Annotated in this window: 51 protein-coding genes and 2 riboswitches (1 of these 53 only partly in view); of the genes, 15 read left to right on the plus strand and 36 right to left on the minus strand. The window is 72.9% G+C overall.

Going from position 1 to position 55,655, the window contains the following annotated elements; translation table 11 throughout:
• From ACIRF8_RS11765 to ACIRF8_RS11780, 4 genes are all read right to left on the minus strand, one after another.
• Positions 1–982: the 5' portion of a LacI family DNA-binding transcriptional regulator gene (locus ACIRF8_RS11765; protein ID WP_404213538.1), read on the minus strand. The gene continues 59 nt to the left of window position 1, outside the view; the window shows 982 of its 1,041 coding nt (coding positions 1–982); it begins with the start codon at positions 980–982; its stop codon lies off the left edge, out of view.
• 9 nt (positions 983–991) lie between these two features.
• The gene (locus ACIRF8_RS11770) at positions 992–3,478 is read right to left on the minus strand and encodes a glycoside hydrolase family 3 C-terminal domain-containing protein (RefSeq protein WP_404213540.1); all 2,487 of its coding nucleotides are present in this window, start codon (positions 3,476–3,478) and stop codon (positions 992–994) included.
• Between the two features lie 81 nt (positions 3,479–3,559).
• Positions 3,560–5,320 (minus strand): discoidin domain-containing protein, encoded by a 1,761-nt coding sequence (locus ACIRF8_RS11775; protein ID WP_404213542.1) that lies wholly within the window; start codon positions 5,318–5,320, stop codon positions 3,560–3,562.
• Between the two features lie 97 nt (positions 5,321–5,417).
• The gene (locus tag ACIRF8_RS11780; protein WP_404213544.1) at positions 5,418–6,512 is read right to left on the minus strand and encodes a DUF1996 domain-containing protein; all 1,095 of its coding nucleotides are present in this window, start codon (positions 6,510–6,512) and stop codon (positions 5,418–5,420) included.
• A 263-nt stretch (positions 6,513–6,775) separates the two neighbouring features.
• Here ACIRF8_RS11780 and ACIRF8_RS11785 point away from each other — a divergent pair, with 263 nt between their 5' ends.
• Complete coding sequence (locus ACIRF8_RS11785; protein WP_404213545.1) at positions 6,776–7,360, plus strand: histidine phosphatase family protein; 585 nt, start codon at positions 6,776–6,778, stop codon at positions 7,358–7,360.
• A 167-nt stretch (positions 7,361–7,527) separates the two neighbouring features.
• Here the strand turns inward: ACIRF8_RS11785 and ACIRF8_RS11790 are convergent, their stop codons facing one another.
• From ACIRF8_RS11790 to ACIRF8_RS11830, 9 genes are all read right to left on the minus strand, one after another.
• Entirely contained in the window at positions 7,528–8,286 is a 759-nt protein-coding gene (locus ACIRF8_RS11790; RefSeq protein WP_404213546.1) for a CbtA family protein, read from the minus strand.
• A gap of 20 nt (positions 8,287–8,306) precedes the next feature.
• On the minus strand, positions 8,307–8,528 hold the full coding sequence (locus ACIRF8_RS11795; protein ID WP_404213548.1) for a CbtB-domain containing protein: 222 nt from the start codon (positions 8,526–8,528) through the stop codon (positions 8,307–8,309).
• A 60-nt stretch (positions 8,529–8,588) separates the two neighbouring features.
• A riboswitch (cobalamin riboswitch) is annotated at positions 8,589–8,660 on the minus strand.
• A gap of 90 nt (positions 8,661–8,750) precedes the next feature.
• Positions 8,751–9,830, minus strand: a complete 1,080-nt coding sequence (locus ACIRF8_RS11800; RefSeq protein ID WP_404213550.1) for an enoyl-CoA hydratase/isomerase family protein — start codon at positions 9,828–9,830, stop codon at positions 8,751–8,753.
• Between the two features lie 101 nt (positions 9,831–9,931).
• Entirely contained in the window at positions 9,932–11,017 is a 1,086-nt protein-coding gene (locus ACIRF8_RS11805; RefSeq protein ID WP_404213552.1) for an ABC transporter ATP-binding protein, read from the minus strand.
• A complete protein-coding gene (gene modB / locus ACIRF8_RS11810) occupies positions 11,014–11,859 on the minus strand; it encodes a molybdate ABC transporter permease subunit (RefSeq protein WP_404213554.1) in 846 nt (281 codons plus the stop codon). Before modB ends, ACIRF8_RS11805 begins: the two co-directional genes overlap by 4 nt.
• Complete coding sequence (modA, locus tag ACIRF8_RS11815) at positions 11,856–12,683, minus strand: molybdate ABC transporter substrate-binding protein (RefSeq protein WP_404213556.1); 828 nt, start codon at positions 12,681–12,683, stop codon at positions 11,856–11,858. Before modA ends, modB begins: the two co-directional genes overlap by 4 nt.
• Positions 12,684–12,837: 154 nt before the next feature.
• Entirely contained in the window at positions 12,838–13,233 is a 396-nt protein-coding gene (locus ACIRF8_RS11820; protein WP_404213558.1) for a molybdopterin-binding protein, read from the minus strand.
• Positions 13,234–13,291: 58 nt separating this feature from the next.
• Entirely contained in the window at positions 13,292–13,927 is a 636-nt protein-coding gene (locus ACIRF8_RS11825; protein WP_404213560.1) for a hypothetical protein, read from the minus strand.
• A gap of 56 nt (positions 13,928–13,983) precedes the next feature.
• The gene (locus tag ACIRF8_RS11830; RefSeq protein WP_404213562.1) at positions 13,984–15,078 is read right to left on the minus strand and encodes a chemotaxis protein; all 1,095 of its coding nucleotides are present in this window, start codon (positions 15,076–15,078) and stop codon (positions 13,984–13,986) included.
• A gap of 142 nt (positions 15,079–15,220) precedes the next feature.
• On the opposite strand from ACIRF8_RS11830, the gene ACIRF8_RS11835 reads away from it, so the two are divergent.
• Together ACIRF8_RS11835 and ACIRF8_RS11840 are read left to right on the plus strand one after the other, a co-directional pair.
• A complete protein-coding gene (locus ACIRF8_RS11835; RefSeq protein ID WP_404213564.1) occupies positions 15,221–16,660 on the plus strand; it encodes a basic amino acid/polyamine antiporter in 1,440 nt (479 codons plus the stop codon).
• A gap of 46 nt (positions 16,661–16,706) precedes the next feature.
• Positions 16,707–17,969: an arginine deiminase gene (locus ACIRF8_RS11840; RefSeq protein ID WP_404213566.1), complete on the plus strand. Its 1,263-nt coding sequence runs from the start codon at positions 16,707–16,709 to the stop codon at positions 17,967–17,969.
• Between the two features lie 606 nt (positions 17,970–18,575).
• Here the strand turns inward: ACIRF8_RS11840 and ACIRF8_RS11845 are convergent.
• Complete coding sequence (locus tag ACIRF8_RS11845) at positions 18,576–19,067, minus strand: nucleotidyltransferase domain-containing protein (RefSeq protein ID WP_404214262.1); 492 nt, start codon at positions 19,065–19,067, stop codon at positions 18,576–18,578.
• A 56-nt stretch (positions 19,068–19,123) separates the two neighbouring features.
• A riboswitch (cobalamin riboswitch) is annotated at positions 19,124–19,323 on the plus strand.
• Between the two features lie 58 nt (positions 19,324–19,381).
• On the opposite strand from ACIRF8_RS11845, the gene ACIRF8_RS11850 reads away from it, so the two are divergent.
• The 3 genes from ACIRF8_RS11850 to ACIRF8_RS11860 are packed head-to-tail and all read left to right on the plus strand — an operon-like array spanning position 19,382 to position 22,208.
• On the plus strand, positions 19,382–20,422 hold the full coding sequence (locus ACIRF8_RS11850) for an ABC transporter substrate-binding protein (protein WP_404213568.1): 1,041 nt from the start codon (positions 19,382–19,384) through the stop codon (positions 20,420–20,422).
• Entirely contained in the window at positions 20,419–21,435 is a 1,017-nt protein-coding gene (locus ACIRF8_RS11855; protein ID WP_404213570.1) for a FecCD family ABC transporter permease, read from the plus strand. The genes ACIRF8_RS11850 and ACIRF8_RS11855 overlap by 4 nt, the downstream gene beginning before the upstream one ends.
• Complete coding sequence (locus ACIRF8_RS11860; RefSeq protein ID WP_404213572.1) at positions 21,432–22,208, plus strand: ABC transporter ATP-binding protein; 777 nt, start codon at positions 21,432–21,434, stop codon at positions 22,206–22,208. The genes ACIRF8_RS11855 and ACIRF8_RS11860 overlap by 4 nt, the downstream gene beginning before the upstream one ends.
• Before the next feature lies 1 nt (position 22,209).
• Here the strand turns inward: ACIRF8_RS11860 and ACIRF8_RS11865 are convergent, their stop codons facing one another.
• Positions 22,210–22,830 (minus strand): L-threonylcarbamoyladenylate synthase, encoded by a 621-nt coding sequence (locus ACIRF8_RS11865; RefSeq protein WP_404213574.1) that lies wholly within the window; start codon positions 22,828–22,830, stop codon positions 22,210–22,212.
• A gap of 160 nt (positions 22,831–22,990) precedes the next feature.
• Between ACIRF8_RS11865 and ACIRF8_RS11870 the strand changes: the two genes are divergently transcribed.
• A complete protein-coding gene (locus ACIRF8_RS11870) occupies positions 22,991–24,136 on the plus strand; it encodes a hypothetical protein (protein ID WP_404213576.1) in 1,146 nt (381 codons plus the stop codon).
• 67 nt (positions 24,137–24,203) lie between these two features.
• Here ACIRF8_RS11870 and ACIRF8_RS11875 read toward each other — a convergent pair whose 3' ends face one another.
• On the minus strand, positions 24,204–24,566 hold the full coding sequence (locus ACIRF8_RS11875; RefSeq protein ID WP_404213578.1) for a hypothetical protein: 363 nt from the start codon (positions 24,564–24,566) through the stop codon (positions 24,204–24,206).
• Between the two features lie 75 nt (positions 24,567–24,641).
• On the opposite strand from ACIRF8_RS11875, the gene ACIRF8_RS11880 reads away from it, so the two are divergent.
• Together ACIRF8_RS11880 and ACIRF8_RS11885 are read left to right on the plus strand one after the other, a co-directional pair.
• Positions 24,642–24,998 (plus strand): DUF779 domain-containing protein, encoded by a 357-nt coding sequence (locus tag ACIRF8_RS11880; RefSeq protein WP_404213579.1) that lies wholly within the window; start codon positions 24,642–24,644, stop codon positions 24,996–24,998.
• 38 nt (positions 24,999–25,036) lie between these two features.
• Positions 25,037–26,269 carry a phosphodiester glycosidase family protein gene (locus ACIRF8_RS11885; protein WP_404213581.1) on the plus strand — a complete coding sequence of 411 codons (1,233 nt, stop codon included), beginning with the start codon at positions 25,037–25,039 and terminating at the stop codon, positions 26,267–26,269.
• On the opposite strand, the gene ACIRF8_RS11890 is transcribed toward ACIRF8_RS11885, so the two are convergent.
• From ACIRF8_RS11890 to ACIRF8_RS11920, 7 genes are all read right to left on the minus strand, one after another.
• Positions 26,254–27,846 carry a hypothetical protein gene (locus ACIRF8_RS11890; protein ID WP_404213582.1) on the minus strand — a complete coding sequence of 531 codons (1,593 nt, stop codon included), beginning with the start codon at positions 27,844–27,846 and terminating at the stop codon, positions 26,254–26,256. The two genes, ACIRF8_RS11885 and ACIRF8_RS11890, sit on opposite strands and share 16 nt — an antisense overlap.
• A 94-nt stretch (positions 27,847–27,940) precedes the next feature.
• Positions 27,941–28,135 (minus strand): hypothetical protein, encoded by a 195-nt coding sequence (locus tag ACIRF8_RS11895; RefSeq protein WP_404213584.1) that lies wholly within the window; start codon positions 28,133–28,135, stop codon positions 27,941–27,943.
• Between the two features lie 111 nt (positions 28,136–28,246).
• Positions 28,247–29,110: a phosphatidylinositol-specific phospholipase C/glycerophosphodiester phosphodiesterase family protein gene (locus tag ACIRF8_RS11900; protein WP_404213586.1), complete on the minus strand. Its 864-nt coding sequence runs from the start codon at positions 29,108–29,110 to the stop codon at positions 28,247–28,249.
• Positions 29,111–29,306: 196 nt separating this feature from the next.
• The gene (locus ACIRF8_RS11905; protein WP_404213588.1) at positions 29,307–30,413 is read right to left on the minus strand and encodes an acyl-CoA dehydrogenase family protein; all 1,107 of its coding nucleotides are present in this window, start codon (positions 30,411–30,413) and stop codon (positions 29,307–29,309) included.
• The gene (locus ACIRF8_RS11910; protein ID WP_404213590.1) at positions 30,410–31,594 is read right to left on the minus strand and encodes an acyl-CoA dehydrogenase family protein; all 1,185 of its coding nucleotides are present in this window, start codon (positions 31,592–31,594) and stop codon (positions 30,410–30,412) included. Before ACIRF8_RS11910 ends, ACIRF8_RS11905 begins: the two co-directional genes overlap by 4 nt.
• Entirely contained in the window at positions 31,591–32,577 is a 987-nt protein-coding gene (locus tag ACIRF8_RS11915; protein WP_404213591.1) for an NADPH:quinone oxidoreductase family protein, read from the minus strand. Before ACIRF8_RS11915 ends, ACIRF8_RS11910 begins: the two co-directional genes overlap by 4 nt.
• 147 nt (positions 32,578–32,724) lie before the next feature.
• Positions 32,725–33,348, minus strand: coding sequence for a helix-turn-helix domain-containing protein (locus ACIRF8_RS11920; protein WP_404213593.1), 624 nt, complete (start codon positions 33,346–33,348; stop codon positions 32,725–32,727).
• A gap of 105 nt (positions 33,349–33,453) precedes the next feature.
• On the opposite strand from ACIRF8_RS11920, the gene ACIRF8_RS11925 reads away from it, so the two are divergent.
• A complete protein-coding gene (locus tag ACIRF8_RS11925; RefSeq protein ID WP_404213595.1) occupies positions 33,454–34,479 on the plus strand; it encodes an NAD(P)/FAD-dependent oxidoreductase in 1,026 nt (341 codons plus the stop codon).
• Between the two features lie 51 nt (positions 34,480–34,530).
• Positions 34,531–35,433 carry an SDR family oxidoreductase gene (locus ACIRF8_RS11930; RefSeq protein ID WP_404213597.1) on the plus strand — a complete coding sequence of 301 codons (903 nt, stop codon included), beginning with the start codon at positions 34,531–34,533 and terminating at the stop codon, positions 35,431–35,433.
• A 6-nt stretch (positions 35,434–35,439) separates the two neighbouring features.
• Here the strand turns inward: ACIRF8_RS11930 and ACIRF8_RS11935 are convergent, their stop codons facing one another.
• Together ACIRF8_RS11935 and ACIRF8_RS11940 are read right to left on the minus strand one after the other, a co-directional pair.
• On the minus strand, positions 35,440–35,871 hold the full coding sequence (locus tag ACIRF8_RS11935) for a PPOX class F420-dependent oxidoreductase (RefSeq protein WP_404213599.1): 432 nt from the start codon (positions 35,869–35,871) through the stop codon (positions 35,440–35,442).
• A gap of 115 nt (positions 35,872–35,986) precedes the next feature.
• A complete protein-coding gene (locus tag ACIRF8_RS11940) occupies positions 35,987–36,826 on the minus strand; it encodes an enoyl-CoA hydratase/isomerase family protein (RefSeq protein WP_404213600.1) in 840 nt (279 codons plus the stop codon).
• Positions 36,827–36,954: 128 nt separating this feature from the next.
• On the opposite strand from ACIRF8_RS11940, the gene ACIRF8_RS11945 reads away from it, so the two are divergent.
• On the plus strand, positions 36,955–37,551 hold the full coding sequence (locus tag ACIRF8_RS11945) for a TetR/AcrR family transcriptional regulator (protein WP_404213602.1): 597 nt from the start codon (positions 36,955–36,957) through the stop codon (positions 37,549–37,551).
• Positions 37,548–38,948 carry an MFS transporter gene (locus ACIRF8_RS11950; protein ID WP_404213604.1) on the plus strand — a complete coding sequence of 467 codons (1,401 nt, stop codon included), beginning with the start codon at positions 37,548–37,550 and terminating at the stop codon, positions 38,946–38,948. The genes ACIRF8_RS11945 and ACIRF8_RS11950 overlap by 4 nt, the downstream gene beginning before the upstream one ends.
• Before the next feature lie 15 nt (positions 38,949–38,963).
• Here the strand turns inward: ACIRF8_RS11950 and hemC are convergent, their stop codons facing one another.
• From hemC to ACIRF8_RS11975, 5 genes are all read right to left on the minus strand, one after another.
• Positions 38,964–39,896, minus strand: a complete 933-nt coding sequence (hemC, locus tag ACIRF8_RS11955) for a hydroxymethylbilane synthase (RefSeq protein ID WP_404213606.1) — start codon at positions 39,894–39,896, stop codon at positions 38,964–38,966.
• An 83-nt stretch (positions 39,897–39,979) separates the two neighbouring features.
• Complete coding sequence (locus tag ACIRF8_RS11960; RefSeq protein ID WP_404213608.1) at positions 39,980–40,237, minus strand: hypothetical protein; 258 nt, start codon at positions 40,235–40,237, stop codon at positions 39,980–39,982.
• A complete protein-coding gene (locus tag ACIRF8_RS11965; RefSeq protein ID WP_404213610.1) occupies positions 40,234–40,452 on the minus strand; it encodes a hypothetical protein in 219 nt (72 codons plus the stop codon). Before ACIRF8_RS11965 ends, ACIRF8_RS11960 begins: the two co-directional genes overlap by 4 nt.
• A 75-nt stretch (positions 40,453–40,527) precedes the next feature.
• On the minus strand, positions 40,528–41,832 hold the full coding sequence (locus tag ACIRF8_RS11970) for an alpha/beta fold hydrolase (protein WP_404213611.1): 1,305 nt from the start codon (positions 41,830–41,832) through the stop codon (positions 40,528–40,530).
• Positions 41,833–41,927: 95 nt separating this feature from the next.
• Positions 41,928–42,956, minus strand: a complete 1,029-nt coding sequence (locus tag ACIRF8_RS11975) for a LacI family DNA-binding transcriptional regulator (RefSeq protein WP_404213613.1) — start codon at positions 42,954–42,956, stop codon at positions 41,928–41,930.
• A gap of 371 nt (positions 42,957–43,327) precedes the next feature.
• Here ACIRF8_RS11975 and ACIRF8_RS11980 point away from each other — a divergent pair, with 371 nt between their 5' ends.
• Together ACIRF8_RS11980 and ACIRF8_RS11985 are read left to right on the plus strand one after the other, a co-directional pair.
• A complete protein-coding gene (locus ACIRF8_RS11980) occupies positions 43,328–46,297 on the plus strand; it encodes a glycosyl hydrolase (RefSeq protein WP_404213615.1) in 2,970 nt (989 codons plus the stop codon).
• Positions 46,298–46,390: 93 nt separating this feature from the next.
• The gene (locus tag ACIRF8_RS11985; protein WP_404213617.1) at positions 46,391–49,480 is read left to right on the plus strand and encodes a family 78 glycoside hydrolase catalytic domain; all 3,090 of its coding nucleotides are present in this window, start codon (positions 46,391–46,393) and stop codon (positions 49,478–49,480) included.
• A gap of 44 nt (positions 49,481–49,524) precedes the next feature.
• On the opposite strand, the gene ACIRF8_RS11990 is transcribed toward ACIRF8_RS11985, so the two are convergent.
• The 6 genes from ACIRF8_RS11990 to ACIRF8_RS12015 are packed head-to-tail and all read right to left on the minus strand — an operon-like array spanning position 49,525 to position 55,609.
• Positions 49,525–50,559 carry a LacI family DNA-binding transcriptional regulator gene (locus ACIRF8_RS11990; protein ID WP_404213619.1) on the minus strand — a complete coding sequence of 345 codons (1,035 nt, stop codon included), beginning with the start codon at positions 50,557–50,559 and terminating at the stop codon, positions 49,525–49,527.
• Entirely contained in the window at positions 50,552–50,878 is a 327-nt protein-coding gene (locus tag ACIRF8_RS11995; protein WP_404213621.1) for an L-rhamnose mutarotase, read from the minus strand. Before ACIRF8_RS11995 ends, ACIRF8_RS11990 begins: the two co-directional genes overlap by 8 nt.
• 13 nt (positions 50,879–50,891) lie before the next feature.
• Positions 50,892–51,983: a rhamnose ABC transporter substrate-binding protein gene (gene rhaS, locus ACIRF8_RS12000; RefSeq protein ID WP_404213623.1), complete on the minus strand. Its 1,092-nt coding sequence runs from the start codon at positions 51,981–51,983 to the stop codon at positions 50,892–50,894.
• Between the two features lie 50 nt (positions 51,984–52,033).
• The gene (locus ACIRF8_RS12005) at positions 52,034–53,053 is read right to left on the minus strand and encodes an ABC transporter permease (protein ID WP_404213625.1); all 1,020 of its coding nucleotides are present in this window, start codon (positions 53,051–53,053) and stop codon (positions 52,034–52,036) included.
• A complete protein-coding gene (locus ACIRF8_RS12010) occupies positions 53,046–54,101 on the minus strand; it encodes an ABC transporter permease (protein ID WP_404213627.1) in 1,056 nt (351 codons plus the stop codon). The genes ACIRF8_RS12005 and ACIRF8_RS12010 overlap by 8 nt, the downstream gene beginning before the upstream one ends.
• A complete protein-coding gene (locus ACIRF8_RS12015; protein WP_404213628.1) occupies positions 54,098–55,609 on the minus strand; it encodes a sugar ABC transporter ATP-binding protein in 1,512 nt (503 codons plus the stop codon). Before ACIRF8_RS12015 ends, ACIRF8_RS12010 begins: the two co-directional genes overlap by 4 nt.
• Between the last annotated feature and the right edge of the window lie 46 nt (positions 55,610–55,655).

A 55,655-nucleotide genomic window follows, 5' to 3' on the forward strand; every position in this document is an offset into this window, starting at 1 on the left:
GCTCGCCCTCGATGTGCTCCTGGAGGATGCGCGCCATGGCCATGGCCATCTCCTCCACCGGTTGCCGGACCGTGGTCAGCGGCGGGGTGCAGGTGATCGCGACGCTGGAGTCGTCGAACCCGACCACCGCGACGTCCTGCGGGATGCGCCGCCCCCGCTCCCTCAGCACCTGGCACACGCCTTGCGCCATCAGGTCGTTGGCCGCGAAGACACCGTCCAGGTGCGGGTGGTCGTCCAGCAGCCTGGCCATCGCGGCGGCGCCGCTGGCGAGGGTGAAGCCGCCCTCCGCGATGGGGACGTACGCCATCCCCGCCCGCTCCAGCGCCTCCCGGAACCCGGCGAGCCGCTGCTGACCGGCCGGCAGGTCGAGCGGCCCCGCCACCGTCGCGAGGCGGCGCCGGCCGCGCTCCAGGAGATGCTGCGCGGCCATCCTGCCCCCTTCGCCGTGGGCCAGGTCCACGTAGCTGACGGGAGCGGGCAGCGCGGGCCGCGCGAAGCACACGGTGGGCACCTGTTCCCGGGCCAGCAGGGGCGGCAGCGGGTCCTCCGCATGGGTGGAGACCACGAGCGCGCCGTCGGCCCTGCCCTCGCGCAGGTACGCCATGACCTCGTTCCGGGCCGCCTCGGACTCGGCGAACATCAGGACCGGATGCATGGAGCGCGTCCTGAGGAAGGCGACGACCCCGCTGACGACGCGGCCGAAGAACGGGTCGGCGAACACCCGCGCCGCGAAGGCGTTCTGGGCGCTCTCGCCCTCCTCGCCCGCGCCGGACACGACGAGGGCGATGGTCTCGGCCCGCCGGGTGACCAGGGCACGCGCCGCCCTGTTGGGGGTGTAGCCGGTGCGCCTGATCGCGTCGCGCACGGTCTCGCGGATGGCGGGGTCCACGCTGGGGACCTCGTTGATCACCCGGGACACGGTCGCCCGCGAGACCCCCGCCTCCCGGGCGACATCCTCCAACGTCAGGGCCTGTCGTCGCATGCACGCAGCCTAATCGCGCCGCCTCACCGCGCATAGAGCGCTCTCTCGCCGCCCGCCGCCCGCCGCCTCCCCGATCTGTACATACGTGGTGAGCGGGAGATCCCCGGCCGAGCGGCCCACCCGCACGGTGAAGCGGCCCGGCTCGGTCAGCCAGCCGCCCTCCGCCACGCTCCAGTGGCTCAGCGAACGGGGGATGACGGGGACGCGGACCCGCACCGTCTCACCGGGCGCCGCGTGGACGGGCGCGTACCCGGCGAGCCAGCGCACCGGGCGTTCCACCGCCGAGTCCGGCCGGGACAGATAGACCTGGACGACCTCGCGTCCGCTCCTGCGTCCCGTGTTCCGCACCTGCACCATGACGGTGAACCCGCCTTCCCCGCACGCCTGTTGGAGCACGGTGGCGCTCTCGTAGCGCCACGTCGTGTACCCAAGGCCGTGCCCGAACCAGTAGGCGGGGGTGCGTCCGGTGCGCAGCCATGCCCGGTGGCCGACGTGGATCCCCTCGTCGTACGCGAGGACGCCGTCGACCGGGCGGGTGGTGGTGACGGGGGCGTCGCCCAGGTGCTCGGGCCAGGTCGTGGGGAGCCGGCCGCCCGGTTCGGTGTGGCCGCAGAGGACTTCGGCGAGGGCCCCTCCGGCTTCCTGCCCCGGCAGCCAGGTGAGGAGGACCGCGGCGACGGCGGAGCGCCAGGGCAGTTCGACCGGTCCCCCGGAGTTGACGACCACGACCGTCCGGGGTTGCGCCGCGGCGACGGCCCGCACCAGGTCGTCCTGGTGTCCGGGCAGGGCGAGGGAGATGCGGTCGTGGCCTTCCGACTCGCTTCCTTCGGTGGTGCCCACGACGACGACGGCGATGTCCGCGCCGCGCGCCGCGGCGACCGCTTCGGCGATCGCCTCCGCGGGGTCGGCGGCAGGCGGGGCGGCGGTCAGGACGGTGGCGCGGCCGGTGTCGGGGGCGAGTTCGCGGCGGGCCACGACGAGCACGGGGACGCCCTCGGTCAGGTGGTGGTGGGCCGTGGGTCCCGGCGGGGTCACGTGCACGACGGCGGGGTCGCCGGTGCGGCGGGGGAAGGTGCCGTCGATCAGCAGGTGGCCGTCCACGGTGAGGGAGATACGGCCGAACCCGCCGACGCCGAACACCCATCGGCCGCCCTTGCGCGGTGTCAGGAGGGCGCTGACCTCCACGGTGTGCGCCCCGGGGACCTGTGTCGGTTCGAGGAGCCGTCCCGAGCGCCGGTGCTCGGCGTGGAGCTCGTCGCCGTCGGCGTCCAGCAGGCGCAGCAGCACGCCGGGCGCGCCGGACCGCGGATCGGCGCAGTCGCGGGGGCTCAGGGGGGCGGGCGGGGCCCCGAGGTCCGGGCCGGGGGCATGGACGACGCGGGCCCGGCCGCGCAGTCGCTCGCGGAGGCCGTCGAGCGGCGCGGTGACCCGCTCGGGGAAGACCCCGGCGCTCCCGCCACCCTGGACGCGGGGGTCCACGGCGTGGGCGCCGATGACCGCGACGCTCCGCACCTCGGCCTCGCGCAGCGGGAGTACGCCGTCGTTGTGCAGCAGGACGGTTCCGGCCGTCGCGGCGCGGCGCAGCAACCGCCGGGCGCGGGAGGGGTCCTGCGGCGTACTGCGGGAGGGGGCGCGGGGCCCGCCCAGGGCGCCGACCCGCTGGGCCAGGAGGAGCAGTCGGCGTACCTTGTCGTCGATCGCGGCCCGCGGGACCCGGCCGGTGGCCACGGCGTCGGCGAGCAAGGCGTCCCAGGGGCCGCCGGGGCCCGGCATCGCGAGGTCGAGGGCCGCGTTCGCCGTGTCGAGCGCCGAGCGCAGGGCGCCCCAGTCGGAGACGACGACGCCGTCGAAGCCCCACGTGTCCTTCAGGGGGTGTGCGAGCAGGGGGCTGGCGGTCATGGTGGCCCCGTTGACGCGGTTGTACCCGGCCATGACGGCCCAGACCCCGGCGTCGACGGCCGCTTCGAAGGGGGCGAGGCAGACCTCGCGCAGGGTCCGTTCGTCGACCCGTACGTCGACGGTCATCCGGCCGGTCTCGGAGTCGTTGGCCACGAGGTGCTTGGCGGTGGCCGCGACGCCTCGTGCTTGCAGGCCGCGCACGAGGGCGGCGCCGATACGGCCCACGAGCCACGGGTCCTCCGAGAAGCACTCGAAGTGGCGGCCGGCCAGCGGCGAGCGGTGCAGGTTCAGGTTGGGGGCAAGGACGACGTGCACGCCCTTGCGGCGCGCCTCGTCGGCGAGCAACTCGCCCAGTTCCCGCACGAGTTGTTCGTCCCAGCTCGCGGCGAGGGCCGACGCGGACGGCAGCAGGGCCGAGGTGACGCGCTCGTCCCAGGTCTCCCCCCGTACCCCCGCGGGCCCGTCCGAGGTCACCATCTCGGTCAGGCCCACGGCCGGTTCGGCGCGGGTGCGCCAGGTCGTCCCGCCCGTGAGCAGCCGTACCTTCTGCCGCGGAGTCAGCTTCTCGGCCGGCCGGTCCGGCTCCTCGTCGGCCATCGCGTCACCTTTCGTACCCGTTGCCATGGTGGAGCGCTCGCCGTGGAGCGCTCTCTCCGGTGTCGTGCGCCCGGGCCGTGATCAGTTGTAGACGCCGAACTCGTAGAGGGAGTAGCCGTATCCGGTGCCGCGTGCGGTGCCGTTGACGCGGACGTAGCGACCGGTTCCCGTGACGTCGAAGTCGTCGACGCCGCCGTTGCCGTCGCTCACCTGCCGCACGGTCGTCCAGTCCTGGCCGTCGTCGGAGGTCTGGATCGTGTACGCCTTCGCGTACGAGGTCTCCCAGTCGAGCTGCACGTGCCGGAACGAGCGGCGGGAGCCGAGGTCGACCCGGAGCCATTGCGGGTCGCTCCAGTCACTGGCCCAGCGCGTGTCGTTCCTGCCGTCGACGGCGTTCGCCGCGGTGCAGGGGCAGTCGCCGTAGTCGGAGGTCTGCTGCGAGGAGGCGGTCGCGGGCCGGCCGAGCGCGAGGTTCGTGCCCGTGACGGGCGGCGGGACGACGCGCACCGAACGCGTCTCGACGCCGACGTTGCCCTTGCCGTCGGTGACCTTGACGTAGATCTTCCAGACGCCCGGCCGGTCCGGGGCGGTCACCTTGAGGCGTCCCGAGCCGAGGTCGGTGACCTGCGCCGGGACGAGCTGCTTGCTCTGGTCGATGTAGTTGCTGTTGCTCAGCACCTGGTAGGAGAGCCGGTCGCCGTCCGGGTCGGTGGCCTGGGTGGCGATGACGAGATCGCGTCCCGCGGGCACGTTCGTCGCGCCGCCCTCGATGTCCATGCGCGAGATGACGGGCGGGGTGTTGTCCCGGGAGGTGTCCGCCCCGTACGCCTTCTTCACGGCGTAGTACGACAGCCGCCTCTCGCCCGCGGGCAGCAGGTTGAACCAGATGCCGCCGAAGTCGTACTCGGTGCCGTAATGGAACATGGTGGCGCCCAGGGCGACGCCCTTGTGCCCGGTGATGCAGCCCCACGCCTTGCCGTACCCGGCGGCCTTGGCCTGGTCGGTGGGTTCCTGGGGCACACCGTTGGCGTCGTCGGGCACCTCCCACTCCCCCGCGGGCCCGGTCTCGGTGACGATGTAGGGCTTGGTGTAACCCCCTTGCTGCCAGGCCGACTTGATGTCGCAGACGGCGTTGTAGGAGTTGACCGCGTAGAGGTCGAGGTCGGGAGCGTTCTTCTTGTAGTAGGGCCACGCGCCGACCCAGGCGTCGGTGGAGGTGACCGGGTGGTTCGGATCGACGGCGTGGATCTTCTTGGCGATGTCGTCGACGAAGGTGGTGTAGGCGTCGCGCTGCTTCTCGAGCGCGTCACCGCTGTAGCAGTTCTGGAGGCCGAGGACGGACTCGTTGCCGACGTTCCACATCAGGACGCCCGGGTTGTCCTTGTAGGTGGCGGCCCACTTGGGGAACTCGGCGAGCATCTGGTTCTTGTACGCGGTGTCCGTCAGGTAGTCGACGCAGCCGCCGCTGCCGGGGCCGCCGCCGGGCTGGAGCCAGAAGCCCGCGATCACCTTGATGCCGTGCGCGGCGGCCGAGTCGAACAGCGGCTTGCTGCTCGCGTCGGTGCCCCAGGTGCGGATGGTGTTGACGCCCATCGACTTCAGGTCGGGCAGGTACCTGTCAGCGTCGGCGACGGCGGGGCCCCAGGTCAGGCCCTTGATCTCGTACGGGGAGCCGTTGACCCGGAGCTGCCAGTCGCCCTGCGATCCGGTCACCTTGACGACGTCGCCCGCGGCGTGCGCGACGGGCGCGGACAGGGCGAGGAAACCGGCCGCGAGCGCGCCGGCGGCGAGGGGGACGGCCAGGCGGTGCGCTCTTAGGTCGACGGTGCGGGTGCTGCGCATGGGGATGCCTCCGGCGGGGACGGGGTGGGAGGAAGGTCAGAGACGGGGAAGGGGCGGCGGCCGGTCGGGGCGGCCACCGCCCCGGGTCGAGGGCGGGTCAGGGCAGCTCGTAGCGGTCGTTGAGGGCCGCGCCCTTCTCGGGGTGGTTCTGGTCGTAGCCGCGCGGGTCGCACTGGAGGCCGCCGACGACGCAGTGGTCCACCATCGCCTTGAGCGTCCGGTCGTCCCAGGCGTTGAAGAAGTCGTAGTGCCAGGAGTAACTGGGTCCGCTGGACAGCCGCAGCTTCGACAGGTCGCCGTTGACGGGGAACGCCATCTTGAACTCGATCATCGGCAGCGCGACCGGGTGGTCGGCGGGGCAGACGTTGTCGTTCGTGCCGTTCTTGACCACGGGGTAGGCCATGTGGCTCTTGTGGTCGGGCGTGTCCAGATACATCCCGTCCCAGCAACTCGGCGCCTGCCAGCGGATGTTGACCTGGGTGGACGGGGTGGTGGGGCAGTTCTTCGGGAAGTCGACGTTGAAGAAGCTGTCACCGCACTCCCAGCCCTCCACGAAGCCGGGGTGGTTGCGGAACTCCTGCGCGCTCTGCATCGGGCTGCCGACGACGAACCGCAGGCCCTTGGGGAAGGGCCGCACGCTGGTGTAGTCGGTGACACCGGCCTTGTAGTAGATGGTCTGGTCCCCGACGGGGAGGACCGGCTTGTCGCCGTTGAGCATCGTGGGCATCCAGTAGCCGGACTTGTCACCGGGCGCGAGGCACTTGGTGGAGCCGCCGGCGAGCGAGGCGGTGGTGCTGTTCGCGTCGGTCGTGGTGTTGCCCATGAACGTGTGGTCGTGGGACTTCCCGGCCTGGCCCGGGTAGACGATGGGGTCATCGGGTTTGGTGTGGGTGACGGAGCAGTGCGCCTGGAACTCGTGGAAGTAGGCGTGCGGCGGCACCTTCGTGGACGGCTGGACGCCCGTGACCGGCGGGTTCGCCGGGATGTAACCGTCGCCGTCCGCGTCCTCCGCGGCCGGCACCGTGGACGCGGCCATGGTGTGGCCCTGGTGCGCGGCGGCCGGTGCGGACGCCTGCCGGGCGGGCGCCTCGGCGGCTCCCGCGGTGAGGGCGACCCCGCCCACACCCATGGTGGTGAGGGCGAGGGCGCCGGATATGAGCAGCCCTGAGACGAGTTTCGATCTCCGTGCCATGGAGACCTCCTGCCATGTCGGTACGACGTGTGGTGGGGGGTGGGACATGTCGTGCGCGGACCATGAGAGAGCGCTCTCTCGCCGGGGAGTGTTCTCGCTCTGACGTGACAGTGTCAAGAGAAAGTGAACGCTCTGTTGCACGGCGGGGCGCCCGACTCGCCCGTTTCGGGGCGTATCCGATCACCGGCCATAGGCCCAGGGGAATGGCCGGGTTGCAAGGTGAGAGAGCGCTCCCACACGCGTCGTCGCTACGCTCGTTCCTCATGAACCAGACCCGCCGTGTCCTCCTGGTGACGCCCGCTCTGAGCGTGGCGCAGCGCCGGGCCGCCTTCGACGACGGTGGGCCGCTCGATCCCGTGGGCGCCGCGCAGGCTCGGGCGGCGGCCGGTTCGCTGCCGGGAGGCGTCCCCGTACTGGTGTCGCCGAGTGTGCGCTGCGAGGAGACCGCCGCCGCCCTGGGGCTCGCGTCGGTGGCGGCTCTCCCCGCACCGGCGGGGCTGGACGCCGGGCGCTGGCGCGGACGCACCCTGGACGAGGTGGGCGCGGCGGAACCGGAGGCGCTGGGACGCTGGCTGACGGACCCGGAGGCGGCGGCGCCCGGCGGGGAGTCGGTGGCGCAGGTGTGCGCGCGGGTCGCGCGGTGGCTGGCCGACGGGGAGCCGGGCGCGGGGCGTCTGATCGCGGTGGTGGAACCGGACGTGGTGCGGGCCGCTGTCGTCCACGCGGTGGGGGCGCCTGCGGCAGCGTTCTGGCGGCTCGACGTGGCGCCGTTGACGGTCACCGAGTTCAGCGGGCGCCTCGGGCGCTGGAACGTCGGCATCGGCCGCCCGCTGGGCGCGACGCCCTGAGCGTTCGCAGACGCCCGTTCCCCTTACCCGTACGGGAGTCGGCGAGTGGCCGACCACGCTCCCGCCGCGGTCGGCCACGTCTCGAGGGGCGGTGTGCCGGGGCCCTCAAGCGAGGACGCGAGGAGGCCCGCGGACGGTTCCGCGGGCCTCTTCCGCGCCGGGACCGTTCACTGCCCGGCCGGTACGGTCCGGACGGACGCGGCGACGGACCGCGGGCGCAGCAGTCGCTCGGCCACCTCGCCGAAGAGGAGGCCGAACCCGGCCCACAGCACCGTCTGTACGGCGAGCGCGGAGAGCCGGAAGCGCCACAGCAGGGTGGCCGGGAAGTGCTCGGGCACGTTGTCGACGGCCGGCAGCACCGCGAACGCGAGTCCGGTCGCGACGGCGAAGGCGAGCACGGCCAGCACGGTCGCGTACCAGGTGCCGGTCCTCGGGGCGAGGCGTCTGCCCAGGATCGTGGCGCCGACCGCGAGGAGCACGCTGAGCACCGTCATCAGGAAGTACAGGGCGGTCCGTTCGCCGATGGTGTCGGGGTCGCCGACGGCGGGCGGGTTGGCCGGGTACTTCAGGAACGGTACGACGTACACGGTGAGCAGCGCGCACGCCGACAGGAGCATCGCGGTGGCGCGCGGACCGAAGCGGCCCACCCGGCCCAGGGCGAAGCAGAAGGCGAGCGCGGCGATGCCGCCGAAGGCGACCCCGTACACGAGGACGCCGGTGGCGAGACCGGCCGTGGACTGCAGGGAGCGGGGGACGAGTTCGGCCTCGTCCCCGTGGGAGTGGGCGGCGTGCCCGTCCTCGAGGCCGATGGCGCGCTCGACGCTCGGTTCGCCGAGGACGTAGGCGACGACCAGGGCGAGCACACCGGCCGCCAGGCCGGCGAGCATGCCCCGGACGAGCAGATTTCGTACGGTCGTGGAGTTCATGAGCGGCGCGGCGTCCCTTGTCAGTGGCAGGGGAAGCCGAGCAGGTGGCGGGCGTCGTGCACCCATTCGTGGACTCCCGCGCCGCTGAACACGGACGTGGCGCCCTGTTCCGCGCCGACGAAGTACAGGAGGACCAGCATCAGGACGCCGAAGAAGGCCGCCCAGGGGGCGATGGCCTTCAGCGGCAGGGGTACGGGTACGGCGGGGGTGGCGGCGGTCGGCGGGGCGACGTGCTGTGCCATGGCGGGGCCTCCTCGGGAGTTCGCGTCCCATCTCGGTGGTGCACAGGACGACAGCCACGGGTCTGACTCACGAACGGTCCTCGGGCCGTTCGCACACAGTGGCGCGACCGTGCCGGATTTCCACCGGCTTCCGTCGTGCTGTCGTCGATACGCCCTGAAGGTACCGCGTGCCACGCGCGCGGCCAAGACAGCCTGGGCGCGGGGGTGTTCCCGCCGCCGCGCCTACTGTCCGGCCAAGCCGAGTTCGTGTTCGCCCAGCGGTGCGAAATGGCGTTCCACGTCGGCGTCGGTGACCTCGGCGAGGGTGCGCGGGGACCAGCGGGGCCTGCGGTCCTTGTCGATGACCTGGGCGCGGACGCCCTCGACGAGGTCCGGGGCGCGCAGTGCCGCGCAGGAGACGCGGTACTCCTGGTCCAGCACGCTCTCCAGGGTGCCGAGCCGCCGGGCGCGGCGCACGGCGGCCAGCGTGACCTTCACGGCGGTGGGCGACTTGGCGAGCAGCGTCTCGGCGGTCTCCTTGGCCGCGGGGTCGCCGTGGTCGACGAGCCGGGCGAGGATCTCCTCGACCGTGTCGGCCGCGAAGCAGGCGTCGATCCAGGGCTGTCGAGCCGCGAGCTCGCCTTGCGGGGCGGGGCGTGCGTGGCGGGCGAGGACGTCACGGACCGGCTCCGTCGCCAGGTCGGCCAGGAGGGCGGGCAGCGCCGTCGAGGGGACGTAGTGGTCGGCGAGTCCGCACAGCAGGGCGTCGCCGGCGCCGATGTGCTCGCCGGTGAGGGCGAGGCAGGTGCCCAGTTCGCCGGGGGCGCGGGCGAGCAGATGGGTGCCACCGACGTCGGGGACGAAGCCGATGCCGGTCTCGGGCATGGCGACGCGCGAGCGTTCGGTGACGATGCGCACGTCGCCGTGGGCGGAGACGCCGACGCCGCCGCCCATCACGATGCCGTCCATCACGGCGACGTAGGGCTTGGGGTAGCGGGCGATGCGGGCGTTGAGGCGGTACTCGTCGCGCCAGAACGCGGCGGAGGCCGTGCCGTCGCCGTCCCGCGCGTCGTCGTGGATGGCCCGGATGTCGCCGCCCGCGCACAGCCCGCGCTCCCCGGCGCCGCTGATGACGACGCAGCCCACGGAGTCGTCGTGCTCCCACGAGGCGAGTGCCCGGTCGAGGGTGCGCACCATGGCGTGGTTCAGGGCGTTCAGCGCGCGCGGCCGGTTGAGGACCAGGTGGGCGGCCCGGCCTTCCCTGCGGACGAGGACGGGGGGTGCGCCGGTGGCGGGGGCCGCCGGATTCGCGAGGTCGTGCATGGGCTCGTCGTCTCCTTCCAGGGCGACGGGCCCGCGCGGGGCCCGGACGATCTTCTCGGTGCCATCCTCTCCGATCGCCCCGGGGGTCGGGCGGCGGCCCGTCAGGCGGGGTAGGCGTGGGTCTGGGCCGCCTTGACCGTCGCCCAGACCGTGGCGCCGGGGTGCAGGCCGAGTTCGGCGGCTGCCACCGTCGTGAGGTCGGCGGCGAGGGCGAGTTCACCGGTGAGGGCCGCCCTGATCTGATCGCCGTGGGTCTCCATGCCGCTGACCTCGCAGCGCCAGAGGTTGCGGGCGCTGGAACCGGTGGGGCGCTCGCCGTGCAGGGTCACCGCGCCGGGCGGGAAGGCGACGAAGACGGGACCGGTGAGGTTTTCGGTGGTGGTGATCGCGGGGCCGTGGCCGTCGACGTGGACGGTGTGGCCGTCGGCAAGTCCCCGGTAGAGGTTGAGGCCGACGAGCTGGGCGATGTAGTCGGTGCGGGGCCGGCGGGCGATGTCGGCGGGGGCGCCCTCCTGGACGACGTGCCCGTTCTCGACGACGACGAGGCGGTCGGCCAGCACCATGGCGTCCAGCGGGTCGTGCGTGACCAGGACGGCCACGGCCTCGAACTCGGCGAGGTGGCGCCGGAGTTGGGCCCGTACGTCGAGGCGGGTGCGGGCGTCGAGGGCGGCGAGGGGTTCGTCGAGGAGGAGCAGGCGCGGGTGGGTGGCAAGGGCGCGGGCGAGGGCGACGCGCTGCGCCTGGCCGCCCGACAGGCGGCGCGGCTTGGCCCCGGCGTGGGCGGCCAGGCCCATCCGGTCGAGCCAGGCGGCGGCCTCGGCGCGGGCCTCGGCGCGGGTCATGCCGTGGCAGCGCGGGCCGAACGCGACGTTGTCCAGGGCGCTCAGGTGCGGGAAGAGCAGGTAGTCCTGGAAGACGACGCCGACGGGGCGGGACTCGGGCGGGGTGGCGTCCAGCGCGGTCCCGTCCAGGCGCAGATGGCCGTCGTCGAGCGGGGCGAGTCCGGCGAGGGCGCGCAGGGCGGTGGTCTTCCCGGCGCCGTTCGGGCCGAGCAGGGCGACGACGTCGCCGGGGGCGGCGGTCAGGGTGACGTCGAGACGGAACGTGCCGCGGTCGACGACGAGGCGGGCGTCGAGGCCCGCACCGGAGCCGGTCGTGGCCGGGGTCGGGGTCGGGGTCGCGCTCATGAGGCGGTCATCCAGCGGTCGCGCAGGCCCGCGAGGACCGCGACGGAGACGGCGAGCAGGACCAGGCTGAGGGCGATGGCCGCGGCCGGGTCGCTCTGCATGGCGAGGTAGACGGCGAGGGGCATGGTCTGGGTGCGGCCGGGGAAGTTGCCGGCGAAGGTGATGGTCGCGCCGAACTCGCCGAGGGCACGGGCCCAGGCGAGGACCGAACCGGCGGCGACGCCGGGAGCGATCAGCGGCAGTGTCACCCGGCGGAACGCGGTGAACCGGGAGGCCCCGAGCGTCATGGCGGCCTCCTCGTAGCGCGGGTCGGCGGCGCGCAGGGTGCCCTCGACGCTGATGACGAGGAACGGCATCGCGACGAACGCCTCGGCGACGATCACGCCGGCCGTGGTGAACGGCAGCGTGAGGCCGAACCACCGGTCGAGGTACGTGCCGACGATCCCGTTGCGTCCGAGCGCCGTGAGGAGGGCCACGCCGCCGACGACCGGCGGCAGCACGAGCGGCAGCGTCACCAGGGCGCGTACGAGGCCACGGCCGCGGAACTCGGTGCGGGCGAGGAGCCAGGCGAGCGGCACCCCGAGCACCAGGCTGACCAGTGTCGCCGACGTGGCGCACACCAGGGACAGACGCAGGGCCTGCCACACCTCGACGCCGGTCAGTTGGGCGGGCAGGTCCCGCCAGGGGGCGCGGACCAGCAGGGCGAGCAGCGGCACGACGAGGAACGCGAGGCCCACGAGGGCGGGCAGCAGCAGGGGCAGCGGGGCGGCCCGGCCGCGACGACGCCTCGGGCGGGCCTTTCGGCTCCCGGCTGCCTCGGTTGGCTTGTCGAGCTGGGTCACGGCGTGCGGAACCCGGCCCCGGTCAGCACCTTCTGTCCGTCGGCGGAGCGCACCAGCTCGATGAACGCGCGCGCCGCGGTGGCGTTGGGGGCGTTCTTGAGCAGGGCGATCGGGTAGTCGTTGACGGCGTCGGCCGCTTCGGGGAACCGCACGCCCCGCACCTTGTCGCCCGCCGCCTTCACGTCGGTCTTGTAGACGACGGCGGCGTCGGCCTCCTTCAGCTCCACCTTCGTCAGGGCGCTCTTGACGTCCTGTTCGTACGAGGCCGGGGTGAGCTTCACGTCGCCCGCCTCCAGGGCCTTCTGGGCCGCGGCGCCGCACGGCACGGAGGTGTCGCACAGCACGACCTTCAGGCCGGACCTGGTGAGGTCCTTCAGGGAGGTCACCTTGTGCGGGTTGCCGGGGAGGGTGGCGATCTCCAGCTCGTTGCGGACGAAGGTGGCCGGGGAGCCGGAGGTGTCGCCCGCGTCCGTGACGGTCTTCATGGTCGTGGGGCTCGCCGCGGCGAACACATCGGCCGGGGCGCCGCCGGTGATGCCCGCGGCGAGGGTGTCGCTGCCGCCGAAGTTGAAGGTGACATGGGTGCCGGGGTGCGCCTTCTCGAACCGTTCGCCGAGCGTCGTGAAGCTCTCCTTGAGCGAGGCGGCGGCGAACACGGTCACCGTGCCGGACAGCTTCTCGTCCCCCGACGCGGAGTGCGGGGAAGCGCCGGACGAGCCGGTGTCCGTACCGGACGAGCCGCAGGCGCTCAGGGTCAGCAGCGCGGCGGCGCCGACTGCGGCCACGGGCAGCGTCCGGCGGGTCCGGCGCGCGGAACGGGTCATCACGGGTCCACTCCCTCGGTTCCTGGGCAGGCGACGTGTGCGGCGGTCGACGTAGCGGCGATCATACTGCCGCATCTGCTAGGCGGAAGTCTGCTGTCGCATCGCATGAGCCAGGATTGCGAGGCTTGGATGTACGCATGTGCGGCCTGGGGTGTCAGGCGCGGTCGATGTGGACGTTCGTGGACTTGACCCGGGCGGTGGCCTCCATGCCGACTTCGAGGCCCAGCTCCTCCACGGCCTCGCGGGTCAGCAGCGACACCAGCCGGTGCGGCCCGGCCTGGATCTCCACCTGGGCGGCGACGTCACCGAGTTTGACGGCGGTGACGATGCCGGGGAACGCGTTGCGGACCGAGGTGTACGCGACGTCGTCCTCGGTGCCCGCGCCCTTGGCCAGCTCCACGGAGAACGCGGCCAGGTCCTTGCCGTCGACGAGGCGCCGCCCGCTGTCGTCGCGGTGGGTGACGACCTTGCCGGCGTCGGCCCAGCGCCGCGCGGTGTCCGGGCTGACCCCGAGCAGCCGCGCCGCCTGGCCGATTGTGTAGGACTGCATGGAGCCCAACATAGCGACCGGACCCGCGCCCCGTTCGGTCGGATCCTGTCGGTTTCCGTCAGTACCGCTGTGCCTTGGCGATCTTCGCGGTGAGGTGCGGCTGCGGCGGCTTGGAGCTGACGGCCAGCGGCTGGGCGCGCTCGCCCGCCTTCAGGTCCTTCGCGCCGACGACCTTGGTCTCGACGACCTTGCCGTCGGCGTCGCTGAAGTCGACCTGCACCGCGAACGAGGCGGTCTTGTCGGTCTTGTTGGTGATGTGGACGACGAGAACCCGTACGTTGTCGGTCTCCGCGAGCGGCTTGCCGGTCAGGGAGACGTCGTCGACGGCGTTGCCCCGGCCGTCGACGCCGTCGAGCTGCTTGGTGAACTCCTGCCGGTCGCGCTCCACGTCGGCGGCGACCGACGCCTCGAAGTCGTGGGCCCGCTCCGACGCCGACTCGGCCGCGGCCGAGGCCGACTTCCTGGCCTCGGCCTTCTTCGACGCGGCGCCGGAGGCCATCGAGGACGGCGGCTCGCCGGAGAAGTGCGACGAGTTCGGGGCGCTCGGCCTCGGGCTGGCGCCGGTGCCGCCGTCGTCGCCGTCGTCGCCGCAGGCCGCGAGCGTCAGCACACCGGTGACCGCGCACACGGCCAGCAGGAGCGGCCCGCGGCGGCGCCGGATCCCCGGACGTCCTGACACCTTGGCTGCACTCATGGAGAAGGGTTCCTTTCTGATGGCGCGGGGAGCCTCGCCGAGGGGGCGGCTGGGATTCAGAAGCGCAGGACGGCGGCCAGGTGGCCGGCGTCGGCGAGCGTCCCGTCGGGGACGAAGACCACCTGCGCGCCGGTCTCCAGGGCGGATTCGACGATCTCGTCGACGATGTCGTGGACGGCGTCCAGGTCGTCGTCCGCGGCCGGTTCGAGATGCCCCTCCCCGGCGCGCACGGTGACGCGGTGGTTCTCCTCCACGACGAGCCGGTGGATACGGCCGTCGCCGGCCTTCTGCCGGACCTCGTCCACCCCGGCCGCGTAGGTGTTGCCGCCACGGGCCCGGTCGAGTTCGGCGAGCGCGTCGGCGACCGTCCGCTCGGCGTCGGCCGCGCGGGCCGGGGCCACCGCTCGCGCGACGGTCTCCGGTGCGGCCTGGGCGAGTCCGCCGAAGGGGATCTGGACCGCGCCGTGCGCGGCGGTCCCGGCCGCGCTGAACAGGGACAGCGCGGCGGGGTCCCCGGTGACGTAGAGCGGACGGGGCTCGTGGCCGAGTACGTCCGCGAGACAGGCGTCGGCGTCGCGGAAGAACTGCCGGGTCCGCTCGTCGCCGAAGGTGCTGGGCAGGTCCCCGACGCGCTCCTTGCGTTCGGAGTCCGGGGCTTCGAGGCCGCGGGTGAGCGGGAACCCGTGGGCGGTGTGCTCGGTGACGCGCTCCCCCCGGCCGTCCCAGAGGGCGATCCGGTCGGCGGCCACGGCGAGGACCCAGTACGGGCGTCGCGCGGCGCCGGCGGCGACGAGGTTGCGGGTGAGGAAGGTGTCCGCGATCAGGACGCGCTCGGGCACGGCCCGGTCGAGGACCCACACCTGGTGCTCGCCGGGGGCCGCGAGGACGACGAGGCCGTCCCTGGCATGGGCGAGGTCGGTCTCCGCCACCGCCGCCTCCAACTGCGCCACCACGTCCTCGCGCCGCTCCCTGGTCACGGCGGGGTCGGCGTCGAGCTGCCGCACGGCCTCCTGGAGCAGGTTGTGGAGGCGGACGGGGTCCTGCGCGTTCTCCGGGCGCCTGCGGTGGGTCGGCATCGCCAGGGACACGGCGGGATAGGGCCGTGGGGTGCGCAGTTCCCGCAGGGTCGCCGGAGTGAGTGTGGAGTGCATGGCCTGGGTGCCCTTCTGTCGCGACGCATCCATGCTGCGCACAGGTGGACAGATCCGGCTATTCAGATGTGCACAAAAGGTGCGCTAGTGGGGCGATGAGGGCAAGACTGTTGCCCTGGCATCCCATTACGGAGGGGACGACATGGAGCAGGCCGTCGACAAGAGCGCTCCCGCCGCCAAGCTCTCCGTCCTCACCCTGACCACGATGGTCATCGGTTCCATGGTCGGCGCCGGTGTCTTCTCGCTGCCCCGCCGCTTCGCCGAGGAGACCGGCGTGGCGGGCGCGCTCATCGCCTGGGCGATCGCCGGGGCGGGCATGCTGATGCTCGCCTTCGTCTTCCAGTCGCTGGCCGTGCGCCGCCCCGACCTGGACGCGGGGGTGTACGCGTACGCGAAGGCCGGGTTCGGCGAGTACCTGGGCTTCTTCTCGGCGTTCGGCTACTGGGCCAGCGCCTGCGTCGGCAACGTGACGTACTGGGTCCTCATCATGTCCACGGTGGGCGCGATCTGGCCGGCGCTCGGGGAGGGCGACACCGCGCTCGCCGTGGTGCTCTCGTCGGCCGGACTCTGGGCGTTCTTCCTGCTGATCAGGCGCGGTGTGAAGGAGGCCGCGGCGATCAACAGGATCGTGACCGTGGCGAAGATCGTGCCGATCCTCGTCTTCGTCGTGCTGGCCCTCGTCTTCTTCGACCCGTCGGTGTTCGCGGAGAACTGGGGCGGCGCGGACTACGCCGGGTCCCTGTTCAGCCAGGTCCGGGGCACCATGCTCGCCACCGTCTTCGTCTTCCTCGGCGTGGAGGGCGCGAGCGTCTACTCGCGGCACGCCGAGAAGCGCTCCGACGTCGGCCGGGCCACCATCCTCGGCTTCCTCAGCGTCTTCGCCGTCTTCGCCTCCGTCGTCGTCGTGTCGTACGGGATCCTGCCGATGGGCGACATCGCCGAGCTGCGCCAGCCGTCCATGGCCGGTGTCCTGGAGGAGGCCGTCGGCACCTGGGGCAAGGTGTTCATCAGCGTCGGCCTGATCGTCTCCGTCCTCGGCGCCTATCTGGCGTGGACCCTGATGGCCGCCGAGGTGCTGTTCGTCGCGGCCAAGGACGACGACATGCCGCGCTTCCTCAACCGCTCCACCCCGGCCGACGTCCCCGTGCCCGCGCTGCTCATGACGACCGTGCTCACCCAGCTCGTGCTGATCGTCACCGCGTTCTCGGACGACGCCTTCAACTTCGCGCTCGACCTCACCAGCGCCCTGTCCCTCATCCCGTACCTGCTGGCGGCCGCCTTCGCCGTACGGATCGGGCTGAGCGCCGACCCCCGCACCGAGGGCGGGCGCACCTCGACGCGCGAGCTGACCCTCGCGGCCCTCGCCACGCTCTACACGGCGTTCATGCTGTACGCGGCCGGGCTGAAGTTCGTCCTGGTCTCGTTCGTCTTCTACGCCCCTGCGACCGTCCTGTTCGTCATGGCCCGCAGGGAGCAGGGCAGGCGCCTGTTCTCGCCGCGCGAGCTGGTGATCCTGGCCGTCTCCGTCGCCGGCGCGGTGCTCGGCGTCGTCGCCCTCGCCGCGGGCTGGATCAGCCTGTGAGATCCGCCTGTGAGACCCGTCATCCCCCGAGCTCGAAAGGGACACCGTGACCGACCACGACCGCCCCGCTTCCGCCGCGTACGGCGTCCACTCCGAGGTGGGCCGGCTGCGCAAGGTCCTCGTCTGCGCGCCGGGGCTCGCCCACCGCAGGCTCACCCCCACCAACTCGGCCGACCTCCTCTTCGACGACGTCATGTGGGTGGAGAACGCCCAGCGCGACCACGCCGACTTCGTCGACAAGCTGCGCCGGCGCGGCGTCGACGTGGTCGAGCTGCACGACCTGCTCGCCCAGACCATGGCGATCCCGGAGGCGAAGTCCTGGCTCCTGGACCGCAGAATCGTCGCCAACCAGGTGGGGACGGGGCTCATCGACGACACCCGGGCCTTCCTGGAGACGCTGGAGCCGCGGCAGCTCGCCGAGTTCCTCATCGGCGGCCTCGCCACCACCGACCTGCCGGACGAGTACCGCTCCGCGTACGTGTCGATGGCCCGCGAATCGACCGGTGTCCGCGAGTACCTGATGCCGCCGCTGCCCAACACGCTCTACACTCGCGACACCACCTGCTGGCTGTACGGCGGCCTCACGCTCAACCCGCTGTACTGGCCCGCACGGCACGACGAGCCCCTGCTGATGAAGGCCGTCTACCTCTTCCACCCGGACTTCACCGGCTCGACCGTGTGGTGGGGCGACCCCGAACTCGCCTGGGGGCAGGCCACGTTCGAGGGCGGCGACATCATGCCCGTGGGCAACGGGGTGGTCCTGATGGGCATGAGCGAACGCACCTCGCGCCAGGCCATCACGCAGGTCGCCGCCGCGCTGTTCGAGGCGGGCGCGGCCGAGCACGTCGTCGTCGCGGGGATGCCGCGGCTGCGCTCCGCGATGCACCTCGACACCGTCTTCACCTTCGCCGACCGGGACATCGTCACGCTCTACCCGCGGATCATGGACTCGGTGCACACGTTCTCGCTGCGCCCCGACGACAAGGCGCCGGGGCTGCACATCACCGACGAGGGCTCGACGCCCTTCGTCGACGTCGTCGCCAGGGCGCTCGGGCTGTCCGGCCTCCGGGTGATCGAGACCGGCGGCGACGTCTACGCGTCCGAGCGCCAGCAGTGGGACAGCGGCAACAACGCGGTCGCGCTGGAGCCCGGCGTCGTCGTCACCTACGACCGCAACACCCAGACCAACACGCTGCTGCGCAAGGCGGGCGTCGAGGTCGTCACCATCGTCGGCGCCGAACTCGGCCGTGGCCGCGGCGGCGGCCACTGCATGACGTGCCCCATCATCCGCGACCCCGTGACCTTCTGACGGCCGCGCGCCGCCGAGGTCGTGTCATGGAACGGACCGCGCTCCACGGACCGCGCTCCACGGACCGGCGCGGTTCGCGGCCCTCGTGGTGGCCGCGCTCGCCACGTTGTGCGTCGTCCTGACGGCGACCGTGCGCGCCTCGGTGCTCGACCCGTCCTTCCACGCCTCCGTCCCGGACGAGCAGCACGCGTACGACCGGCTCTACGACGAGGTGCCGGTCGACCCGCGGGCCGCGCCGCTCGCCCGGGACCTGCTGGCCGGGCTGACCGTGCCGGAGGCCCAGGTGACGTCCAACATCAGGCTGGTGCTGCCACCGGAGACGGTCCGTACCCTCACCCGGCAGCAGATCGACGCGGTGATCGGCTACCTCGACGGGGAGCGGCCCGCCCTGGACCTCACCGTCGACCTGCGTCCCGTGCTCGCCCATGTCGGCACCCTGCCGCAGACGTACTTCGGGGACCTCGTGGCCGGGCCGCAACGCCGCCCGGAGCCGGACTCCGACCGGTTCGCCGCCGACCTCTCCACCGCTCTGCGCGACCTCGCCGCGGGCCGGGCGCCGGACGGCCTCGCGACGCTGCCGCTCACCCCGGAGCAGGCCGGCCGGGGTCAGAAGGGGGTGGTGACGCCGAAGGCGCGGCGGAGCTGGGCCATGTCGTGCCGGTCGCGCTCGGTGGGCTCGTACCCCTGGTGGAAACGGATCTGCTGCCCGGCGGAGAGGCACGGCACCGGCTCCCCCGCCACCGTGCCGGTGACGAAGGCGTCCGCCGGGTAGCGGAACGGCCGCAGCGGGTCGAAGGAGGCCTGTCGGGCGGAGCCGTCGGCGCTGAAGTGCAGGGGATGCAGGTCGAGTTCGCGGCCGTCGGCGTGTGTCCGGACGAAGCGGACGGGGCGCTGGTCCAGGGTCTCGGCGAATCCGGCGTCGGCGAGGGCCGCGAGCACCGCGGGCTCCTGCTCGTGCCGGTGCATCAGGTCGAGGTCGCGATGGTCCCGGGTCTCCTCGCCGACCAGGGCGTCGATGCCCCAGCCGCCCCCGATCCAGACGTCCGTCCCGGCCTCGCGCAGCAGGGCGAGGACGGTGCGCACGTCATCCGCTGTCATCATCCGACGCAGGGTAGAGGCCCCGCGTCCCGGGCGGCGAGCGCTTTTCCGCGCCGTGATAGCTTGCGGAAGCCAGTCGTACCTCAGTGCGTTCTCGAACGTGTACGGGTCAGGGAATCCGGTGGAAATCCGGAGCTGACGCGCAGCGGTGAGGGGGACGGGCGGAGCCACTGCCACTGAGCCGTAACCGGTTCGGGAAGGCGCTTCGTCCGGACGATCCCGAGTCCGAAGACCTGCTGGCGACCTCCGGCGCATGGCCGGGGGTGAACCGTAGGCCGGCTCCGCGTATGGGCCCTGGACGCTAAGGAAGTTCCGTGCTGTTCGCACGTCACGTCGCCCGCTGCGCACCCGTGTTGGCGGGCGCCCTGCTGCTCACTGCCTGTGGCGGCGCGGGCCCCGCCGGCACCTCGGACCGCGCGGGCGGGACGAAGGGCGCCGTCACCCTCGACGACAACTGCGGCACGAAGGTCCGCGTCGCGCACCCCCCACGCCGCGCCGTCGCCCTCGACCAGGGCTCGGCGGAGATCATGCTCTCGCTCGGGCTCGCCGACCGGATGGTGGGGACCGCCACCTGGACGGACCCCGTCCTGAAGGGCCTGGAGAAGGCGAACGCGAAGGTGCCACGGCTCGCCGACCGCTATCCGTCCTACGAGAAGGTCCTGGACACGGAACCGGACTTCGCCGCCGCCTCCTTCGCGTACACCCTCGGCAAGGGCGGAGTGGCGCCGCGCGAGCAGTTCCAGAAGCTGGGCGTGCCCACCTACCTCTCCCCCACCGACTGCGCGGGCAAGGACAACAGCGGGGACGGCGACGGCGTGCGCACCAGCGCGCTGACCATGGACACCGTGTACGGCGAGATACGCGACCTGGCACGCGTCTTCGGCGTCGAGCAGCGCGGCGAGACGCTCGTCACCCAGCTCAAGGCCCGGGTACGCAAGGCCACTTCGGGGGTCGACGCCGACGGGGTGAGCGTCCTGTACTGGTTCGCCAACTCCGACTCGCCCTACATGGCGGGGTGTTGCGGCGCGCCCGGCATCATCACCGGGGAGCTGGGCCTGCGCAACGTCTTCGACGACACGCACGAGGAGTGGCCCCAGATCAACTGGGAGACGGTCGCGGACCGCGACCCGGACGTCCTGGTCATCGGCGACCTGACGCGCCGCTCGCAGTCGGCCGAGTCCGCCGCGCAGAAGATCCGGTTCCTGGAGTCCGACCCGGTCACCAGGAACATGACCGCCGTCCGCGAGAAGCGGTACGTGCTGCTGAGCGGCCAGGCCATGAACCCGACGATCCGCACCGTCGAGGGCGTCGAGAAGGTGGCTGCCGCGCTGCGCCGGTTCGGCCTCGGCGCATGAGCCCGGTCCGGCCCGCCCTGTACTGGGCCGCGGCCCTCGCCGCGCTCTGCGCCTCCGTCGCCGTGGCCATCACCATCGGCCCCGCGCACATCCGCGTCGGCGACGTGTGGTCGGCGGTCGGCGCCCGGCTCGGCTGGGGCACCACGGACCTCTCCCCCATCCGGGACGGCATCGTGTGGAACCTGCGGCTGCCGCGCACCCTGCTGGCGGCGATCTGCGGCGCGGGCCTCGCGGTGTGCGGCACGGTGCTCCAGGCGCTGCTGCGCAACCCCCTCGCCGACCCGTTCGTGCTCGGCGTCTCCTCGGGGGCCTCGACCGGAGCCGTCCTCGTGGTGGTGCTGGGCCTGGGCGGGGGCGCCCTCTCGGTGTCCGGCGGCGCGTTCCTCGGGGCGCTCTGCTCGTTCGCGCTGGTGCTGATCCTGAGCCACGTGCTGGGCGGCACGACGGACCGGGTGGTGCTGTGCGGGGTCGCCGCGATGCAGCTCTTCTCCGCGCTGACCTCGTTCGTGGTGCTGACGGCGGCCGACGCGGAGACCACGCGCGGCGTCCTGTTCTGGCTTCTCGGTTCGCTCGGCGGGGTCGGCTGGAGCGAGGTGTGGCTGTGTCTCGCGGTGCTCGTGGTGACGCTGGCGGTGTGCCTCGGGTACGGCCGCACGCTGGACGCGTTCGCCTTCGGCCCGGAGGCGGCGGCGGCGCTCGGCGTGCACGTGGCCCGCACCCGGCTCGTCCTGCTCTGCGCGACGGCCCTGCTCACGGCGGCACTGGTCAGCGCGGCCGGGGCGATCGGCTTCGTCGGGCTGGTGCTGCCGCACGCGGCGCGCGCCCTGGTCGGCCCCGGGCACACCCGGCTGCTGCCGGTCACGGCGCTGGCCGGGGCGGTGTTCCTGGTCTGGGTCGACACCCTGGCCCGTACGGTCCTCGAACCGCAGGAGGTTCCGGTGGGGGTGGTGACGTCGCTGATCGGCGTGCCCGCGTTCGTGCTCGTCCTCTTCCGCGGCCGGGGTGTCCGGTGAGCGCGGGCCTGGCCGCGGACCGGGTGTCCCGGTCGGCCGGGGGCTCCCTGATCCTCGACGGGGTGAGCCTCGCGCCCCGGGCGGGCACCGTCACGGGGGTGCTCGGCCCGAACGGCTCGGGCAAGTCGACGCTGCTGCGCCTGCTGGCCGGAGTGCTCGCCCCGGCGTCCGGTGTCGTCACCCTGGACGGCGACCCGCTCGCCGCGGTGCCGCGCAGGACGGCGGCCCGGCGCATCGCCCTGGTCCATCAGCAGACCGACACGCTGGTCGAGTTGACGGTCGCCGATGTGGTCCGGCTGGGCCGGGTCCCGCACCGCAGGGCCTGGGCGCCCGCCAGCGCGACCGACGAGGCCGCGGTCCGGGCCGCGCTTGAGCGCACCGGCCTCACGAGCCGGGCGCACCGCCTGTGGCACACCCTGTCGGGCGGTGAGCGCCAGCGGGCGCAGATCGCCCGCGCCCTGGCTCAGGAGCCGCGTGAGCTGCTGCTCGACGAGCCCACGAACCACCTGGACATCCAGCACCAACTGGAACTCCTCGACCTGATCTCCGGTCTGGAGCTGACCAGCGTCGTCGCGCTGCACGACCTGAACCTGGCCGCGGCCTACTGCGACCAGATCGTGGTCCTGCGCCAGGGCCGGGTCGTCGCGGCCGGTGAGCCGGGCGCCGTCCTCACCGAGGAGCTGATCGCCGACGTCTACGGCGTCCGCGCCCACCTCACCCGGCCCGGCCCGGGAGAGCGCCCCCACATCCGCTTCCTGGGCACTCTCTCTTGAGTCACTCGAAGCGGTCGGGGTCCCCGGCGCCGCGGCGGACGATCTCGGCCTCGCCGCCGGAGAAGTCGATGACCGTGGTGGGCTCGGTGCCGCAGTCGCCGGAGTCGAGCACGGCGTCCACCACGTGGTCGAGCCGCTCCTTGATCTCCCAGCCCTGGGTCAGCGGCTCGTCCTCGCCGGGCAGCAACAGGGTGCTGGAGAGCAGCGGCTCACCGAGTTCGGTGAGGAGCGCCTGGGTGACGACGTGGTCGGGGATGCGGACGCCGACCGTCTTCTTCTTGGGGTGCTGCAACTGGCGCGGCACCTCGCGCGTCGCGGGCAGGATGAACGTGTAGCTGCCGGGCGTGGCCGCCTTGATCGCTCGGAACACGTCGTTGTCGATGTGCACGAACCTGCCGAGCTGCGAGAAGTCCTGGCACACCAGGGTGAAGTGATGTTTGTCGTCGAGATGCCGGATCGCGCGGATCCGCTCGACGCCGTCACGGTTGCCGAGGCGGCAGCCGAGCGCGTAGCAGGAGTCCGTGGGGTAGGCGATCAGCGCACTGTCGCGGATGCTGTCGGCGACCGCGCCGATGATGCGCGCTTGCGGGTTCTCGGGATGCACGTCGAAGTACCGGGCCATCCGTCGAGCCTACGGGATCACCGGCGCCCCGCCACGGCGTTGCGGGGTGCCGCAAGCCGTGTGCACGCGCGACAATCCCGACAACCGCCCACCCTGCCCGCTTCCGCCGAGCGGTTCACGGCCCATACTGGTCGTGCCCCGATCACCCACAGAAGACTCCATGGCCAAGAACCGCACCTCCCCGATCACCGTCCCCGACACCGCGTGGCTGGGGCGCGGGCGCCACCTAGGCCCCGAGCCCGAACAGGACGTCCGGCGCAACCTGATCGCCCTCAAGGCGGCCGGGGTGCTCGACGACTTCCTGGATCTCGACCCCGTCGAGGCGGCCCGCTCCACCGTCCTGCACCCGCGGGACGAGACCGCCGACCCCGGCCCCTCGGCCCGCCGTGTGTTCGAGGCGCGCTGGCGCGTGGCCGACGACGTCACGGTGCGCGCACACCTGACGACGTACGACCCCGAGGGGCGCCGCAAGGACGGCGACGGCGTCACGTGGGTCCTCGCCGCCGAGGCCGAGCGGGTGTGGGACCCGCACTGGCCGTCGCCCGCCACGATGTTCTGGCCGGACAGCGACCGGGTCCCCTGGGACCACTACGCGGTGCCGGGTGTGCGCCTGCGGACGACGAACTATCTGCCCAAGGACGACGACGAGCTGCGCCACCGGCTGCGGGACTGCACCCGGGAGAGCTGGTACGTCCATGTCGTGGTGCACGAGGCGATGACGCCGGACGCGCGGGGCCGGCAGCCGGTCACCACGTTCCTGCCGCCGGGTCTGCGGCACCGGGTGATAGAGCACCGGGCCACGCCGGAGCAGGCGCAGATCGCCGACTTCGCGATGAAGCGGGAGCTGAAGCTGCGGATGCCGCGCGGCGGCGCCGTCATCCTGCCGACAGCCCCGCAGGACCCGGAGTACGACGCGGAGCGCTTCACCGTCCGCAATGTCTTCCTGGACGGCTCGGAGCCGGTGGAGCTGGTGGAGCGGATCCAGGAGTTCGCCGCGCTGACGCGCCCGCTGACCCCGGACGCGGAGCGGGCCCTGACCCGGCTGCGGCAGGGCTGGCACCTGCTGACGCCGGACGAGGAGCTGGCCCACGCCCAGTCCATGGTCGTCCGGTACGCCGAGGCGCTCGACGCCATGACGACCTCGCGCGATCTGTACCGGGAGGCGGCCGAGGCGGCGCAGGCGGCCCTGGCCGAGGCCGGGGACGGTGTGCCCCGGCTGCCCGTGATCGGCCCGGCCAGGGCGGACGGCTCGCCGCTGAGCGCCCTCACGAAGGCGCTCGGCCGCTTCCGGGACCCGCACAAGTAGCTTGCAGGGCCCGGGCACCCGGTGGGGCGCTCCCGTCGCGTACGCGCACGGGGAGCGCCCCCTCGCGTCACTCCTCCTCCGCCTCCAGGCCCCCGGGGTCGGACATCCGCAGCGCGATCTCCCGCAGCAGCTCGGTGGAGTTGACGTCGGTGCGTCCCTCGTCGTGCACCTTCGCGAGCTGCGTGAAGAGGAACGCGAACGCCTCGACGAGCGACACGCTGGCCGGCATGAGCGCGGCGATGGCCAGCTCCGCGGCCTCCTCGGGCTCGGCCCCCGTCGGAATCTCGATCGTCGGGAACACCTCCGACACGAGCCGCCCGAGCTGGGTCAGGTCGTTGTCGAGCTCGTCCCCGTCGTTGAGTCTGCGTACCATCTCCTGCGTCTCGGTCAGTACACCGATGGCCCGCAGAACGATCTCCCTCTGTTCCATGTGCGGAGCCTATGCGGGCGAGCCGCCCGTGCGTGCAACGTGGTCGCAACGTCCCGCCGTCTTGACTGCCCTGTCATGAGCGAAGCACCCCGCGTGGAGCTGACGCCCGCCGCCGCCGAACTGGTGCGGCGGCTGAGCGAGACCCATGGGCCGCTGATGTTCCACCAGTCGGGCGGCTGCTGCGACGGCAGCGCGCCGATGTGCTACCCGGCGGGCGGGTTCCGCACCGGTGACGCGGACATCCTCCTCGGGGAGCTCGCCGTGGCCGGGGTGGCGGAACCGGTGCCGTTCTGGATGTCCAGGAACCAGTACGCGCTGTGGAGCCATACCCGGCTCGTCGTCGATGTCGTCGAGGGGCGCGGCAGCGGGTTCTCGCTGGAGGCGCCGGAGGGCGTACGTTTCCTGATCCATTCCCGGCTGGTCGGCGCGTAGCCATCGACGGGACCGTGGTCGTCTGCTGAACTCCTCCGATGCGGAAGAGAGTTGGCAAGAGACGCACGAGACTTCTGGCGGTCCTCGCGGTCGTGGGCACGCTCGCCGGTACCGGCCTGGCGGGAGCGGCCCCGGCGGGAGCCGTCCCGGCGGCCGGACGGGTGGCGCCCGGCGTGTCGTACACCGAGTTCGACGTACCCGCCGCCAAGGGCACCGCCCACGCCCACCTCCTCACCGTCGATCTGCGTGATCCGCGCGTGCGGGTGGATCTGCTGCACCCGGGCGCGGTCGGGGCCCGGGCCACCGTCTCCTCGATGGCCGACGCGACGGGCGCCGTCGGCGGCGTCAACGGGGACTTCTTCAACATCACCGAGACCCAGCACCCGGGGATCGAGGCGACCGGCGCCGCGGTCGGCCCCGCCGTGGCGGGCGGCCGGGCCCTGAAGGCGGCCGTCCCGGACGGGCAGCGGTTCGGGCCCGCGCTGCCGCCCGGCACCTCCACCCGTGACGTGCTCGGTGTCGGCCTCGACCGGCGGGCCCGGCTCGACAGCATGGTGCTGGAGGGGTCGGTGCGTACGCGCGCGGACCGGGTGGCGCTCGGCGGGCTGAACCAGTACGCGCTGCCGGTCGGTTCGGTCGGCGCGTTCACACCGGAGTGGGGCAGCGTCTCCCGGGCCCGCGCGGTCTGCGGCACCGACACCCAGCGCGCGGCGCCGTGCAGCACGGACACCTACGAGGTGACGGTGGGCCGGGGCCGGGTCGTGGCGACGGCGGACACGCCGGGCAGCGGTCCCGTGGCGGACGGCACCACCGTCCTGGTGGGCCGGGAGTCCGGCGCGCAGTGGCTGCGGAAGCTGTCCGCGGGCGATCCGGTCCAGGTGCGCCGCCGCCTCGTCGCCGCGCACACGCGCGTGCCGTACCTGTTCGCGGTCGGCGGCTACCCGGTGCTGCGCGACGGCGCCCCGCTGCCCGGTCTCGACGCGAGGACGTCCGCGGTCCGCACGGCCGCGGGCATCGCCGACCACGGCCGCACCCTTCTCCTGCTGGCCCTGGACGGCGCGCCCGCGTACCGCACGGGGCTGTCCGTCGCCGAGGTCGCCGACACCCTGCGGGCGTTGGGGGCCGATGACGCGTTCAGCCTGGACGGCGGCGGTTCGTCGACCCTGGTGGCGCGGGAGCCGGGCGCGGCCTCGGTCACACTCCGCAACCACCCCACGGACCCGCCCGAGCGGGCCGTCGCCAACGGCATCGGCGTCTATGCGCGCGGCTGAAGGGTGTCGCGCACGGCCACCAGTCCGTTGAACACGCCCACGTAGGCCGTGCCGTCGGGGCCGAGTGTCACGGGTGCCCAGTTGTTGTCGTAGGCGAGGCCCGTTCCGGTGAGGCGCTTCCAGCGGGTCTGGCCGGTGCGGAAGTCGACGGCCGTGAGGTACCAGGCGTCGATGCCGAGGGCGTTGGGTTCCTTCGTGTAGAAGTACAGCAGCCCGCTCGCGGTGGAGAGTTTCGGCACGGTGGACGGGGAGCGCACGGCGCTCTCCCACACCGTGTCGCAGCCGCTGCCGTCGGGGCGTACGTCGATGCGGGTGACGCCGCCGACGACGCTGCGCCCGAGGGTGAGCGAGGTGATGTTCTCGTAGCCGAAGTTGTTCTCCACGACCAGGCTGTCGCCGTACGAGATGAGGCTGTTGTCGGTGGTGGAGGCGCCCGAGCCGAACACCGGGACCTCGCAGACCAGCCGCCGCTCGCCCGGGACGTCGGCGCCGCGCCGGTACACGAGGACGTTCATGCGGTCGTCGGCGTTGTCGGTGATGGCGACGTAGTCGTCCTCCACGCCGAACAGGTCGGGGGTGGTGCCCGAACCCTGGTTGACGGAGCCGGGTTTGGTGCCGGTGCCGCGGTCGTAGGTCTGCCGCCAGACGACCTCAGGGGTGCCGTCGGCGGTCGCGGTGAAGCTGTACAGGGCGTGGTCGGAGACGATGGAGACGCCGTCCTCGGCGACGGAGAAGGAGTTCTGGATCTCCTCGCCCTCCAGCCGGACGGATCTGATGGCGCCGCTCGCGGGGTCGACGGTACCGACGCGTCCCTGCCGGGTGACCCACCAGATCCGGCCCGTCCAGTCCGGCATGACGGATGTGACGGGGTCGCAGACGCCGCTCGGGTACAGGTTCGTCCAGCTCGCGCAGTCGTGCGGGACCTGGCCGGTCAGGTCCCAGTCGTCGGTGACGACGAAGCGCCAACCGCCGTCGGCGGTCCGCTCGTGGGCGAGGCGCACGATGTGCTGGCGGGAGTCGGCGAGGACGAGGCGGTCCTGGTCGTCGAGGTAGGAGTAGGCGCCGCCCGAGGTGTCCTTGAAGATTCTGGAGAAGTCGAGGCGGGTGAGGGCCTCGACGGTGGAGGGGCGCTGCGGCAGCGCGTACTCGGCCAGGGTCTCCAGGCTGTGCGGGTCGAGGAGTTTGACGAGGAAGCCGGTGAAGGTGCCGCAGACGGTGACGATGCGGCCGGCCTTGTCGAAGGTGACGGTGGCGCATTCGCCGCCGAGCGCGGCCATCTTCTCGCTGGTGACGTCCGGGGCGTGCCCGGCGGGCCCGCTCCAGGGGTACGTTCCGCTGCCCCAGGCGTCCGCGTGCATCCCGCTGCGCCCGTTGGCGGCGAGGAAGGGGTGCTGGGCGGGCGCCTGGCCGGGCACGGGCCGCGGCTGTGCGGGGGCACCGGCGTACTGCTCGACGAGCCGGTGCCCCGGCGCCTTGGGGATCTCCTCCGCCCGGGCGGCCGGTGCCTGCGCGGCACAGACGGCCGTGAGGGTGAGGGTCGCGGCCAGGGCCCGGACGAGCTTTCTTCGCTGCGGCATGCGCCTGAAGTTAGGTTCCGCCGCTTGAAGTGTCCATGCAGCCACGGGAGTTGTTCACGAACCCGAAACGATCACCGGCCGGGCGGGAGAGGCGTCACGGCTGGAGGCTGTTGACCAGTCCGGCGGTGGCGGTGATCCCGTCGTGGATGGTCGGGGCCACGGTGGTGCTCGCGAGCAGGAAGCCCAGCAGGACGCAGACGAGGGCGTGCGAGAACTTCATCGCTCCGCTGCGCAGGAAGATCACCGCGACCACCAGGAGCAGCAACACGAGGGAAATGGACAGAGACACCGTCGAACCTCCTCCGCCACGTCGGCACCGTGGCTTTCGGCCGCAAGTGTGACGCAATGTCGGGCATTCGACGGTGTGTGACCTGTCCCCCGATCGGGTGCTAAAAGTCGATCACCTGTCGTGGGCGTCGAGGAAGGCTTCGAGCCCGGCGAGGTCGTCGGTGTTGAGGTGGTCGACGTCGGCGGCGAGCAGTTCGGTCCATACGGCGTCGCGTGCGGGGCCCGCGAGGTCGGGCGTGGCCCAGAACCGCACCCGTTGGCCGCGGGCGTGCGCGGTCGCGACGATGCCGCGCAGCCTGGCGCGTTCGGCCGGCGGGATCGGGCCGACGCCCTGCCAGGTGAAGTTGGCGGACCAGTTGTCGCTGATGAGCGGAGCGAGGGAGGCGGGGGCCGACGTTCCGAGGTCGGCGAGGCGCCCGTCGTAGAAGGCGCTGCGGGCGCGTTGTGCCTCCATCGGGGGGCGGGCGGCGCGGTCCCCGGAGACGACGGCGGTGACGGGCCCGGGGTGCACGCGGCCGTGGGCGTAGGTGGTGAACAGGCCGCGGTGGCGGCGCAGCCGGCGGTCGAGTTCGAGGTAGGTGGCCGCGCCCTCGGTCTTGATGTCGATCAGCAGTTGGAGGGGGGTGCGCGAGCCGCGGTACACCGAGCCGTGGTGGGCGCGTACACGGGCGGCCAGCGGGGCGAGGTAGAGCGAGTCGAGGGTGCGGGCCGGATCGAGGTCGGCCGGGTCGTGGGCGACGAGCAGATCGCCGTCGACGAGGTAGATGTCGGCCTCGACGCTGTTGAACCGGTGGTCGAGGGCGTCGAGGAGGGGCCGCGGGTGCTCGTAGTCGTTGTGGGCGTGGGCCCGCAGGAGCGGGCGGGGGCCGTGTCCGCGCCCGCGCTCGGCGGCGTGGGCGAGCTGGGGCGTGGCGATGCCCGCGGCGAGTGCGGCGGCGAGGGTGGTCAGGGCTCTGCGGCGGGTGGTCGGGGCCATGGGTGCCTCCCGTGGTGGGCGCGGTGGGGACACGGCGAGTATGCGGGGCCACCACCGTGCAGAGGCAGGGCTGCGCCGGGAGTTGGCCGGACCGCCGCCCCCGGTTCACGGCGGCGTCACGGGACCCGCGCGCACGACGACAGCGGCCACCGCGTGTGTGCGGTGGCCGCTGCCCCGTGTCGTTCGCCGCGCTTCCTCAGGCGGACGGCGCCCGCAGGTCGACCAGTTCGGCCAGTTCCTCGCGGTGGCGGCCCGCGGTGCCGAGGGCGATGGAGTCGGCCTTGGCGCGCTTGAGGTAGAGGTGGATCGGGTGCTCCCACGTCATGCCGATGCCGCCGTGCAGTTGCAGCGCCTCCTCCGCCGCGCGGACCGCGACGGGCGCCGCGTACGCCTGGGCGACGGCCACCGCCACGTCGGTGTCGTCGGCGGCGGTGGCGAGCGCGTCGGCCGCGTTGCGGGCGACGGCCCGGGTGTTGACCACCTCCAGCCAGAGCTGCGCGAGGCGGTGCTTGAGCGCCTGGAAGGAGCCGACGGGCCGGTTGAACTGGTTGCGCTCACGCGTGTAGCGCACGGTCTCCGTCAACAGCCAGTCGGCGAGCCCGAGTTGCTCGGACACGAGCAGCCCCGCCCCGGCCCGCAGGGCCCGGCGCACGGCGGGCGCGGCGTTGTCGGCGAGCAGGCGTCCCGGAGCGCCGTCGAAGGTCACGGCGGCCAGCGGGCGCGTACGGTCGAAGGAAGTCTGCGGCTCGACGGCGACCCCGGCCGCCGTCGCGTCGACGGCGAACAGGCCGCCCTGCGTGGGCACGAGGAACACGTCGGCGGTGGCCGCGTCGGCGACCGCGGTGACACGCCCGGTCAATGCCGCGTCCGCCGCCCGTACGTCCCTGAGGTCCTGCCCCGCCGTCGCCGACAGCGGCACGGCGAGCGCGCCGACGGTGCGGCCGGAGGCGAGGGAGGCGAGCAGCGTTCCCGCCTCGTCGGTGTCGCAGGCGAGCAGCGCCTCCGTCGCGATGACCGCGCTCGTCAGGTACGGGACCGGGGCCACGGCCCGCCCCAACTCCTCCAGGACGACGGCGGCTTCGCGGTGGGAGGCGCCCTGGCCGCCGCGCTCCTCGGGGACGAGGAGACCGGCGAGGCCCATGTTCTCGGCGAGGTTCTTCCACAGGGCGCGGTCGTGCGGCTCGTCGCTCTCGACGCGGGCGAGCACGGTGGGCGCGTCGCAGTGGTCGGCGAGCAGGTCGCGGACCGCCGAACGCAGCGCCTCCTCTTCCTCGGAGTACAGCAGATCGGGCTGGGTGCTCATCGGGAGAGGTCCTTCCAGGCGACGTCCTTGTCGGTGCGCGGCTCGGGCGGCAGGCCGAGGACCCGCTCGGCGACGATGTTCAGCAGGACCTCGCTCGTCCCGCCCTCGATGCTGTTGCCCTTGGCCCGCAGATAGCGGTAACCGGCCTCGCGGCCTCCGAAGTCGACGATCTCGGGGCGGCGCAGCGTCCAGTCGTCGTACAACAGGCCCTCTTCGCCCAGGAGTTCGACCTCCAGGCCGCTGATCTCCTGGTTGAGGCGGGCGAAGCCGAGCTTCATGCCCGCGCCCTCGGGACCCGGGTGTCCGGCGACGAGCTGCTGGCGAAGGCGCTCGCCGGTGAGGCGGGCGACCTCGGCGTCGACCCACAGCTTGACCAGGCGCTGGTGCAGGTCGGCGGTGCGCAGTTCGGGCCGCTCGCGCCAGGTCCTGGCGACGGGCCCGATGAGGCCGCCCTCGCGCGGGATGCGCATGCCACCGATGGCGACGCGCTCGTTGTTGAGGGTGGTCTGGGCGACCTTCCAGCCGTCGCCGATCTCGCCGAGGCGGTGGGCGTCGGGGATGCGGACGCCGGTGAGGAACACCTCGTTGAACTCGGCCTCGCCGGTGATCTGGCGCAGGGGCCGCACGTCGACGCCGGGGTCGGTCATGTCGCAGACGAAGTAGGTGATGCCGCGGTGCTTGGGCACGTCCGGGTCGGTGCGGGCGATGAGGATGGCGAACCGGGCGTTGTGCGCGCCGGACGTCCACACCTTCTGCCCGTTGACGATCCAGCCGTCCCCGTCGCGGACGGCGCGGGTGCCGAGCGCGGCGAGGTCCGAACCGGCGCCGGGCTCGCTGAAGAGCTGGCACCACACCTCCTCGCCGGTCCAGAGCGGCTTGAGGAAGCGCCGCTTCTGCTCGTCGGTGCCGTAGCGGAGGATGGTGGGGGCGGCCATGCCGAGGCCGATGCCGTTGCGCCGCGGGGCGTTGTCGGGGGCGCCCGCGGCGTCCAGTTCGGCGTCCACGACGGCCTGGAGGGAGCGCGGGACGTCGAGGCCGCCGAGGCCCTCGGGGTAGTGCACCCAGGCGAGTCCGGCGTCGAAGCGGGCGCTCAGGAACTGCGCGCGAGGCGTGGTGGCCGGTGGGTGCGCGGCCAGGAATTCCTGGGTGAGGGTGCGCAGTCGTGCGGCGTCGACGGTCATGCCGCGGCTCCTTCCGTGCGCGCGTCGAGCCCGGGGACGACGACGACGCGGCCCGTGGTGACGCCGTCGGCGACGCGCTGCACGGCCGCCGCGGCAGCGGTCAGGCCGACGCGCTCGCTGACCAGCGGCTTGATGGCGCCGCGCGCGGCGAGCTCGGTGAGCTGTTCGTGGCAGTGCGGGATCAGCGCGGGGTTCTTGGCGGCGTACAGGCCCCAGTGCAGACCCATGATCGAGTAGTTCTTGACCAGGGCGTGGTTGAGCGCGGGGCTCGGGATGGTGCCGCTCGCGAAGCCGACGACGACGATCCGGCCCTCGAAGGCGACCGTCTTGGCGGACTGCGCGTACGCCTCGCCGCCCACGGGGTCGTAGACCACGTCGGCGCCGCGACCGCCGGTGGCCTCCTTGACGGCGGCGATGACGTCCTCGCTCCGCCGGTCGATCACCACGTCGCAGCCGAGTTCCTGGGCGACCTTGGCCTTCTCGGGACCGCCGACGACACCGATCACGCGGGCGCCCGCCGCCTTGCCGAGCTGGACGGCGGCGCTGCCGACCCCGCCCGCGGCGGCGTGCACGAGCAGCGTCTCGCCGTCGCGGATCCGGGCGCGCTGGTGCAGGCCGAACCAGCCGGTCTGGTAGCCGATGTGCAGGGCGGCCGTCTCGGCGTCGTCCAGGGCGTCGGGCGCCGGAAGCAGGGCGCGGGCGTCGGCGAGGACGTACTCGGCGAGACCGCCGTGCGGCAGGGCGGGGGTGGCGATGACGCGGCGCCCGTCCTCGGTCTCGGCGCAGACCTCCACGCCGGGCGTGAACGGCAGCTCCGGCCTGACCTGGTACTGCCCCTTGCACAGCAGCGCGTCCGGGAAGTTGATGTTGGCGGCGCGCACCTTGAGCAGGACCTGCCCCTCGCCGGGGACGGGGCGCTCGACCTCTTCGAGGCGCATCACCTCGCTCGGCTCGCCGTTCTCGTGCACTTGCCATGCCTGCATGCGGGGCCTCCACGGACTGCTGCGTCAGGACTGCTGCGTCGGGACTGCTGCGACACCGGCTTCCGCCACCGGGTCCAGCCGCATACTAAGCGGTCGCTTGCCCTCCTGGGAATGCCCCGCCCCGGGTCGGTCCGCGCCGCACGCGGGTCAGTCCGGCCTGCCGCGCGTGGGCCTGGCCCGTACGTGCATCCGCTCGCCCTGCGGCCCGAAGAGGCTGAGGAACTCGGCGGGCCCCTCGCCCGTGGAGCCGAACCAGTGCGGCACGCGCGTGTCGAACTCGGCGGCCTCCCCGGGGCCGAGCACCACGTCGTGATCGCCGAGGACCAGGCGCAGCTTGCCGGAGAGCATGTAGAGCCACTCGTAGCCCTCGTGCGTCCTCGGGTCCGGCTCCGCCTGCCGCTCCGGTTCGATCACCTTGTACGCCTGGAGCCCGCCGGGCTGCCGGGTGAGCGGGATCATCGTGCGGCCGTGGTGCACGATCGGCTTGAGGCGCACGCGCGGGTCCCCGACGGGCGGGGCGCCGACCAGCTCGTCGAGCGGCACCTGGTGGGCGCGGGCGATCGGCAGGAGCAGTTCGAGGCTGGGCCGGCGCAGGCCCGACTCCAGGCGGGAGAGCGTGCTGACGGAGATGCCGGTGGTCTCGGAGAGCCCGGAGAGGGTGGCACCGCGCTCCTTGCGCAGGGCGCGCAGGCGCGGCCCGACACCGCTGAGCACGGCGTCCATGCTCGCCTCGGACTCGCCGTCTTCCTGTTCATGGGCGTGCTGCTTCATACGCCCATTGCAGTTTCAGCAACCTTGTTTGTCAATATGGCGAGCCGGGGTGCAGGTTCGACAGCAGGGAGCCGCAGGGCTCGCAGCCCGAACGAGGTGGTCATCATGCGCACACAGCAACACGGAAGGGACGCGTACGACGTCGTGGTCGTCGGTGGCGGGACGGCGGGTCTGTCGGCCGCGCTGATCCTGGGCCGGTCACGCCGCTCGGTACGCGTCGTCGACGCGGGCGAGCCGCGCAACGCTCCGGCCGCGCACATGCACGGCTATCCCTCGCGGGACGGCATGCCGCCCGCCGCGTTCCTGGCCGAGGTACGGCGTGAGGTCGCCGCGTACGGCGTGGAGATCGTCCGGGACAGGGTGACGGCGGCCGAGCCGGACGAGGCGGACGGGTTCGTCGTCACGACGGCGGACGGGGGGCCGGTGCGTGCGCGCAGGCTCGTCGTGGCCACCGGCCTGGTGGACGCGCCGCCCGACCTCCCCGGCGTCGCCGAGCGCTGGGGCAAGGACGTGCTGCACTGCCCGTTCTGCCACGGCTGGGAGGTACGGGACCAGGCGATCGGCGTGCTGTACGCCAAGGCCTCGGGCATCCACCAGGCCCTGCTGTTCAGCGCGCTCTCGGACGACGTGACCCTGTTCCTGCACGGTGCCGACGAGGACGCACTGCCCGATTCCGACTGGCAGTTGCTGGCGGCGGCCGGGGTGAGCGTGGTGACCGGGAAGCTGGACGGGCTCGTCGTCACCGGCGACGCGCTGGCCGGGGTGCGGCTCGCCGACGGCCGGGTGTTCGCCCGGTCGGTGTTCGTGGTGCCGCCGCGGATGACCCCGCGGGACGGACTGCTCACCGCGCTCGGCGCGCGCACCAGGCAGACCCCGGCCGGGCCGTTCGTCGACGTGGACCCGACGGGGCTGACCAGCGTGCCGGGCGTATGGGCCGTGGGCAACGCGGCGGGCGCCGCCGAGCAGGTGGTGAACGCGGCGAGCGCCGGGTACCGGGCCGGGGTGACGCTCCACGCCGAGCTGCTCCACGCCGACCTGGCGCGGGCCGCCGAGCGCCGCCGGGGCGGGGTGTTCTCCCCGGAGGGCGAACGCGCGGTGGCCCGGGCCCGCGCGAGCCGGTCGGGCGCGTGAAGTGCCGCGCGGGCATGGAGGGTTGACGGCGCAGACGGTATCCATGCCCGTATGACGTCCTCCCGCGCGCCGCACGGACTGCCCGCCCCTCCCCCGCTCGGCGCCGCGGCGCTGCCGCCGGGCACGTACGAAGGGCGGCTCGTCCTGGTGACCGGCGGCGGCACCGGTCTCGGCCGGGCGATCGCCGCGGAGTTCGCCCGGCTCGGCGCGGCCCTGCTGATCGTGAGCCGCAGTGCGGAGCATCTGGCGCCCGCACGCGAGGAGTTGGCGGCCGTCGAGGGGGCGGGGCCCGTGACGGCGGCGACCTGTGACATCCGGGACACCGGGCGCATCGCCGAGGTCTTCGACGCGGCCGAGGCGGCACACGGCCGCGTCCCCGACGTGCTGGTGAACAACGCCGCCGCCAACTTCCCCACCCCCGCGGAGGACGTGACGCCGAACGGCTGGCGCTCGGTCGTCGACATCACCCTCAGCGGTACGTTCTTCATGACCCGCGAGTTCGGCCGCAGGCACCTCGCGGCGGGCACCCCGGGCTCGGTCATCGCCGTCGGCGCCTCGTACGCGTGGACCGGCGGCCCGGGCTTCGCACACAGCGCGGCGGCGAAGGCGGGGGTGAAGAACCTGGTGGAGACGCTGGCCGTGGAGTGGGGCCCGTACGGCATCCAGGTCAACGCTCTGGTGCCGGGGCTCATGCCGCACGACGACATGACACCCGACATCCGTTCCCACCTCGGCCGCGCCGACGATCCCGGCGCCCGGCAGCCCGCCCTGCGGGTGGGGGCGCCACGGGAGCTGGGCTGGGCCGCGACCTTCCTGGCCTCCCCCTACGCGCGGTTCGTCAGCGGGCACACCCTGGTGGTGGACGGCGCGAACTGGCAGCGCCGCGACCTGGTGAACGCGCCCGTGACGACCGTGCGCGAACAGCTCGGGCGCGGGCCGTCCGGCGCGGGGTGAGCGGCGTCAGCCGATCCGCTGCCCGTACACGTGGTCGACGGTCATCTCCATCAGCACCCGGCGGTCGGACACCATGACCGACCGGTACTCGTCCCAGTCGGGGTGCTCGCCCGCGGCCCTGCGGTAGTACTCGACCAGCGCCTCCACCTCGGGCCCGTGCGGATCGGCGCCCGGCCCCGTGAGCCGCACGACGCCCTCCGCGGTGGCCCACGCGCGGCCGTCGGCGCCGGTGACCTCCAGCGCGGCGCGCGGGTCGCGGCGCAGGTTCGCCGTCTTGGCACGCCCCTCGGTCATCGACACGTACAGGGTCTCGCTCGCCCGGTCGTAGAAGGGCATGACGGGGGACAGTTGGGGGCGGCCGTCGGCCTTGAGCGTGGCGAGGACGCCGAGTCGGCTCTCCGCCAGCAGGGAGCGCGGGTCGAAGGGTGCGGTGGTCATGGTCGCCTCTCCGTCGGGCGGGGCGGGGGCCCCGCGGAACTGTTCGATCATCGTGGCCCATCCGGCGCCGCGACGGCAGTACGCCTCGGCGGCCCTGCGGGCTGTCCGGATCGGCTCACGCCCCGCGGAACGTCGGCGGCCTGCGGTCTCCTTTCGCCGCGAAGCCCTCGGTGGCGTCGTCGGACGTGAGGGTGAGGGCCGCGCTCATGGCGACCCGGTCGAGGGCGGCGCCGAGTCCGTGATCGGCGTAGGCGTCGATGTCCCGCTTGACGGACCGCACGGCGAGGGGGGCGTTCGCGGCGATCTCGGCGGCCACGCCGTGTGCGGCGCGCTCCAACTCCGCCCCCGGCACCACCTGTTGCAGCAGATGCAGTCGGTGGGCGGTGTCCGCGTCGATCCGGCGCCCGGTGAGCGCCAGGAACTTGGCCCAGCCCGCGCCCGCCTCCCGCGCGATCCGCAGATCGCCGCCCGCGTCGACGGCGACGCCGAGGCCGGTCTCGGGCAGGGCGAACACGGCGTCGTCGGCCGCGACGCGCACGTCCGCCATCAGGGCGAGTTCGAACCCGAAGCCCAGGCAGTACCCCCGCACGGCCGCGACCACCGGCTGCGGCAGCCCGGCGAACGCGGCGAACCGCTCGTGCGCCCAGCGAATGCCCTCGTAATAGCCCTGCGTGCGCGCGGAGTCGCTGTCGGCCTCGATGCCGCTGCCGGGCGCGCCCACGTCGATGCCCGCGCAGAAGGCGCGCCCCTCGGCCCGCAGCAGGATGACGCGGATCCGGTCGTCGAAGCGGATCCGGTCGGCCAGGACACCGAGCTGCCGGGTCGACTCCCAGCTCCAGGCGTTGAGCTTGGCCGGGCGGCAGAGCGTGAGGACGCCGATGCCGCTCTCCTCCACGTCCAGGCGCAGCCGCCGCTCGTCGCCGCCGGGGAGGCGGGTGTCGGTGGTGTCGATCATGCGGTCCCCTGCCGGTCGGCCACGGTACGGCGGCGCGCAGCGTAGCGGGACCCGGCCGAAGCCAGAAGGGCCGAGCGCTCCCGGACAGCCAGTAGACACTGTCTACTCTCGTGCGGTAGACAGTGTCTATGCAGGCTTCCACGGAGCAGGAGAGCGCAGGCGGCGGCCTTCGGGACCGCCTCGTCGACACGGGCGTCGCGCTCGTCGACACCGAAGGCGCGGGGGCGCTGTCGCTGCGCGAGATCGCCCGCAGGGCGGGCGTGTCGCACGGCGCGCCCCGCCGCTACTTCCCCACGCATCTGGAGCTGTTGTCGGCGATCGCGCGGCGCGGCTTCGCCGATCTGGGGGCGCAGGTGACGAAGGCCCTGAGCGACGGCCGGGACGGCCCGCGCGCACAACTGGCCGACCTCTCCCGTGTCTACCTCGCTTTCGCCCGGCAGCACCGCGGCATGTACGAGTTGATGTTCCGGCACGACCTTCTGGAGAGCGGCACGCTGGGGCTGCGGGAGACGAGCCTGCCGCTCTTCCGGCTGCTGGCCGAGCTGGTCGCCGAGGCTCGCCCGGACGTGCGACCCGTCGTGGTGGCCGGCGCGTTGTGGGCGAACCTGCACGGGGTGGCGCAGTTGTGGGGGTGGGGAAGCCTGCAACTGGCCGTCGGCGGCGACGACATCGAGCCGCTGCTCACCTCGGTCCTCGACGCCCATCTGGGTCCGGTGGCCCGATGAGCGTGGTGTCGCACCGGCGCGTCACCCTCGCCGGAAGTGTCCTCGGAGCCGTACTCGTCGCCCTCGACGGCACGGTTCTGACCGTCGCCCGGCCCGCGCTCCAGCACGACCTCGACGCGTCGCTGGCGCAGGCCCAGTGGACCAGTACGGGCTATCTGATCGCGGTGGCGAGCCTCCTCGTGTTCGCGGGGCGGCTCGGTGACCGGTACGGGCACCGGCGTCTGTTCGCCCTCGGCACGCTCGGGTTCGCGGCGGCCTCGGCGGGGATCGGGTGGGCGCCGGACATCGGCTGGGTGATCGCGCTGCGCGTCGTGCAGGGCGTGTGCGGGGCGCTGCTGCAACCGGCGACGCTGAGCATGCTGCGGGCGGCGTACCCACCGGACGAGCTGGGCATGCCGATCGCGCTGCGCACGAGTGCGATCGGAGTCTCGGCCGCCGCCGGGCCGCTGGTCGGCGGCGCCCTGACGGCACAGTTCGGGTGGCGCTCGGTGTTCTTCATGGGCGTGCTCCCCGCCGTGGTGATCGCCCTGCTGGTGCTGCGCGTACGAGATCCGGAGCCGCCGGCGGCGACGCGTCCCGCGGGCCTGGATCCGGCCGGTGTGCTGCTGCTCGGCGCGGCGCTCGCCTGCCTGGTCACGGCGCTGGTCACGGTGGCCGACGCGGGCTGGTCGCCGGGGGCGGGGGTCGCGGCGGGCGGCGCGGTCGCGGCGACCGTGGCGCTGGTGCGGCACGAGCGCCGCACCCCGAGTCCGCTGCTGCCCCCGTCCGTGCTGGCCTCACCGGTCGTCGTACCGGCCCTCGGCGTGCTGCTCGCCGCGTCGGCCACCTTGTTCGGCACGCTGTTCGTGGGCTCGTACTTCCTTCAGGACGTCCTCGGCCTCGATGCTCTCGGCACGGCCCTGTACATGCTGCCCGCCGCCGTGTGCATGGTTCTCGCGGCGCCCCTCAGCGCGGTGCTGACGCGCCGCTGGGGGGCGCGGGCGACGAGCGGCGCTGGCATGGTGCTCATGGCCCTCGGTGTCCCCGCCTTCGGGCGCCTCGACGCGGCCGCCACCGCCCTGTCCGTCGGGGTCTGCGCGTTCGCCATGGGCACGGGTTTCAGCACTGTCATGGTGGGCGCGACCGAAGTACTCGTCCGCCGGGCCGCCGCCGCCGACGCGGGAGTGACGGGCGGACTCCAGCAGACGGCGATGAACGTGGGCCCGACCCTCGGGGTGGCGCTGGCCACGACGCTGCTCGCCGCGGACCGGGACCTCGCCGCCTCGATGGGCCCGACGCTGACCGCGCTCGCGCTGGTCGCCTGTGTCGGCGCGGTGGCGGCGCGAGGACTCCCCCGGGCGAACCGGGAAGCGCGGGACGCCCCTTCACCGGCACGGTCCTTTCCACCGGGCGAGTGATGAACCGGCCGGCCCTCAGTGCGCGATGCCGTCGATCAGCTCTCGTGCCCCCTGGCGCAGCAGCGCCACCGCCACGGACATGCCCAGCGTCGCGGGGTCCAGCGGGCCGGCCCACTCCTGGGCGTTGAGCACCCGCTTCCCGTCGGGCGTGAACACGCAGGCCCGCAGCGACAGGTCACCGCTGCGCTCGGCCCGCGCGTACCCGGCCACCGGCGAGTTGCAGTGCCCTTGCAGCACGTGCAGGAACATGCGCTCGGCGGTCGCCTCCCGCCAGGTGTCCCGGTGCCCGAGCCCGCGTACCGTGTCGAGGGTCGCCTCGTCGTCGGCGCGGCACTGGAGCGCCAGGATCCCGGCGCCGATCGGCGGGCACATCACCTCCGGTGCCAGCACGTCGGTCATCAGGTCCGGCCGTCCGATCCGCTCCAGCCCCGACACGGCGAGCAGGAGCGCGTCCGCGTCGCCCGCGGCGAGCTTCTCCAGCCTGCGGTTGGCGTTGCCGCGCATCGGGACGCACGTCACGTGCGGGTGCGACGCGGCGAGTTGGGCCACGCGGCGCACGGACGAGGTGCCGATCCGGGTGCCGTCGGGCAGTTCGTCGAGCGTGCGTCCCAGCGGATCGATGAGCGCGTCGCGTACGTCGTCACGCTTCAAGTACGCCCCGAACGTGCACCCTTCGGGCAACGGCCGGTCCGCCGGGATGTCCTTCAGGCAGTGCACGGCGAGATCGGCGCGGCCGTCGAGCAGCGCCTGGTCGACCTCCTTGGTGAAGGCGCCCTTCCCGCCGAGCGCGGCGAGATCACCCATCCACTTGTCACCGCTGGTCGTCACGGGGACGACCTCGGTGCGGACACCCGGGTGGAGCGCGGCGAGTTCGGCGCGGACGCGCTCCACCTGGGCCAGCGCCATCGGGGAGGAACGGGAGACGATACGGATCAGCTCGGCGACCATCCCGCCACGATAGTGCTCCGCACGCCCACCGGTTGACCGCCCGGGGCGACGCGACCCGTGTCGCGCGGCGCCGAGCGGTCCGGCTACGCGGTGCCCAGCGGGCAGGAGCGAGCGTGGTACCAGTAGCGGCGGGTCTGCTCGCTGTCCTGGTCGGGTCCCGCGGGGGCGCCGCAGGTGCACTGGCCCGCGCGGGGGTCGATGACACCGGCGGCGTCGCGATGACCGGCCTCGCGGAGCTGCACGGCGAGTTGATGGGCGTAGTCCTCGACGAGGCTCGCGGCCTCCGCCGCGCTCTGCCCGCCCCTGCGCAGCTCCTGGACCAGCTTGGAGCGCGCCATCATCGGCGGGGCGCTCCGGGGGCGTTCTCCAGGAGCCGGAGCAGGTATTCGCGGCTCCACCCGGTGACCCTGGCCACTGCGGCCTGTCCGCCGTGCTGCGCGTCGTCCTGGCTCAGGATGGCGAGTGCTTCGGTCTGGAGGTCGAGGCGTGCGCCTTCGAGCGCCTCCTCGGCCTCCCGGTAGCGCTGGGCTGCGAGTTCGAGCTTTGCGGTGTCCACGCGTACGAGTCTGCCACGATCCCGGTCCGGGCGGGGACGCCGCCCGGACCCCGCCCCGCGGCGGTGCTCAACGGGTCAGACCTCCCCGCGCACCATCCCCAGGAGGCGGTCGAGGACGCGGGGGCCGCCCGCGCGCACGCCGTCGTGCTCGAACTCGTTCGTGACCCAGGGGCGCAGGCCGCGGATGGCGGTGGCGGTCCGCAGGGCGTGGGCCGTGTCGACGTACATGTCGTCGTGGTAGACGGCGGCGGCCACCGGCACCTCGTTCGCGGCGAGCCGGGCCGGGTCGTACAGGGGCGCCCAGCCGGTGCGCGTGGCCAGGTCCTCCGCGACGTCCCGCAGCGGGCGCAGCGCCGGGTCGCAGTCGAACTGCCACGGGTGGATGGACTCGCCGGTGAACATCAGGGCCGCGCCGGAGGCGAGCGCCTTCTCGCCGTCGAACTGGGGGAACTCGGCGCGTACGCGCTCCGCCGACCAGTTGGTGGGGCGGTCGTGCTGTGCGTAGATCACCTCGTGCAGCAGCGCGTAGAGGGGGTGGCCCGCGTACGACAGGGCCGACGCCACCTGCTCCTGGAAGGTGTCCGACAGGGCGCGCCCGCCCGGGGTGGGAACGAAGGCGTCCTCCAGCAGGTAGTGCAGCCGGTCGCTGCCGTCGCCGGCGCCGAGCCAGATGCCGAGGGACTGGAAGGCGGGGAGGGTGAGGCGGTAGCCGTTCGGGAGGACCGGTTCGTGGGCGAGGACGTGGGCGGCGATCTCCCGGGCGCGTCCGACGTCCATGGGGTAGCGGGCGTAGTGCGCCCGGACCTTGCGTTCGATGCGCGGGTAGGCGGCGCGGTAGACGTCGTCGGCGTCGCCGTCCAGGGTCGGCAGGCCGCCGGTGATGAGCGCCGCGGTCAGGCCCTCGGGCGCGGTCGACAGGTAGTGGGTGGCGCAGAAGCCGCCGAAGCTCTGGCCGAGGATCGTCCAGGGGGCGCCGCCGGTGACCTCGCGGCGGATCAGCTCGCAGTCGCGGACGATGGCGTCGGCCCTGAAGTGGGCGAGGTAGTCGGCCTGGGCGCGGGCGTCGCCACGCAGCGGGAGGGTCTGGCGGTTGGCGGGGGTGGAGGCGCCGGTGCCGCGCTGGTCGAGGAGGAGGACGCGGTGGTCCTGGAGGGCGCGGCCGAGCCAGGCCTGCGGACCGGAGAACCGGTTGGCGCCGAAGCCGGGGCCGCCCTGGAGGTAGAGCAGCCAGGGCAGGTTCTCGTGCTCACGGCCCGGGGCGACGGCTTCGCGGGCGTACACCTCGATCCGCTCGCCGTCCGGGGCATCGTGGTCCAGGGGGACGGAGAAGCGGCGGTCGGTGAGGACGACCCCGGGCTGGCGGTAGCTGACGGCGCTCAAATCGGCTCCTGTGCGGGCGTTCTGCATGCGGTGCGGGCTGCCCGGATTCCGGACGTCCGGGCCGTCGCCCAGTTCAGCACACGGCCGTCGGCGGGTCAGCGGGGGCCCAGGCTGGAGCCGCGGACGACGAGTTCGGGCTGGAGCACGACGCGGCGGTGCTCGTGGGCCGTCCCCGGGTGGTCGGCGGCGTCGATCTCCTCCAGGAGGAGGTCGGCGGCGAGGGCGCCCATGGTGACGGCGGGCTGGCGCACCGAGGTGAGCGGGACCGCCGCGGCGGCGGCGAACTCGATGTCGTCGTAGCCGACGATGGCGCACTCCTCGGGGACCCGCACCCCGGCCGCGTACATGGACTGCAGGACGCCGAGGGCGAGCAGGTCGTTCGCGCAGAAGACGGCGGTGGGGCGGTCGGCGAGGCCGAGCAGGCGGGCACCGGCGTCGCGTCCGGCGGCGACGTCGAGCCGTTCGGTGGGCAGTTCGTGCAGGGCGGTGGCGGGCAGCCCGGCCTCCGCGAGGGCGCGCAGGGCGCCGTGGCGGCGGTCCTCGACCTGGTTGAGGGCGGGCGGGCCGCTGACGTAGGCGATGCGGCGGTGTCCGGCGTCCAGGAGGTGGCGCACGGCGAGGGCGCCACCGTTGACGTCGTCGACGGAGACCGAGCATTCGGTGGCGCCCTCGGCGACGCGGTCGACGAGGACGAACGGGATGTCGTGGCGCCGGAAGGCCGCCACGGTGCGGCCGGTCGCCTCGGCCGGGGTGAGCAGGACGCCGCGTACCCGCTGCTCGGCGAAGAGGGAGAGGTACTCGGCCTCCTCGGTGGCGCTCTGCGCGCTGTTGCACACCATGACACCGAGTCCGGAGGCGCGCGCGGCACGCTCGGCGCCGCGCGCGACGTCCACGAAGAACGGGTTGCCCATGTCCAGGACGAGCAGGCCCATGATGCGGCTGCGGCCCGCTCGCAGTTGCCGGGCGGACTCGCTGCGGACGTAGCCGAGGCGGTCGATGGCCGCGAGGACGCGGGCCCGGGTCTCGTGGGCGACGGTCTCGGGCCGGTTGATCACGTTCGAGACCGTGCCCACGGACACCCCGGCGACGCGTGCGACGTCCTTGATCCCCACGGACTGTGCCATCGGGCGTGGACCTCCAGGTGAGCGGGTGCGGCAGGGGGAGTGTACGTGGGGCGGCGCGGCCGGTGTTCGGTCCGTCGGACAACGCGGAGTCGGCCACACGGACGGGCGGGGGTGGCGGTGCAGGGGCGCGGCGGGAACACCGTGGACGCGGCTGCCGGAGTGAGGGCGCGGACCGCTTGAATCGTTTCGCTTTCTCACCGTCCGCAACTCTGCGCGAGGGGGTGGCGCCTGTCAATCCGCTTGCTCAGGTGCTTTTGTTGCACGCCTCTTGCCACTGGTCACGGCTGCCCGTAGGTTCCTCCACCCCACATTGAATCGTTTGAAACTGTTCAACCGAGTGACTGCCCTGGTGACCAGGGACGAGGAGAGCCATGAGCCTGCGCCGTCGGACCGTGCTGAGAATGGGCGCCCTGGCCGGAGCCGCGACGGCGCTGCCCCTCGCGGCTCCCGCCGGGGCCCTCGCACAGGGCTCCGCGGCGGAGGCGGCGTTCAGGCATCTGCGCGCCCCGGCCGCCGCCGTGCGCCCCAAGTTCCGCTGGTGGTGGCCGGACGCGCTGGTCGACACCGGTGAGATCGCCCGCGAGATCCGGGCGATCGCCGCGGCCGGGTTCGGTGGGGTGGAGATCGCGGCGGTCACGCACAGCATGGACGAACAACTCGACACCGTGCGCCACGGCTGGGGCACCGAGGCGTGGCGGGCCGCGATCGAGGCGGCGCTGCGTGAGGCGAGGAAGCGGGACGTGGTGGTGGACCTGACGATCGGCCCCGCCTGGCCCGCCGCGGTGCCGTCCATCACGCCGGACAGCCGGGCCGCCGCGAAGGAACTCGCCCACGGGATCGCCGTGCTGGCGCCCGGGACGACGTACGAGGGTCCGGTGCCCGCGCCGGTCACCGAGGCCGGGGCGGGCGTCACCGACCGGCGATTGCTGCTCGCGCAGGCGGTGCGGGTGACGGCGGGCAGTTCGCCGACCGCCGTGCCGGTCCGCCTCGACCAGGACACGGTCACCGACGTCACCGCGCGCGTCACCGCGGGCCGCGTCTCCTGGACCGCGCCGGACGACGGCGCCACCTGGCTGCTCGTCGCCTACTGGGAGCGCGGCTCGGGGCAGCGCCCGGAGGGCCGCGACCACACCACGCCGCTCGCCTACGTCGTCGACCACTTCAGCGAAGCGGGCACGCGCGCGGTCACCGACTTCTGGGAGGAGCACATCCTCACCCCGTCGATCCGCGGACTGCTCAGGGCGACCGGCGGCACCCTCTTCGAGGACTCCATCGAGATCGAGACCGACGCGACGCTGTGGACACCCGCGCTGCCCGCCGAGTTCGAGCGGCGCATGGGCTACTCACTCCTCCCCTACCTCGCGACGTTCGTCGAGAAGAAGGAGAAGTACGTCTTCAGCTTCGAGGCGTCCCTCGACAAGGCGGTCCGGCGCGACGTGATGGAGGTCGTCACCGAGCTGTACGTGGAGCACCATCTGCGGCCCTTGCAGACGTGGGCGCACACGCTGGGCCTCGGGCTGCGGATCCAGCCGTACGGCCTGGAGACCGACGCGATCTACAAGTCGGCGCTGCTCGACGTCACCGAGGGCGAGTCCCTCGGGTTCAAGAACCTCGACGACTTCCGCTGCCTGGCCGGCGGCCGGGACATGGGCGGCCGGCCACTCGTGTCGAACGAGGCGGGCGGCACCGCCGGCGGCGCCTACTCCACGACCTGGTCCGACACGTTGAAGAAGCTGGTCACGCAGTACGCGGCCGGCGTCAACCAGGCCGTCTTCCACGGCTTCGCCTACGCGGACGCCCCGGGCGCCCAGTGGCCGGGGTTCGCCGCGTTCTCGCCCTACAAGGGAGCCGCCGGATACGGCGAGGCGTGGGGTCCGCGCCAGCCGCTGTGGCGGCACACCCCGCAGGTCGCGGACTTCCTCACCCGCGTCCAGGCCGTGCTCCGCAGCGGGGTCAACAAGGTCGACATCGGGGTGCTGCGGCAGAAGGGCTACGCGGGTTCGGGGCTCGGGGCGCCCTGGTTCACCAGCGACGGTGTGCCGGTCGGCTGGACGCACACGTTTCTCAGCCCGCGCCTGCTCGACCTGGACTCGGCGGTGGTCAGGGGCGGCCGGCTCGCCCCCGACGGGCCCGCGTTCAAGGCGCTGCTCGTCGACGGCGACATCATGATCAACCGGGAGCACACCCTCCAACCGGACGTCGCCGAGAAGCTGGTGCGGTACGCCCGGGAGGGTCTGCCGATCATCCTCGTCGGCGACTGGTCCGACGCCCACGTCCCGGGCCTCGCCCGGCCCGGTGACAACGAGCGGCTGCGTCACCTCCTCACCGAACTCCAGGCGTCGAGGACGGTGCACACGGTCGCGGACCGGCCCGACGTGCCGCAGGCCATCGCCGCGCTCGGCCTGACCCGCGACGTCGAGTACGCCGAACCGTCGATGCTGCTGCACGCCCACCGCGCGGACGAGGACGCCGACTACTTCTTCTTCGCCAACGATGCCGTCAGCAAGAAGGGCTCGACCGGGACCCGCATCACGCACGACGTCACGCTCACCTCCCGGGTGCCGGGCGCGATCCCCCACGTCCTCGACCCGTGGACGGGCACCGTCACCCCGCTCGCCCTGTACACGCGCACCGATGACGGCCGTGTGCGCCTCACCGTGGACCTCGGACCGGGCGCCGTCACCGTCGTCGTCCTGGCCCGGTCCAAGGCCGCGCCGAAGCGGCACGCCACGGCGACGCAGGCCGACGACATCCGCGTGGGCGAGGACGGGCGCCTCACACTGCGGGCGTCGGCGGCGGGCACGTACACCACCACTCTCGACGACGGGCGCACCGTCACCACGAAGGTCGGCGCGGTCCCGGCGCCTCTGGAGCTGACGTCGTGGACGCTGACGGTCGACGACTGGCGGCCTGGGGCGAGCGCGACCGCGACCGTCCACGAGCGGCACGTCCTGGAACTCGACGCGCTCGCGCCGTGGACCCGGCTGCCGGGCCTGGCGGACGTCTCCGGCATCGGCACCTACCGCACCACCGTGCGTCTGGGCCGGGACTGGGGCGCGGCGCATGGCGCGCTGCTCGAACTGGGCGGCGTCTTCGACACGTTCACCGTCCGCGTCAACGGGCACGCCCTGCCGCCCGTCGACCAGCTCACCCGCGTCGCCGACCTCGGTACGCGCCTGCGGCCCGGCGCCAACACGATCGAGGTCGAGGTGGCGACGACCCTCCTGAACCGGCTCCGGGTGACCCGCCCCACCGTGTTCGGCGCCGCCAAGCGGCAGGACTACGGGCTGACGGGACCCGTCCGCCTCCTCCCGTACGCAAGCGCGACCGTGCGCGCGTGACCCTCCCCCCTGCCCCGACCGTCCCCCGCCCCACCGACCGCAGCACCCCCCACCATCACAGAGCACCTTCACCGTCGAAGGGACACCTGACAGATGAGCAGCGACATACGCCGCAGGACCGTGCTCGCCGCGACCGCGGGCGCCGTGCCCGTCGTGGCCGCCGGTGTGTATCCCGGCGCCTCCTCCGCCCACGCGGCCCCCACCGCGCCCGCGGACGACGGCGCCGTCACCGGCCTGACCGTCGAACACCGCGTGCGACCGCTCGGGACGGACGCCGCCCGCCCCCGCTTCGGCTGGCGCCTCGGCTCCGGGCGGCGCGGGCTCACGCAGGGCGCCTACCGGATCCGGGTGGCGTCCTCCCCCGCTCGGCTCGCCGCGGGCCGCGCCGACGTGTGGGACAGCGGACGGGTGGCCTCGTCCGACTCCGTCGCCGTGCTGTACGACGGGCCCCGGCTGAAACCCTCCACCCGGTACTCCTGGACCGTCACCGTGTGGGACGGGAAGGGCCGGTCGCTCGGCACCGCGCCCGCGACCTGGTTCGAGACGGGGCTGCTCGGCTCGGACGGGACCACCGGCTGGGACGGCGCGCAGTGGGTCGGCATGAAGGGCAAGGCGCCGAACTCGGCAGGCGCTCCGCTGGTCCGCTGCGAGACGCCGCTGCGCAAGGGCCGGGTCAGCGAGGCGCGCCTGTACGTGACCGCGCTCGGCGTCTACGAGGCGTACGTGAACGGCGAGCGCGTCACCGTCCCGCAGGACGGTGGCCGCACGGTCGAGCTGCTGACGCCGGGCTGGACCAACTACGACATGACCGTGAACTACCTGACGTACGACGTGACGGAGAGCGTCGAGGGCGCCCGGTCCGTGACGCTCGCCGCGGTCCTCGGCAACGGCTGGTACAACGCGCGGGTCTCCGAGGGCAGCACGTACTACTCCAAGGACGGCAACCCCCTCGCGCTCAAGGCCAAGCTCCTGATCCGCTACGCCGACGGCACCGCGCAGAGCGTCGTCACAAAACCCGGCGGGGGCTGGCGGGCCACCGACACCGGGCCCTACCGCGCCGACGACATCTACGACGGCCAGACGTACGACGCCCGCAAGGAACTCGACGGCTGGACGGCGAACGGCTTCGACACCTCGGGCTGGGCGGAGGTCGAACAGCTCGGCTACGCCGCGAGGTTCCCCGACGCGAAGCTGACCGCCTACCCGGGCGAATCGGCCCGTCTGATGGAGAAGTGGGACCGGCGCCCGCGATCCGTCACGGTCTACCGGGAGGTCACGGGCGCCTCGTCGAGCGCCAACGGCAAGGGCCGCATCGTGCCGGACCCGGCCCGCTCGACCGACGGCGCGCCGGGACCCGTCGCGCTGCGCCCCGGCGACACGGCCGTCTTCGACCTCGGCCAGAACATGGTCGGTGTCCCCCGCTACACGGTGCGCGGCCCGGCGGGCGCCGAGGTCGTCGTGAAGTTCGCCGAGATGCTGAACGACGACAGCGCGGGCGCCGACGGCCCGGTGGGCTCGCTGTACCGGGCCAACCTGCGCGGCGCCAAGGCCACGAGCACGTACGTCCTCAAGGGCGCGAAGGACGGCGAGACGCATCAGGACTCGCTCACCTTCTACGGCTTCCGCTATGTCTCGGTGGAGGTGACGACGCCCGGCGCCGAGGTCACCGTGGACGGCCTCACCGGCAAGGTCGCCACCTCGGCGATCCGGGACATCGGCAGCGTCACCACGGACGACGACGCCCTCAACCAGCTCATCAGCAACGTGCGGTGGGGCCAGCGGGGCAACTACCTGTGGGTGCCGACGGACTGCCCGCAGCGCGACGAACGGCTCGGCTGGACCGGTGACACCCAGGTCTTCTCCCACACCGGGCTCTACAACACGGACGCCGTCGCCTTCCTCAGCCACTTCGAGGACATCCTCATCGAGTCGCAGAGGATCTACGGTGTGGACGGCGCCCAGTTCACCGCGGTGGCGCCCGGCAACCGGTACAACGCGGCGGCGCCGTGCAGCGGTTGGGCGGACTGCGGGGTGATCGTGCCCTGGACGGTGTGGCAGATGAGCGGCGACCGCACCATCGTCGACCGGAGCTGGGAGGCGATGGTCCGCTACATCGACTGGATCCGCGACAAGGGCGGCGACACCTACGCGGGGCAGGGGGCGATCTTCGCCGACTGGCTGGCGTTCCAGAACACCGGCACCCAGTTGATGAGCGACGTCTACTACGCCTACAGCGTGCGGCTGATGGCACAGATGGCCCGGGCCACCGGGCGCACCGCGGAGGCCACGGCCTACGACGACCTGTTCGGCAAGATCCGGCGCGCGTTCATGGCCAGGTACGTGGAGGTCGACGGTGACAGGATCACCGTCAGATCGAGCATCGGCGGCAAGCCGCCCATGGGCGGCGACCCGGAGGACAACAGCCAGTCGGCGCTGCTGTGGGTCCTCAAGCTCGGCTTCTACGACACGCAGGCCCAACGCCGGGCCCTGGTGGGGCTGTTGGCGGACAACATCGGCAACGACGCCGCGTACAAGGCGGCCCACCCCGGCAGCGCGCGTGTGCGGTACGCGGAGAACACGCTGTCCGTCGGCTTCCTCGGTGTCAACGTCCTCGCGCCCGTCCTGACCGACGAGGGCCGCGCCGACCTCGCGTACAAGCTGCTCCACCAGAACGCCATGCCGTCGTGGCTGTACTCGGTGGAGAACGGTGCGACGACGGTGTGGGAGCGCTGGAACTCGTACTCGAAGGAGGACGGTTTCGGACCTGTCGAGATGAACTCCTTCAACCACTACTCCTACGGCGCGATCGCCGAGTGGATGTACGCGTACATGGCGGGCATCGCGGGTGACCCCGAGCACCCCGGCTTCCGGCGGTTCCGGCTCCAGCCGCACCTGGACCCGACCGGCGCGGTCACGCGGGTGACGGGCCGTCACCTCTCCCCGTACGGGGAGATCACGAGCGCGTGGTCGCTGGCCAAGGACGGGCGGCTGACGTACGAGGCGGTCGTCCCCGCCAACAGCGAGGCGACGCTGAGCCTGCCGGCCGTGTCGGCGTCCGCGGTGCGGGAGGGTCGTACGCCGCTGGCGTCGGTGGAGGGGGTGCGCTTCGTCTCCTTCGAGAACGGCACGGCCACCTACCGCCTGCCGGCCGGACGGTACCGGGTGACCAGCACGGTGCGCTGACACCGGGCAGGGGGCCGGGCATCTGGCGCCCGGCCCCCTGCTCGTCACACCCGTGCCCTGCTGGAGCCCCGGACCACCAACTCAGGCCGCAGGACGACGTGTTGATGCCGGTGCTCGGCGGCGCGTTGACCCGTCTCCTGGAGCAGCAGCTCCGCCGCGATGGTGCCGAGGGTGAGCGCGGGCTGGCGCACCGAGGTGAGCGGGACCGTGGCGGCTGCCGCGAACTCGATGTCGTCGTAGCCGACGATGGACATGTCGTCGGGGACCTTGACCCCGGCCGCGTACAGGGCTTGCAGGACGCCGAGGGCGAGCAGGTCGTTGGCGCAGAAGACGGCCGTGGGGCGCTCGGCGAGGCCGAGGAGGCGCGCGCCCGCGTCGCGCCCCGCCGCCACGTCGAGCCGGTCGGTGGGCAGTTCCCGCAGCAGCTCCCCGGGCAGACCCGCCTCGGCGAGTGCCTTGAGGGCGCCCTCCCGTCGGTCCTGCACCTGTTTGAGGTGCGGGGGGCCGCTGACGAAGGCGAGGGAGCGGTGTCCCCCGCTGACCAGGTGGCGGACGGCGAGGGCGCCCCCCGACACGTCGTCGACGGAGACCGAGCACCCCGCGCCGTCCTCGTCGGCCCCGGCGACCCGGTCCACCACCACGTACGGGATGGAGTGGCGGCGGAAGTCGCGCAGGGTCGCGCCGCTCGGGTCGGCGGGGGTGATCAGGGCGCCCCGTACCCGCTGTTCGGCGAAGAGGGAGAGATATTCGGCCTCCTCCTCGGTGCTCTGCGCGCTGTTGCAGACCATGACGCCGAGCCCCGCCTCGCGCGCGGCACGCTCGGCGCCGCGCGCGACGTCCACGAAGAACGGGTTGCCCATGTCCAGGACGAGCAGCGCCATGATGCGGCTGTGCCCGGACCGCAACTGGCGGGCGTACTCGCTGCGGACGTAGCCGAGCCGGGCGATGACCTGCTGGACGTGGCGCCGGGTCGGTTCGGAGACCCGGTGGGGCTGGTTGAGGACGTTGGAGACGGTGCCGACGGAGACCCCGGCGACCCGTGCCACGTCCTTGATGCCGACCGATCCGCGCTCAGGCAAGGTGGAAGACCTCGGTGAGGGGCCGCATCGCGGCGTCCGGGGCCTGTCCGTCCAGTTCCTCGAAGAAGCCGGCCATCTCGGCCTGCCAGCGGGCGTTGACGTCGGTGGCGTCCATCGCGGCGCGCGCCGCGTCGAAGTCCTCCGTCTCCAGGTAGCCGACGAGCAGGCCGTCCTCGCGCAGGAAGAGCGAGTAGTTGTGCCAGCCGGTGGCGGTCAGGGCCTCGCGCATCTCCTGCCACACGTCGGCGTGGCGGGCGCGGTACTCCTCGATCCGGTCGGCCCTGACCTTGAGCAGAAAGCAGACGCGCTGCGTGGACACTCGGGGTGCTCCCTCAGAACTTGTACTGGTCGATGTTCTTCTTGTCGAAGACGGTCGGCTTGCCGAGGGAGACGACGCCGTCCTTGCCGATGGTGAACTCGCCCAGGTCACCGGCCTTGTAGGTCTCGCCCTCCTTGCCGGTGATCTGCCCGGACTCCAGGGCGACGGCGGTGTGCGCGGCGAGGGCGCCGAGCTTGGCCGGGTCCCACAGCTCGAACGCCTCGACGGTGCCGTTCTTGACGTAGGCGCGCATGTCGTTGGGGGTGCCGAGGCCGGTGAGCTTGACCTTGCCCTTGTACTTCGAGCCCGACAGGTACTGGGCGGCGGCCTTGATGCCGACGGTGGTCGGGGAGATGATCCCCTTCAGCTTCGGGTGCTCCTGGAGGAGCCCTTGTGTCTGCTGGAACGACTTCTGGGCGTCGTCGTCGCCGTACGCCGTCGTGACGAGCTTGATGTCCTTGTACTCGGGCTTCTTCAGCTCGTCCTTCATGTAGTCGATCCACGTGTTCTGGTTGGTGGCCGTCTGGGCCGCCGAGAGAATCGCGATCTCGCCCTTGTTGCCGATCTGCCGCGCCATCTGCTGCACCTGGGTACGGCCCAGGTCCTCGGCGCTGGCCTGCGAGACGAACACGTTGCGGCAGTCGGCCTTGGTGTCGGAGTCGTACGTGACGACGCTGACGCCGTTCCTCATCGCCTGCTTCAGGGCGGTGCACAGGGCGCCCGGGTCCTGCGCGGACACGGCGATGGCGTCGGCCTGCTGCTGGGTGAGGGTGTTGACGTAGGAGACCTGCCCGGAGGTGTCGGTACCGCTGCTCGTGCCGACCTCCTTGTACGTGGATCCGAGCTCCTCGACCGCCTTCTTGCCGCCGTTGTCGGAGGTGGTGAAGTACGGGTTGTTGACCTGCTTGGGCAGGAAGGCGACCGTGAGGCCCTTCTTGGTGGCCGCGTCCGGGTCGGCCTTGCCGGCGGCGTTGGACTTGGCCGCCTCCTTGTTCGCGTCGTCCTTGGTGGTGCCGCCGCAGGCACCGGCGCCGAGGACGAGGGCGGTGGTGACGGCGAGCGCGGCGGTGAGGCGGCGGGTTCTGGCGGTGACGGCCTGGGACATGGCGGTTCCTTACGGGTGGTGGGCTGTACGGAGTCGAGGGCGCGGCCGGATCAGGAGGTGACCGGTGTCGGCGGCGGGGCGGCGGCTGTCCTGCGGCGCGCCCTTGCCTGCGCGATCTGGCGGCCGACGCGCGGGGCGAGCACGGAGATCACCAGGAGGACGCCGGTGACGACGATCTGGGACTGCGCGGAGACGTTCAGCAGGCTCATCACGTTCTGGAGCGTGCCGAGCAGGAAGACACCGGCGATGGCGCCGCCCAGGGTGCCCTTGCCGCCGTCGAAGTCGATGCCGCCGAGCAGGACGGCCGCGATGACGGACAGTTCGAGGCCGGTGGCGTTGTCGTAGCGGGCGCTGGCGTAGTGCAGGGCCCAATAGACGCCGGTGAGGGCCGAGAGCAGGCCGGTCGTCACGAACATGGACAGCTTGAGCCGCTTGACGCGGACGCCGGAGAAGCGGGCCGCTTCCTCGCCTGCGCCGATCGCGAAGAGGGAGCGTCCGACGCGGGTGGCGTGCAGGACGACGACGGCGACGGCAAGGAGCACGAGGAAGGGCAGCGCCGCGTAGGGCAGGAAGGTGTCGCCGAAGCGGCCCGCGCCGAAGTCCAGGTACTGCGTGGGGAAGTCGGTGACGGAGTCGGAGCCGAGGACGATCTGGGCGATGCCCCGGTAGGCGGCCATGGTGCCGATGGTGACGGCCAGGGAGGGCAGTCCGAGGCGGGTCACGAGCAGCCCGTTGACCAGGCCGCAGACGAGCCCGAGCAGCAGGCAGAGCGGGATGATCGTCTCGATGGCCATGCCCTGGTTCCACAGGGCGCCCATCACGGCCCCGGACAGACCGGCCGTGGACCCGACCGACAGGTCGACCTCTCCGGAGACGACCAGCATCGTCATCGGCAACGCGATCAGGGCGATGGGCAGGGTGTTGCCGATCAGGAACGACAGGTTGAGCGCGTTGCCGAAGTTGTCGACGAACGAGAACGAGCAGAGCAGCAGCACGATGAGCAGGGCGCCGACGGCGGTGTCCCAGCGCACGGCGCTCTTCAGAGATTCGGCCTTGAGGCTCTCAGGCATGGCGGGCGCTCCTCATCTGTGCGGCCTGCTTGCGCAGCACTGCGGCGACCCGCAGGGCCACGATCCGGTCGACGGCGATGGCGAGCAGCAGCAGGACGCCGTTGATGGCGGTGACCCAGACGGAGCTGACGCCGATGGCGGGCAGGACGCTGTTGATGGAGGTCAGCAGCAGCGCGCCGAGGGCCGCGCCGTAGACGGTGCCGGAACCGCCGGTGAAGGCGACGCCACCGACCACGACGGCGCTGACGACGGTGAGTTCGTAACCGGTGCCGGTGCCGGAGTCGACGTTGCCGAAACGGGCCAGGTACAGGGCGCCCGCGAGTCCGGCGAGGGCGCCGCACAGGACGTAGGCGGTCATGACGCGCTTGCGGACCGGGACACCGGCGAGGTTGGCGGCCTCGGGGCTGGAGCCGAGGGCGTACATGTCGCGGCCGCTGCGGTAGCTGCGCAGGTAGTAGCCGACGCAGAGGAGGACGGCGACGGCGAGGAGCGCCAGGTAGGGCACGATCCACAGGCCGTCGTGGCCGAAGTCGACGAAGGAGTCGGGGAGGTCGGCGGCGACGATCTGCTGCGAGCCGACCCAGATGGAGTCGATGCCGCGCACCACGTACAGGGTGCCGAGGGTGACGACGAGCGCGGGGACCTTGCCGAGGCTGACGAGTGCGCCGTTCAGGACGCCGAAGAGGGCGCCGACGGCGACCGCGTAGACCACGGCGACCAGGGAGTTCCCGCCGCCCTGGAGGTAGTCGCCCGCGGCGAAGGCGGAGATGCCGAGGACGGAGCCGACGGACAGGTCGACGTTGCGGGTGATGACGACGACGGCCTGGCCGGTGGCGACGAGGACGAGGATGGTGGCGTTGAGGAGGAGGTCCTTGACGCCCTGCTCGGACAGGAACTCGCTGTTGGAGACCTGGGTGGCGAGCAGCATCACGAGGAGGACACCGGCCACGGCCAGTTCGCGGGCCTTGAAGACCTTGTCGATCAGGCGGCGGCCCGCGGTGGGCTCGGGCGCGGGGTGTTCCCGCACGGGCGGAGCGGTGACGGTCATGCTGTCCTCCCCGTGGCCGCGGCCATGACGGATTCCTCGGTCGCCTCGGCGCGCGTCAGTTCCGCCGTGAGCCGTCCCTCGTGCATGACGAGGACGCGGTCGGCCATGCCGAGGATCTCCGGCAGGTCGGAGGAGATCATCAGGACGGCGACGCCCTCGGCGGCGAGCGAGGAGAGCAGCCGGTGCACCTCGGCCTTGGTGCCGACGTCGATGCCGCGGGTCGGCTCGTCGACGATGAGGACCTGCGGCCCGGTGGCGAGCCACTTGGCGAGGACGACCTTCTGCTGGTTGCCGCCGGACAGGGTGCCGACGACGTCGGCGAGGCGCGCGTACTTGACCTGGAGCTTGACCGACCAGTCGAGGGAGCGGCTGCGCTCGGCCTTGCGGTTCATGAGTCCGGCGCGGCTGGTGTCGGCGAAGCCGGTGAGGCCGATGTTGCGCTCGATGGACATGTCCATCACCAGGCCCTGGGCGCGGCGGTCCTCGGGGACGAGGGCGAGCCCGGCGTGCATGGCGAGGCTCGGGGCGCCGGGCTTGAGCTTGTGGCCGAGCACCTCGACGTCGCCGCCGTCGAACCGGTCGACGCCGAAGACGGCCCGGGCCACTTCGCTGCGGCCGGCGCCGACGAGTCCGGCGAGGCCGACGATCTCGCCGCGCCGCACCTCGAAGGAGACGTCGGTGAAGACGCCTTCGCGGGTGAGCCGGCGCACCTTCAGGGCCACGTCGCCGATGTCGGTGTCCTGCTTGGGGTAGAGCTCGTCGAGGTCGCGGCCGACCATGCGGCGCACCAGGTCGTCCTCGGTGAGTCCTTCGAGGGGTTCGCTCGCCACCCAGGCGCCGTCGCGCAGCGTCGTCACGCGCTGGCACAGGCCGAAGATCTCCTCCAGGCGGTGGGAGATGAACAGGACGGCGGCGCCCTGTTCGCGCAGGGTCCGCACGACGCCGAAGAGGCGGGCCACCTCGCTGCCGGTGAGCGCGGCGGTCGGCTCGTCCATGATGAGGACGCGGGCGTCGAAGGAGAGGGCCTTGGCGATCTCCACGAGCTGCTGGTCGGCGATGGACAGGCCGCGCGCGGGCTGGTCCGGGTCGAGCGCGACGCCGAGCCGCTCGAACAGCCCGGCGGTGGCCTCCTTGACCGCGCGGTGGTCGACGCGGCCGAGTGAGCGGCGCGGCTGGCGGCCCATGAAGATGTTCTCGGCGATCGACAGGTCGGGGAAGAGCGTGGGTTCCTGGTAGATGACGGCGACACCGGCGTCGCGGGCGTCGGCCGGGCCGTGGAACTCCACCGGCGCGCCGTCGAGCAGGACGGTGCCGCTGTCGGGCCTGTGCACCCCGGTGAGGGTCTTGATCAGCGTCGACTTGCCCGCGCCGTTCTCACCGGCCAGGGCGTGCGCCTCTCCCGGGTACAGGCGCAGGCTGACGCCGCGCAGGGCGCGCACGGCGCCGAAGGACTTGCTCACCCCCTCCAGCGCGAGCACCGGGGTGGTCCCCGGTTCAGGATGCGTCATTGCATGTCTCCGTGAGTGTGCATGAGTGGGCCGTGCCGGGCGCACG

It is taken from the genome of Streptomyces sp. NPDC102406 (genome assembly GCF_044765725.1).
Classification (GTDB): Bacteria; Actinomycetota; Actinomycetes; order Streptomycetales; family Streptomycetaceae; genus Streptomyces.

Coding starts and splice junctions, on each gene's coding strand:
- ACIRF8_RS11770 (WP_404213540.1), bottom strand. CDS start 3,478: ATGGCCGACGAGGAGCCGGACCGGCCGGCCGAGAAGCTGACTCCGCGG.
- ACIRF8_RS11775 (WP_404213542.1), bottom strand. CDS start 5,320: ATGCGCAGCACCCGCACCGTCGACCTAAGAGCGCACCGCCTGGCCGTC.
- ACIRF8_RS11780 (WP_404213544.1), bottom strand. CDS start 6,512: ATGGCACGGAGATCGAAACTCGTCTCAGGGCTGCTCATATCCGGCGCC.
- ACIRF8_RS11785 (WP_404213545.1), top strand. CDS start 6,776: ATGAACCAGACCCGCCGTGTCCTCCTGGTGACGCCCGCTCTGAGCGTG.
- ACIRF8_RS11790 (WP_404213546.1), bottom strand. CDS start 8,286: ATGAACTCCACGACCGTACGAAATCTGCTCGTCCGGGGCATGCTCGCC.
- ACIRF8_RS11795 (WP_404213548.1), bottom strand. CDS start 8,528: ATGGCACAGCACGTCGCCCCGCCGACCGCCGCCACCCCCGCCGTACCC.
- ACIRF8_RS11800 (WP_404213550.1), bottom strand. CDS start 9,830: ATGCACGACCTCGCGAATCCGGCGGCCCCCGCCACCGGCGCACCCCCC.
- ACIRF8_RS11805 (WP_404213552.1), bottom strand. CDS start 11,017: ATGAGCGCGACCCCGACCCCGACCCCGGCCACGACCGGCTCCGGTGCG.
- modA (WP_404213556.1), bottom strand. CDS start 12,683: ATGACCCGTTCCGCGCGCCGGACCCGCCGGACGCTGCCCGTGGCCGCA.
- ACIRF8_RS11820 (WP_404213558.1), bottom strand. CDS start 13,233: ATGCAGTCCTACACAATCGGCCAGGCGGCGCGGCTGCTCGGGGTCAGC.
- ACIRF8_RS11825 (WP_404213560.1), bottom strand. CDS start 13,927: ATGAGTGCAGCCAAGGTGTCAGGACGTCCGGGGATCCGGCGCCGCCGC.
- ACIRF8_RS11830 (WP_404213562.1), bottom strand. CDS start 15,078: ATGCACTCCACACTCACTCCGGCGACCCTGCGGGAACTGCGCACCCCA.
- ACIRF8_RS11835 (WP_404213564.1), top strand. CDS start 15,221: ATGGAGCAGGCCGTCGACAAGAGCGCTCCCGCCGCCAAGCTCTCCGTC.
- ACIRF8_RS11845 (WP_404214262.1), bottom strand. CDS start 19,067: ATGACAGCGGATGACGTGCGCACCGTCCTCGCCCTGCTGCGCGAGGCC.
- ACIRF8_RS11855 (WP_404213570.1), top strand. CDS start 20,419: ATGAGCCCGGTCCGGCCCGCCCTGTACTGGGCCGCGGCCCTCGCCGCG.
- ACIRF8_RS11865 (WP_404213574.1), bottom strand. CDS start 22,830: ATGGCCCGGTACTTCGACGTGCATCCCGAGAACCCGCAAGCGCGCATC.
- ACIRF8_RS11870 (WP_404213576.1), top strand. CDS start 22,991: ATGGCCAAGAACCGCACCTCCCCGATCACCGTCCCCGACACCGCGTGG.
- ACIRF8_RS11875 (WP_404213578.1), bottom strand. CDS start 24,566: ATGGAACAGAGGGAGATCGTTCTGCGGGCCATCGGTGTACTGACCGAG.
- ACIRF8_RS11880 (WP_404213579.1), top strand. CDS start 24,642: ATGAGCGAAGCACCCCGCGTGGAGCTGACGCCCGCCGCCGCCGAACTG.
- ACIRF8_RS11885 (WP_404213581.1), top strand. CDS start 25,037: ATGCGGAAGAGAGTTGGCAAGAGACGCACGAGACTTCTGGCGGTCCTC.
- ACIRF8_RS11890 (WP_404213582.1), bottom strand. CDS start 27,846: ATGCCGCAGCGAAGAAAGCTCGTCCGGGCCCTGGCCGCGACCCTCACC.
- ACIRF8_RS11900 (WP_404213586.1), bottom strand. CDS start 29,110: ATGGCCCCGACCACCCGCCGCAGAGCCCTGACCACCCTCGCCGCCGCA.
- ACIRF8_RS11905 (WP_404213588.1), bottom strand. CDS start 30,413: ATGAGCACCCAGCCCGATCTGCTGTACTCCGAGGAAGAGGAGGCGCTG.
- ACIRF8_RS11910 (WP_404213590.1), bottom strand. CDS start 31,594: ATGACCGTCGACGCCGCACGACTGCGCACCCTCACCCAGGAATTCCTG.
- ACIRF8_RS11915 (WP_404213591.1), bottom strand. CDS start 32,577: ATGCAGGCATGGCAAGTGCACGAGAACGGCGAGCCGAGCGAGGTGATG.
- ACIRF8_RS11920 (WP_404213593.1), bottom strand. CDS start 33,348: ATGAAGCAGCACGCCCATGAACAGGAAGACGGCGAGTCCGAGGCGAGC.
- ACIRF8_RS11925 (WP_404213595.1), top strand. CDS start 33,454: ATGCGCACACAGCAACACGGAAGGGACGCGTACGACGTCGTGGTCGTC.
- ACIRF8_RS11930 (WP_404213597.1), top strand. CDS start 34,531: ATGACGTCCTCCCGCGCGCCGCACGGACTGCCCGCCCCTCCCCCGCTC.
- ACIRF8_RS11935 (WP_404213599.1), bottom strand. CDS start 35,871: ATGACCACCGCACCCTTCGACCCGCGCTCCCTGCTGGCGGAGAGCCGA.
- ACIRF8_RS11940 (WP_404213600.1), bottom strand. CDS start 36,826: ATGATCGACACCACCGACACCCGCCTCCCCGGCGGCGACGAGCGGCGG.
- ACIRF8_RS11945 (WP_404213602.1), top strand. CDS start 36,955: ATGCAGGCTTCCACGGAGCAGGAGAGCGCAGGCGGCGGCCTTCGGGAC.
- ACIRF8_RS11950 (WP_404213604.1), top strand. CDS start 37,548: ATGAGCGTGGTGTCGCACCGGCGCGTCACCCTCGCCGGAAGTGTCCTC.
- hemC (WP_404213606.1), bottom strand. CDS start 39,896: ATGGTCGCCGAGCTGATCCGTATCGTCTCCCGTTCCTCCCCGATGGCG.
- ACIRF8_RS11960 (WP_404213608.1), bottom strand. CDS start 40,237: ATGATGGCGCGCTCCAAGCTGGTCCAGGAGCTGCGCAGGGGCGGGCAG.
- ACIRF8_RS11975 (WP_404213613.1), bottom strand. CDS start 42,956: ATGGCACAGTCCGTGGGGATCAAGGACGTCGCACGCGTCGCCGGGGTG.
- ACIRF8_RS11980 (WP_404213615.1), top strand. CDS start 43,328: ATGAGCCTGCGCCGTCGGACCGTGCTGAGAATGGGCGCCCTGGCCGGA.
- ACIRF8_RS11985 (WP_404213617.1), top strand. CDS start 46,391: ATGAGCAGCGACATACGCCGCAGGACCGTGCTCGCCGCGACCGCGGGC.
- rhaS (WP_404213623.1), bottom strand. CDS start 51,983: ATGTCCCAGGCCGTCACCGCCAGAACCCGCCGCCTCACCGCCGCGCTC.
- ACIRF8_RS12005 (WP_404213625.1), bottom strand. CDS start 53,053: ATGCCTGAGAGCCTCAAGGCCGAATCTCTGAAGAGCGCCGTGCGCTGG.
- ACIRF8_RS12010 (WP_404213627.1), bottom strand. CDS start 54,101: ATGACCGTCACCGCTCCGCCCGTGCGGGAACACCCCGCGCCCGAGCCC.
- ACIRF8_RS12015 (WP_404213628.1), bottom strand. CDS start 55,609: ATGACGCATCCTGAACCGGGGACCACCCCGGTGCTCGCGCTGGAGGGG.